Genomic DNA, 56904 nt, shown 5'->3' on the forward strand with positions numbered 1-56904 from the left:
CTCGACATCCCCCTGCCACTGCCGCCCCTGACCATCGGCATGGCCTGGCACCCCCGCCACGCCGCGGACGGAGCACACGGCTGGCTCCGCACCGCCGTCCGCCGCACCCTCCAAGCCCCCGCATAGGCTCCGGTCGGCTCATACCCGGTCGGCCTCGGCCAGCCGGCCGTCGGCCATGGAGTACACGCGGTCGGTGGAGGTGAGCTGGGCGAGGTCGTGGGTGACCATGACCGCGGCGAGCCGCCGCTCCCGGGTCAGCCCCTCCAGCAGCTTCACGATCTGCTCGCCGCGGCGGTGGTCGAGGGCGCTGGTGGGCTCGTCCACCAGCAGCACCTCGGGATCGTTCATCAGGGCGCGGGCGATGTTGACGCGCTGGCGCTCGCCGCCCGAGAGCTGGTGCGGCCGCTTGTGCTCCTGGCCCGCGAGGCCCGTCGCGGCCAGCAGCTCCCGGGCCCGGGCTGCGGCGCCCCGCGCGGAGCGTCCGGCCATGTGCGCCATCACCGTCAGCTGGTCGAGGGCCGTCAGCGAGCCCAGCAGGTTGGGCTGCTGGAAGACGATGCCCACGTGGTCGCGGCGCAGCCGGGTCCGCTCGGCGGGGCGCAGCCCGGCGACCTCGCGGCCCGCGACCGACACCGTCCCCGACGCGGGCCGGATGAGCGTCGCGGCGACGGCCAGCAGGCTCGACTTGCCGGACCCGGACGGGCCGACGACCGCGGTGAACTCGCCGGCACCGACGCTCAGGCCCACCTTGTCGAGCGCGGTCAGCGTCCGGTCCCCGTCGGGGTAGGTCAGGACGACGTCGTCGAGAACGAGGGTCATCGTGCGGCTCCGAGCGCGGTCAGCGGATCGACGGAGGTGATCTTGCGGACGGCGAGCGCGGCGCCCACCGCGCCGAGCGCGATCATCACCGCCATGGGGAGCACGGTGGTGGCGGCCGAGACGACGAACGGGACGCCGTCCCCGATCGCGAGGCCGGCCAGCGCGCCGATGGCGCCGCCGAGCCCGGCCCCGGCCAGCAGCACCAGGACGGCCTGGGCCAGCGCGTCGCGCAGCAGATAGCCGGTGCTCGCGCCGAGCGCCTTCAGCACCGCCACGTCTCCCCGGCGCTGGATCGTCCAGACCGTGAAGAACGCGCCGATGACCAGGGCCGAGATGGCGAACAGGAAGCCGCGCATGAGCTCCAGCGACCCGTTCTCGGCGGAGAACGACGGGATCGCGGACTTCGCGTCCCGCTGCGGGATCGTGGTCGTGCCGAGCCGCTGGTCGGCCGTGTCCAGGCCGGGATGCCCGGTCACGCGCAGCAGCAGGACGGTCGCGACCTGGCCGCCGCCCGATGGTTCGATGGCGCGCCAGTCGTCCAGCCCGATCCAGGCGACCGGCGTATGGCTGTAGGACGACGCGCCGCCCGCGCCCGCCACCGTGAACCGGTGCCCGGCGATCTGCACGCTGTCGCCGGTCTTCAGCCCGGTGCCCTCGGACAGTTCGGCCGACAGCACGATCTGGCCGGACGCCAAGGAGTGGCGGGCGTTCCCGGTCTCCTCCCCGCCGCCAGGGGCCGCCCCGAAGAGCGCGACGGGTGCGCCCTGCTCCCCGGACGCGCCGAAGGCGATCCGGTTCATCGAGATGCCGAACGGCTCGGCCGTCACCCCCGCGACGTCCTGCCAGCCCTTCAGCGTCTCCTGATCGATCCGGCTCTCGGCGAACGAGGTCTCCCCGTCGGCCGTGCCGAAGACGATGCGGTCGGCGGGCAGGTTCTCGATGGCCGAGGCGCTGTCGCGCGCCAGCCCCGCCGTCAGGCCCGACAGCATCGTCACCAGCAGCGTGATGAGCAGCACGACCGAACCCATGAGCGCGAACCGCCCCTTGGCGAACCGCAGGTCTCGTAGTGCCACGAACACCGTGCGCCCCCGTTTCCCGTACGTCTGAGTGGACGTTTCCCAGCGTGCGGGGCGGGCACGTCCCGGCGCATCGTGCGCCGGGACCGGGGAATCGCCTTCTTCCGGACGGCCGGACATCAATCTTTCGATCGATCCGGCCCACCCGGGCAGCGCCTACCGTGAGTGAGACATGCGGACCGATCTGTTCTCTCCAGCGATGCGGCTGCTCGGCTGGGCCGTGCACGGCACCTTCCTGGTGCTGCTCGCGATCGCCCTGGTGCGAACCCTGCACGACGAGCAGGCGTTGATCGCCGCAGGCGGCCTGGCTCTCGGAATCGGCTACGCCGGCGGGGTGGCCTGGGCCGGGCGTCATCGACGTCCCCGCCAGGGCCCCGCCCGGCTTTGGCTCGCGCTGCTCACCGCCGGGTGGGCGGGGCTGGCCCTGTCCTCTCCCGACTTCGTCTGGCTCGCCTTCCCGCTGTTCTTCCTTTACCTGCATCTGCTGCCCCTGCGCGCGGCGCTGCCCGGAGTGGTCCTGCTGACGGCCGCGGCGATCGGGGGCGTGGCCTGGCACGGCGGCGGGCTCACGGTGGCGGAGGTGCTCGGCCCGACCATCGGCGCGTCGGTCGCCACCCTGATGGCCCTCGCCTACCAGGCGCTCTACCGGGAGAGCGAGGAGCGCCGCCTGCTCATCGAGGACCTGGTCCGCACCCGCGAGAAACTGGTCGAGGTCGAATCCGAGGCGGCCCGGCTCACCGAGCGCGAGCGCCTGGCCCGCGAGATCCACGACACCCTCGCCCAGGGCATGTCCAGCATCATCCTGCTGCTGCGGGCCGCGCGCCGCGATCTCGGCGGCGACGCGGAGGCCGCGCTGGCTCGGGTGGCGGAGGCCGAACAGGCCGCCGCGGAGAACCTTGAGGAGGCCCGCAACTTCGTGCGGGCGCTGGCTCCGCCCGCGCTGCAGCAGTTCTCCCTCGCCGACGCGCTGCGCCGGACCACCGAGTCGGCGGCCGCCCGTTCCGCCGCCCGGATACGTTTCGAGATGTCGGGAACTCCCGCTGAGCTCCCGGTCGACTACGAGGTGGCGCTCCTGCGCATCGCCCAGGGGGCGCTCGGAAACGCCGCCGGGCACTCCGAGGCGGAGAACGTCGGAGTGACGCTGACCTATCTCGACGACATGGTGGTGCTGGACGTCTTCGACGACGGACGCGGCTTCGATCCCGCGGCGGCCGACCGTCCACCGGCGGGACCGGGGAACGGCGGCGGCACCGGCTACGGGCTTCGGGCGATGCGTGATCGAGCCCGCGCACTGGGCGGGACGCTGACGGTCGAGTCCGTGCCGCGGGAGGGGACGGCCGTGGTGGCGACCCTGCCGCTGCCCGGCGGCGAGGTGCGGCGATGAGCGAGCCGATCCGGATCCTGCTGGTGGACGACCACCCGGTCGTGCGCTCGGGCATCCGCGCCATGCTGGCCGGCCGGTCCGGCTTCGCGCTGGTGGGCGAGGTCGCGACCGGCGAGGAGGGCGTGGCGGAAGCACGGCGTCTGCAGCCCGACGTGGTGCTGATGGACCTGCGGCTCGGCGCAGGCGTCCACGGGAGCGAAGCGACCCGGCAGATCACCTCGGCGGGTGCCGGCGCGCCCCGGGTCCTGGTGCTCACCACGTTCGACACCGACGCCGACATCCTCGCCGCCATCGAGGCGGGCGCCACCGGCTACCTGCTCAAGGACGCGCCTCCCGAGAAGCTGTTCACCGCGATCCGGTCGGCCGCCGCCGGCGACAGCACGCTCGCGCCCAGCGTCGCGTCGCGGCTCCTCGGCCGGATGCGCTCCCCCGTCGCGACACTGACCGCACGCGAGCTGCAGGTGCTGGAACTGGTCGCCGAGGGGCTGTCGAACCGGCAGATCGGCAAGCGGCTGTTCCTCAGCGAAACCACGATCAAGACGCACCTGGTGCACATCTACGCCAAGCTCGACGTCGACTCCCGGACCGCCGCGGTCGCCGCGGCCACTCGCCGCGGCCTCATCCGCGCGTCCTGATCCGCGCGTCCTGATCCGCGCGGCGCCGGACGTACAGGCGGTCGCCGTCACGGCCTGTCCATTCCAGCCGGACGACTCCGGGCACGGCGGCGTCGGCGATGCGCGCCGGGTCCGCCCAGTAGCCGGCGTTCGGGTTGCGGAAGAACGTGGACCACGGCCGTCCGCTGCCATCGGTGAAGAAGTTGTTGTGGCCGGCGCCGACGCCCGCGGTCCACCGCTCCGAGTACGGGCCCTCGAAGGTGTCCGAGACGGCGGCGATCACGTCGTACTGGTACTGCGTGCGACCGGGACCGGGCGGATCGTAGGCGTGGCGCGTGCTGCCGTCGGAATTGGCCGACGTCCGGTCCCACGCGGCGTGCATGAGGTAGTACTTGCCCCCGAACTTGAAGACGTAGGCGCCCTCGAGGTACGGCTCGGGCGAGTAGGGCGTCTGCCGGAACTTCGGGAGGCCGGTCGTCGGGACGATGTCTTCCATGTCGTCGCGGAACTTCGCGTACAGGTCGTTGTGCAGCACGAGCCACGCGTCGTCGCCCTCCGCGTAGAGGCCGCCGTCGATGTGGTGGTAGGCGCCGGGCTCGACGAAGGCCGGCCCGCCGGTGACCGGGTCGCCGAACGGCTTGTCGCGGTTGCCCTCGGCGAGCCGGTACGGGCCTTCGATCCCGCCCTCGCTCACCAGCATGAACGAGCCGACCTTGCGGGAGTGGTCGCCCATGCACGCGACGATGTACCACGTGCCGCGGACGTAGTGCAGTTCCGGCGCCCAGACCTCGCCGCGCTTGCCGAACTGCTCGTCGTACCAGTACTCCTGCCACGGGGCGACGACCATGCGTCCGGCCCGGTTCTCACCGGCGAACTCGGGAGACCACACCTTCCCCCTCTCGGCGCCGGGCCGGACACCGGTCGTGTCGACCAGCCGCCACGGTCCCCGCAAGGACGGTGACACCCACACGAAGATGCCGTCGTTCCAAGGGGCGGCCCGGTCGAGCCCGGGCACGCGGGAGGTGCCGGTGGCGACGTAGAGCGGACGGCCGTCGACGACGAAGAAGTTGACGTAAGTGTCGCGCATCCAGACCAGGCCCCGCTCACGGTCGCGGGGGCGCAACTCGAGCGGGAGGATGAAGGAGTTGTCCCGACGCGGCCACAGGTCCTGCCGGGTGTCGGCGAGGCCGTAGGGCTCCAGGTCGGGCCAGTTCGGCGGGTACCGCCGCAGCGACGCGGCCTCCGCCGGGGACGCCTGCGCGACGGCGGCGGTGGCGGGCAGTGCCGCCCCCGCCAGGGAGCCGGCGACACCGATCAGCAACGAACGCCGGTCGAGGTGCGGGCCGTAATCGTAGCTGGTCATCACTCACTCCTCCTTCGTGGCGCAGGACGCCGGTGCCCTGCCTGGCACGAGACGCTATAGAGACTCATTCCGCCGGTGAACATGCGACGGAAAGGTCGTTGGACGCGTGGCGGGGCCGGGTACGACACTCGTTCGGAAACCCCCAGGATCTTTCTGTCGGAGTGTTGACGGAAAAATCCCCCACTGCCAGCGTTGCCGCATGGCGACGTCGGCTGGAGTGCACGCGCTGGTAAGGCGCACTCACGAAGAACGCGTCCTGCGCGTCCTGCGCGAGCACGGCGCCCTGAGCCGCGGGCAGATCGCCCTTGCCGTCGGGCTGTCCCGCACCACGCTCTCCGAGATCACCGGCAGCCTGCTGCAGCGCGGCGCCATCGTGGTGGTCGACACCGACGCGGCCAAGCGGGAGGGCAGCGGCCGGCCGGCCGAGCGGCTCGCCCTGGACCCCGCCTCCGGGCAGTTCATGGGTGTCGACTTCGGCCATCGCCGGGTGCGGCTGGCGGTCGCGGACGCCTCACACGAGATCATCGTCTCCGGGTCGGAGCGGTACGACGACGCCCCGTGGCCGGTCCGGCTCGACCTGGCGTTCCGGCTCATCGACCGCCTCGGCGCCGAGTCCGGCGTGCGCTACGGCGCACTGCAGGGCATCGGCATCGGGGTCCCCGGACCCTACAGCGCGACTCCGGGCGTCCTCGTGACGGCACTGGACGAACCGGCGCCGGCCGGCACCCCCGAGGCATCGGCGCAGGCCGCGTTCGCGGCGCGGTTCAGGGCGCCCGTCATCGTGGACAACAACACCCGCCTGGCCGCGCTCGCGGAGGTCGTCTTCGGCCACAGTTCCGTCCAGGACCTTCTCTACCTGCGGATCTCCGACGGCGTCGGCGGGGGGCTGGTCGTCGGCGGGCGCCTGGTCACCGGATCGTCAGGGCTGGCCGGCGAACTGGGGCACGTCACCGCCGACGCGGACGGGCTGGAATGCCGCTGCGGCAAGAAGGGCTGCGTCGAGACGCTGGCGTCGGTTCCCGCCATCCTGGGAGCCTGCCGGGAGCAGGGTCTCGCCATCGAGGACCTCGGCGGCCTGGCCGCCGCGGTCGAGCGTTCCGACCCGATCGCGGACCGGGTGCTGCGAGCGGCCGGGGCCGCCGTCGGCCGGGTCCTGAGCGCGGCGTCCCTGATCCTCGATCCCGCGGACATCGTCATCGGCGGAGAGATCACCCGAGTGGCGCCCGCTCTGCTCCGGCAGGCGGCCGCCACCATCGCGCGCGAGCAGTTTCCCCGCGCGCGGAAACCGGTCGTGCGCCGAGCCGAGCTCTCCGACGACGACGGCGCGCTCGGCGCCCTCGCCGCGCTGTTTCACAGCTCGCCGCTGCTGGCCGCCTATCCGGAGGCGCCCGAGACGACGTCCACCGGTTCCGCGTCGATCGAGCGTGCACGGAAGACAACGAACAGAGGAGTGGCTTATGGCCGTGCTCAGTGACCAGGGCGCCCAGGCGAGTCGCACCGGCCGGGGCGGCACGCGCGCATCGGCCGGCCGAGGTCGCTCGAGTACGGCGGCGGGCCCGCGCCGCCGAGGACTGTCCCTGCTGCTGAACGCCGTATCCGTCGGATTCGGCATCGCCCTGTGGTGGGGGCTGGCCGCGGCGGGCTTCACTCTCCCGACGCCGAGCGAGGTGGTGTCGAAGGCGGGCACGCTCCTTTCGGACGGCACGCTCCAGCAGGACATCGTCGCCAGCCTGGGCCGGGTACTCGCCGGTTTCGCCCTCGGGACCGCCCTCGCGATCCCGGTCGGCTTCCTCATGGGGTGGTACGGCGTCGTCCGCGGCCTCGTCGAACCCTGGATCCAGTTCTTCCGCACGATCCCGCCGCTGGCCATCATCCCGCTGGCCATCGTGCTGATGGGCATCGGCGAGACACCGAAGATCTTCGTCATCTTCCTGGCGGCGTTCCTCGTCTGCGTCATCTCGACGTTCCAGGGCGTGGTGGACGTCGACCGCACCTTGATCAACGCCGCCCGCGTCCTCGGTGCCGGGGACGCCGGGATCTTCCTACGGGTGGTGGTGCCGGCCTCGACCCCGTTCATCCTCGTGGGCATGCGGGTCGGGCTCGGCTCGGCCTGGGCGACGCTGGTCGCCGCCGAGCTCATCGCCGCCCAGAAGGGCCTCGGGTTCCGGATGCAGAACGCGCAGCTCTACTACGACCTGCCCACGATCTTCGTCGGACTCATCGCCATCGGGATCCTCGGCCTGCTCATGGACCGGGTGCTCCTGCTGGCCGAACGCAAGCTCACCGGATGGCAGGAGCGCCGATGACCACCCCGCCAAAGATCTCGGTCAAGGGCATCACCAAGACCTTCACGCTCGGCAAGGACTCCTTCACCGCGCTGGACGACGTCTCACTCGACATCGAGGACAACGAGTTCGTCACCGTCGTGGGCCCGTCCGGATGCGGCAAGAGCACGCTGCTCAACATCCTGGCCGGCCTTGAGGAGCCCACGGACGGGCAGTCGCTCGTGGACGGCTCGGCGGTCTCCGGCCCCGGCCCCGAGCGCGGCGTCATCTTCCAGCAGTACGCGCTCTTCCCCTGGCTGACGGTCCGCAAGAACATCGAGTTCGGGCTGAAGACGGCGCGCGTGTCCAAGGCGGAGCGCCGCGACCGGGCCCAGCACTTCATCGAGATGGTCGGACTGGAGCAGTTCGCCGACGCACTCCCCAAGATGCTGTCCGGCGGGATGCGGCAGCGTTGCGCGATCGCCCGCGCCTATGCCGTGAACCCCTCGATCCTCCTGATGGACGAGCCGTTCGGTGCGCTCGACGCCCTCACCAGGGTGAAGCTCCAGGAGCAGCTGCTCGACACCTGGAGCAAGGAGCAGCGCACCGTCCTGTTCATCACCCATGACGTCGACGAGGCGGTCTTCCTCGCCAATCGCGTCATCGTGATGGCCGCCGACCCCGGCCGCATCTACGACGTGGTCGACGTCGACCTTCCCTACCCGCGATCGGAGGAGTTCCGGCTCAGCACGGAGTTCGCGGCGCTGCGCAACCGCGTCTGGCACTCCGTGTACCACCAGGACGGCCGCACGGCCGCCGATTCGAAGCACCCCACGCCGTCGTCCGCAACGGCCTGACCCGAGGGACGGACATGTCACTGTCACGAACGTTCTCAGCCGCGACCGCCTTCGGCATGACCGCCGTGCTGGCGCTCTCCGCCTGCGGTACCGGCTCCGGCGGCGGAGGGGACGGGCAGGAGGTCGACTTCGGCTACATCGGGGACTACAACGGCACCAGCCTGCTCGCCATCGCCAAGGACCAGAAGATCTGGGAGAAGCACGGCCTCAAGGTCAACGCCAAGGTGTTCACCAACGGCCCGCTGCAGATCCAGGCGCTCGGCACGGGCGACCTCGACGTCGGGTACATCGGCCCCGGCGCGTTCTGGCTGCCGGCCTCGGGCCAGGCGAAGATCATCGCGATGAACACCCTCGGCAACGCCGACCGGGTCATCGCGCAGGGCGGCACCACCTCACTGGCACAGCTCAGAGGCAAGACCGTCGGGGTGCCCGAAGGGACCTCGGGCGACATGATCCTCACTCTCGCCCTGAAGCAGGCGGGCCTCACGAAGAAGGACATCAAGGTCGTCAACATGGACCCCTCGACCATCGTGTCGGCCTTCTCGTCCAAGCGGATCCAGGCCGCGGGGTTCTGGTACCCGGCCATCGCGACGATCAAGAAGCAGGTCCCCGACCTGACCGAGCTGGCCAAGAACTCCGACTTCGAGTCGCAGATGGCCTTCCCGACCGCGTTCGTCGCGGGCAACAAGTTCGTCTCCGGCGACAAGGACAAGGCCGCGAAGACCATCGCGGCGCTGCGCGAGGCGATGCAGTACCGCACCGCCCACATGGACAAGTCGATCGAGCTCACCGCGAAAATGCTCCATGCGCCGGCCGAGACGGTGAAGGCCGACGCCGCCAACGTCAAAGTGCTCTCCGTCGAGGAACTCGACACGATGACGAAGGACGGCACCATCGACAAGTGGCTCACCCGGATGGGCGGCTACTTCGTCGGCGCTGGCAAGCTCAAGTCGTCCCCCGACCCGAAGACCTACTACACGGGTGACCTGTTCACGGCGGGCGCCAAGTGACGAACCCGAGGAACATCCTCTTCTTCATGACCGACCAGCACCGGGCCGACACCCTCGGCGCGTACGGCAACCGGCTGGCGGCGACGCCCGTCCTCGACGAGCTGGCGAGGAGCGGCACCCGCTTCGACCGGTGGTACACGCCGACCGCGATCTGCACACCGGCGCGCGCCAGCCTGCTCACCGGGCAGGCGCCGTTCCGGCACAAGCTGCTCGCCAACCACGAGCGCAACGTCGGCTACATCGAGGACCTCGCCGACGGACAGTTCACGTTCTCGCAGGCGCTGCGGGAGAAGGGCTACAACTGCGGCCTGATCGGAAAGTGGCACGTCGGCACCGAGAAGACCGCCCGCGACTTCGGCTTCGACGGGCCGGACCTGCCAGGCTGGCACAATCCCGTGGACAATCCCGACTACCTGGCCTACCTCGCCGAACACGACCTGCCCCCGTACGAGATCTCCGGCCGGATCCGCGGCACGCTGCCCAACGGCGGCCCCGGCAACCTGCTCGCCGCCCGGCTGCACCAGCCCGTGGAGGCGACGTTCGAGCACTACCTCGCCACCCGGGCGATCGAGACGCTGGAGCGGTACGCCGCCGACGCGCGGAACCGGGACAAGCCGTTCTTCCTGGCCCTGCACTTCTTCGGACCCCACCTGCCGTACATCCTGCCGGACGAGTTCTTCGACCTCTTCGACCCGGCCGACATCGAGCTGCCGCGCTCGGTCGCGGAGACCTTCCAGGGAAAGCCTCCGGTACAGAAGAACTACAGCGCCCACTGGACGTTCGACACCATGCCGATCGAGACCACGCGCAAGCTGATCGCCGTCTACTGGGGATACGTCGCGCTCATCGACCGGCAGATCGGCCGGGTCATGGACGCCATGGAGCGGCTCGGGCTCGTCGACGACACCGCGGTCTTCTTCACCTGCGACCACGGCGAGTTCACCGGTGCGCACCGGCTGCACGACAAGGGGCCGGCGATGTACGAGGACATCTACCGCACGCCGGGACTGCTGCGCGTGCCGGGCCGCCCCGACGGCGTGATCCGCGACGAGTTCGTGAGCCTGCTCGACTGCACCGCGACGATCCTCGAACTCGCGGGCCTCGACCCCAAGACGGCCGTCGACTCGCGCAGTCTGCTGCCCCTGCTCGGCGGCGAGCGGGCCGAATGGGACGACGACATCGTGTGCGAGTTCCACGGCCACCACTTCCCCTATCCCCAGCGGATGCTCCGCACGGACCGGTACAAGCTGGTGGTGAACCCCGACTCGGTCAACGAGCTCTACGACCTGGAGACAGATCCGGACGAGCTCCTGAACCGCTACGAACAGCCTGAGATGCGGGACGTCCGCACGAGCATGATGCGCCGCCTCTACACCGTGCTGCGTGACCGAGGCGACAACTTCTACCACTGGATGACGTCCATGTACGACGTCGGCGAGGTGGCGTACGACCCCACGCTGAGCGGTCTGGACGAGGCCACCTACCAGAAGATCGACCAATGACCGGGGGCACGGCGGCCGCGGCCTCGGGGCCGTCCGGGCCCCGCATCGACGAGATCGGCGCGGTCGGCCGACCGCGCCCAGGGCCGCCGTGCTGCTCACCGGCCCTCCGCCACGACGGCCCGCAGCGGCCCCGGCCGATCGACCCGGGGCAGGCCCCCGCGGCCCCGCCCGCAGAGCAGTGCGCCGTTCCGGGCGGCCGGTTCCTCATGGGCGACCACCTCGGTGACGGCGACCCGGCCGACGGCGAGGGCCCGGTGCACGAGATCCGCGTCGACCCGTTCACCATCGACGCCACCGCGGTGACGAACAGCGCTTTCGCCGCGTTCGCCGATGCCACCGGCTACGTCACGGACGCGGAGGCGCACGGTTTCTCCGCCGTGTTCCACCTGGCCCTCGCGGCGCACCCCTCGGACGTGATGGGGCAGGCCGCCGGCGCGCCCTGGTGGCTCGGCGTGCGCGGCGCGTCCTGGCGCAGCCCGGGCGGACGGCGCAGCGACCTCGACGGCTTGGACGACCACCCTGTGGTGCACGTGAGCTGGGACGACGCGGTCGCCTACTGCACGTGGAGCGGGCGGCGGCTGCCCACCGAGGCCGAGTGGGAGTTCGCCTCCCGAGGCGGCCTCACCGGTGCTCGGTTCCCTTGGGGGGACGTGCTGCGGCCGGACGGCGTGTGGCGCACCAACATCTGGCAGGGCGACTTCCCGGTGCACAACAGCGCCGAGGACGGCTGGGCGACCACCGCGCCGGTGCGGTCCTTCGCACCCAATGGCTACGGGCTCTGGCAGACGGTCGGAAACGTCTGGGAGTGGTGCGCCGACTGGTTCGACCCGTCCTACTACCGAGTCTCGCCGAGCGACAACCCGCGGGGTCCCGGCCGGGGCGCGGCGAGGGTGCTCCGCGGCGGCTCCTATCTCTGCCATGACTCCTACTGCAACCGCTACCGCAATGCCGCCCGCTCCTCGAACACACCGGACTCGTCCATGGGGAACGCCGGATTCCGCACGGTTGCCACGACCCGTCACGAGGAAGCATGACGCCGCACAAGACCGCCACGACGCTCGCCGACGGACGGGAGCTGATCTACTTCGACCTCGGTGCCGGCGCACGGCGGGCGAGCACCGACACGCGGTCGCTGCCGCCGGTGAGCACGGCCGCGCAGATGCGGTGGGATCCGCTGCTCGAAGAGTGGGTCATGATGGCGTCGCACCGGCAGGACCGCACGTTCCTCCCTCCGGCCGGCGAGTGTCCCCTGTGCCCTTCGGCGAACGGGCGCCGGACGGAGATCGCCGCGGACGACTACGACGTCGTGGTCTTCGAGAACCGCTTTCCGAGCCTCTCGACCGGCGCGGTCCTGGACGGCGCCGGCGGCGACCACCCGCTGGTCGAGGTCCGCCCGGCCGCCGGGCGCTGCGAGGTGGTCTGCTTCTCCAGTGACCACTCCCGGAGGTTCGCCGACCTCACGCCGGGCCACGCACGGCTGGTCGTCGACGTGTGGGCGGACCGCACGGCGGCGCTGTCCGGCGTCAAGGGCGTCGAGCAGGTGTTCTGCTTCGAGAGCCGCGGAGAGGAGATCGGGGTGACCCTGTCCCACCCGCACGGCCAGATCTACGCCTACCCGTTCACGACGCCGCGGACGTCACGCATGTTCCAGGCGGCCGCGCAGCATCGGCGGCGTACCGGCGGAGACCTGCACACCGACGTGCTCCGCGCCGAGTGCCGGTCCGGCCTCCGTGTCGTCGCCGACAACGAGCACTGGGTGGCGTTCGTCCCGGCGGCGGCACGCTGGCCGCTGGAGGTCCACCTTTACCCGCGCCGCAGGGTGAAGTCCATCCCCGACCTCGACGACGCGGAGCGCGACGCACTGGTCTCGATCTACCTGGATCTGCTCGCGCGCCTCGACCGGATGTACGACGGGCCGCTGCCCTACATCTCGGCGTGGCACCAGGGGCCGGTCGACGACCCTGACGACCTCGGCTACCTGCACCTGCAGCTCTTCTCGATACGGCGTTCCGCGGACAAGCTGAAATTCCTCGCCGGCTCCGAGTCGGGAATGGGCGCCTTCGTCACCGACACCCTCCCCGAGCAGGTGGCCCGCCGCCTGCGCGAGGTTTGATCACCGTCCCCGAGCTCGACGCGGCGGTCGAGGCCGCGCTCGCCGCCGGTGCACTGGGAGCCAGGATGATCGGCGGCGGCTAGGCGGGTGCGGGGTGGGGGGCCGGGAGCGCGCTTCGGGCGGCGCCGAGCAGGCCGGCGGAGCGGCCGAGCGCGGACGGCACCACGGTCAGCCGCTGGACGTAGTCCAGCGTGAGGAAACCGGCCAGGTGCGTGCGCAGCGGCGCGAACAGCAGCTCGCCGGCCGCGGCCACGCCGCCCCCGATCACGATGCGGTCCAGGTCGCACAGCGCGGTCGCGGCGGCGATGCCGCGGGCCAGCGCCTGGGTGCCCCGGTCGAACGCGGCGAGGGCGACGGCCTCGCCCCGGGCGGCGTCGGCGGAGAGGGCGCGGGCGTCGGCGCCCGTCCAGCCCTGGCCGCGCGCCCACCGGACCATGGACGGGCCGCTGGCGTAGGCCTCGACGCATCCGGTCGCACCGCAGGTGCAGGGCGGGCCCGCGGGGTCGGCGACGACGTGGCCGATGTGGCCGGCGTTGCCGCTGGGGCCCGGGTAGGCCGCACCGCCGAGGACGAGGCCGCCGCCGACGCCCGTGGAGACGACGATCCCGAGCATCGACTCCACGCCGCGGCCCGCGCCGAGCCAGTGCTCGCCCAGCGCCGCCGCGATACCGTCCCCGACCAGGACGGAGGGGACGCCGGGCAGGATGGCGGCGACCAGGTCGAGCAGCCGGAAGTCCCGCCACGCCGGGATGTTCACCGGGCTCACGCGGCCGCGCCGCGGGTCGACCGGACCCGCGGAGGCCAGCCCGGCCGCGCGCGGGGACGCGCCCTCCGACACCGAGGTCAGCAGCCCGCTCATCGCCTCCTCGAGGAGGGCTTCGGTGGCCGGGGTGGCGACTTCGGCCTGCCGGTGCACCCGGCCGTCCGCGCCGACCAGGCCGGCGCTGATCTTGGTGCCGCCGATGTCGACCGCGAGCACGACGTCATGGTCCATGAACATTTCCTTGCTGAGGGCGAGGGGAGCGCGCTCTGATCAGTCCTCGAGGAGCGCCGAGAGTTGGGGCGAGTAGGTGGCGTGCAGGACGAGGGACGCGGCGCCGACCACGGCGGCGTCGGGGCCGAGGGGCGACACCGCGGCGTCGGCGACCCGGACGTGGCGGGAGAGCGGCCTGGTCGCGAGGGCCTCGGTGACGGCGTCGAGGTAGAGCTTCTCGACGCGCCTGATGCCGTGGCCGCCCAGGACGATCAGGTCCACGTCGGCGATGGTGACGACATTGACGGCGACGGAGGCGACGAGTTCGGCGGCGTCGCCGATGACCGCGGTGGCGAGCGGGTCGCCCTGGACGGCGGCGTCGAGGACCGCCTCGTGGTCGACGGTGGCCGGCGCGTGCTGGAACGGCACCGCGAGCGTGCTGCCGGCGGGCTCCGCGGCGAGCCTGCGGTGCGTCTCGGCGACGATGGCGGCGGGGCTGACCAGGCTTTCCAGGCAGCCCCGGTTCCCGCAGTAGCAGCGCGGGCCGTCCGGTCGCACGGTCGTGTGCCCGAACTCCGCGGCGTTGAGCGAGCCGCCCCGGTGGACCTGGTGGCCCAGGATCAGCCCGCCGCCGATGCCGGTGCCGAAGAAGAAGTAGGCGAAGTTGGCGACCCCCCGGCCGGCGCCCGACCAGCGTTCGCCGATCGCGGCGGCGGTGGCGTCGTTGTCCAGCGTGACGGGCAGGCCGGTGGCCTCGCTCAGCAGCTGCTTCACCGGCACCCGCGACCAGTGGGCGAGCTTGGGCGGGGCGACGACCATGCCGCGGTCCTGGTCGATCGGGCCGGGGCTGGCCAGGCCGAGGCCGAGCACCCGCTCGCGCGGCACGTCGGCCGCGGCGAGGACGTCGCCGGCCAGGTCCGCCATGGCGGCGACGACCTCGGCCGGCCGGGCACCGGGCGGCGTCGGGCGGCGCCTCAGCTCCAGGGGGTGCCCGGCCAGGTCGACGACCACGCAGGCGAGCTCGACCGGATCGAAGTGGAGCCCCACGGCGCTGCCGGCGTCGCTGTTGATGCGCAGCCTCGTCCGGGGCTTGCCGAGCCCCTGCACGCGGCGGGATCCGTCCTCGCGCACGATCCCCTCGTCGAGTAGCTTCCGCGTGATCCCGGAGACGGTCTGCGGCGTGAGTCCCGTGCGCTCGGCGATCTCGGCCCGGCTGATGCCGTCGGCGAGCTGGATCTGGTCCAGCACCACCGCCCGGTTGTAGCGGCCCACCTTGGGAAGATTCGTGCCTGCTCGCCGCAACGAAGATCCTCTCTGCCCGGCATCGGCCCCTGACCGGCGCCGACCCCATTCTGGCGGTTGCCTTTGACTTTGTAAAACAATTGGATTTAAGGTGCCATCAACGTAACGCGCGTCACACGCGTGCGCCCCGTCGGGTCACGCCGAACCCTCACGACCCACGGCCGAAGGCAACGCAGAGATCATCGGAGAAGTTGATGTCAGAGGCACGCCGCGTCCCCCCGGGACCGGACACGCGCAGCCGTGGCGGGCCGCGGAGCAGGGGGCATCGGGCATGAATCCCGCCAAGGACACGAGCCCCGGCGAGGACCCCCGTCCCGCCGCTGGAGCCGATCGCGGCACGGGCGCCGGCCCCGCTCCGGTCCTGCTCGAGATGCGGTCGATCACCAAGACGTTCCCGGGCGTGACCGCCCTGGCGGACGTCAACCTGGCGGTCCGCACCGGCGAGATCCACGCCATCTGCGGCGAGAACGGCGCCGGGAAGTCGACCCTTATGAAGGTGCTGAGCGGCGTCCACCCGCACGGCACCTACAGCGGCGAGATCGTCTACCGCGGCGAGGAGGTCGCGTTCGGCGACATCCGCGCGAGCGAGAACGCCGGCATCGTGATCATCCACCAGGAGCTCGCGCTGGTGCCGGGCATGTCGATCACCGAGAACGTCTTCCTGGGCAACGAGCCGCGGCGCGGCGGCGCGATCGACTGGAAGCGCGCCCGCCAGCGCGTTCTCGAACTGATGGAGCAGGTGGGCCTCAAGGAGGACCCCGACGCGTTCGTCAGCGACATCGGCGTCGGCAAGCAGCAGCTGGTCGAGATCGCCAAGGCGTTCGCCAAGGACGTGAAGCTCCTGATCCTGGACGAGCCGACCGCGGCCCTGAACGAGACCGACTCGCGGCACCTGCTCGACCTGCTGCGCGAGTTCAAGCGGCAGGGCATCACCTCGATCATGATCTCGCACAAGCTCAACGAGATCGCGGCCGTCGCCGACTCGATCACGATCCTGCGCGACGGGCGGACCATCGAGACGCTCGACGTCCAGGACGGCGGGGTCGACGAGGACCGCATCGTGCGCGGCATGGTGGGCCGCGAGCTGAGCGGCCGGTTCCCCGACCACGAGTCCGCCATCGGCGAGGTGTTCTTCGAGGTCCGCGACTGGACCGTGCGCCACCCCGTCTCCGCCGAACGGCTGGTGTGCCGCAACTCCGGCTTCACCGTCCGCCGCGGCGAGATCGTCGGCTTCGCCGGCCTCATGGGCGCCGGGCGCACCGAGCTCGCGATGAGCCTGTTCGGCCGGTCCTACGGGGTCTGGGAAGGCGGGCACGTCTTCAAGGACGGCAAGGAGATCCAGGTCAAGACGGTCGCCGACGCCATCAAGCACGGCATGGCCTACGTGAGCGAGGACCGCAAGGCGATCGGGCTCAACCTCCTCGACGACATCAAGTCCTCGGTCGTCGCCGCCAAGCTGTCGAAGATCGTCCGGCGCGGCGTGATCGACAAGGTCCGGGAGCGCAAGGTCGCCGACGAGTACCGCCAGAGCCTGCGGATCAAGACGCCGACGGTCGACGAGGGCGTCACCAAGCTCTCCGGCGGCAACCAGCAGAAGGTCGTGCTGGCGAAGTGGATGTTCACCGACCCGGACCTGCTGATCCTCGACGAGCCGACGCGCGGCATCGACGTGGGCGCCAAGTACGAGATCTACGGGATCATCCAGCGGCTCGCCGACCAGGGGAAGGGGGTCATCGTCATCTCCTCCGAGCTGCCCGAGCTGATCGGCCTGTGCGACCGGATCTACACGGTGTTCGAGGGCACCATCACCGGCGAGGTGCCGCGCGGCGAGGCCGACCCCGAAGTCCTCATGAAGCAGATGACCTCTACCAAGAAGACGGCGACGCCATGAGCCGATACCAAGAGCTGAAGAAGAACCTCTTCGGGGGAACCACCTCCAACGCCCGGCAGTTCGGCATGATCTTCACGCTGGTCGCGATCGTGCTGCTGTTCCAGGTCCTCACCGACGGCCTCACCCTGACGTCGGGGAACCTCATCGCGGTCGTCAGCCAGTACTCCTACATCCTGATCCTCGCCGTCGGGATGCTGATGGTGATCGTCGCCGGGCACATCGACCTGTCGGTCGGCTCGGTCGCCGCGTTCACCGGCATCGTGGTCGCCAAGGCGATGCAGGAGCACGACCTGCCGTGGCCCGCGGCGATCGTGTTCGGCCTGCTCGTCGGCGCCGCCATCGGCGCCTGGCAGGGCTTCTGGGTCGCCTACGCCGGGGTGCCGGCGTTCATCGTCACGCTGGCCGGGATGCTGCTGTTCCGCGGCGCGAACCAGTACGTCGGCAACGCCGACACGGTGCCGGTGCCGGAGGGCTTCCGCAAGATCGGCGCCGGCTTCCTGCCCGAGGTCGGGCCCGACACCGGCTACAACAACCCCACCCTGCTGCTGGGCGTGGCCGCCTGCGTCGCGGTCGTGTGGCGGGAATGGCGCGCCCGGCAGGTGCGGCAGCAGATGGACGCGGACCTCACCCCGCTGTGGGTCTCGGGGATCCGGCTCGCCGTGATGCTCGGCGTCGTCATCTTCGCCACGCTGCGCTTCGCCGGCGGCCGGGTCGGCACCAGCCTCCCGATCTCCGGCATCATCCTGGCCGCCCTGGTGATCGCCTACTCCTTCTACACCCGCAACGCCGCCGGCGGCCGGCACATCTACGCGGTCGGCGGCAACGCCCGCGCCGCCGAGCTGTCGGGCGTGAAGCTCCGCCGGGTCAACTTCCTCGTGATGACCAACATGGGGGTCCTCGCCGCGCTGGCCGGCATGATCTTCGTGGCGCGGTCCGCCGCCTCCGGCCCGCAGGACGGGCTGAGCTGGGAGCTCGACGCGATCGCGGCGGTGTTCATCGGCGGCGCCGCCGTCTCCGGCGGTCTCGGCACCGTCAGCGGCTCGATCGTCGGCGGCCTGGTCATGGCCCTGCTCAACAACGGCCTGCAACTGGAGGGCGTCGGCTCGGACCGGGTGCAGATGATCAAGGGCCTGGTGCTGCTGCTCGCCGCCGCGCTGGACGTCTACAACAACAAGCAGGGCCGCTTCTCGGTCATCGGATCGATCATGCGTCCGTTCAGGCGCGACAACGGGTCGGCGCCGCCGGACGCGGCGTCGTCGCCGTCCAGCGAGGCCGACCCGGCCGACAAGACGGACAAGACGGACAAGGCCACGGCCACCGGCTGACCGTTCCGGCAGGCCCCACCACCGCCGCTGCCGCGGCACCCCGGCAAGACACTGAGAAAGGTCATCCGACAATGCGCTCACTCTTCACCAAGACCCTCGCGGTCGGCGCGGCAGCCGTGCTCGCGCTCAGCGCCGCGTCCTGCGGCAACGACCGGGAGGGCTCGGGCGGCGGCGACGACAAGGGCAAGGGCTTCGCCAAGGACTCCCTCATCGGCGTGGCCCTGCCCGCCAAGACGTCCGAGAACTGGGTCCTGGCCGGCGACCTGTTCACCAGCGGCCTCAAGCAGGCCGGGTTCAAGCCCGACGTCCAGTACGCGGGCGCCTCGACCACGGTCGCCGACCAGCAGGCGCAGATCTCCTCGATGGTCACCAAGGGCGCGAAGGTCATCGTCATCGGCGCGACCGACGCCGCGCAGCTGTCCACCCAGGTGGCGCAGGCCAAGCAGTCCGGCGCGATCGTCATCGCCTACGACCGGCTCATCACCAACACCAAGGACATCGACTACTACATCGCGTTCGACAACTTCAAGGTCGGCCAGCTGCAGGGGCAGGCCCTGCTGGACGGCATGAAGGCCAAGAAGCCGAAGGGCCCGTGGACCATCGAGCTGTTCTCCGGCTCGCCGGACGACAACAACTCCGCGGTCTTCTTCGACGGCGCGATGAGCGTCCTCAAGCCGCAGATCGACAAGGGCGAGGTCAAGGTCGGCTCCGGCCAGACCGACATCAAGCAGACGGCCATCCAGGGCTGGAAGGCCGAGGGCGCGCAGCAGCGCATGGACTCGCTGCTGACCTCCACCTACAGCAAGAAGAGCGTCGACGGCGTGCTGTCGCCGAACGACACCCTGGCGCGCGCGATCCTCACCTCGGTCAAGGGCGCCGGCAAGCCGCTCCCCGTCGTCACCGGGCAGGACTCCGAGGTCGAGTCCGTCAAGTCGATCATGGCTGGTGAGCAGTACTCCACCATCAACAAGGACACCCGCAAGCTCGTCGCGGAGACCGTGAACATGGTCAAGGCCCTGCAGGGCGGCGGCAAGCCCCAGATCAACGACACCAAGTCCTACAACAACGGCGCCAAGGTCGTCCCCTCGTTCCTGCTGCCGCCGGTCATCGTGACCAAGAAGAACGCCGCCGAGGCGTACGCCACCGACCCCAAGCTCTCCCCGCTCACCAAGTAGGCGGCCGGACGGTCCGGCGGGGCATCGGTCCCGCCGGGCCGTTCTGCATCGGCCCGCGGACATTGGCGAGACGCAAGCCCTACCGGCCGCTTCCCGCGGCTTTGGCGAGCACGGCGGGCGCCAGCCAGCGGCGCAGGAACGGACGCGGGTCGTCGCCGGTGGCCTCGGGCACCGAGAGGTAGGAGTAGAGCAGGCGCATGAAGAACTCGGCGAGGCCGGCGAGTTCCTCGTCGTCGTAGCCGAAGGCCGCCCAGTCGATGTCGAGCCGGGACAGGAAGACCTTCATCTCGTCGAGGGCGCCGGCGGAGAGGATGTCGGGGCCGAACCCGACGGCGCGCCCGGTGGCGAAGATCATTCCGACCTGCGGGTCGCGGGGCAGCTGCTCCACCGCGCGGGCGAGGACCTCGACGAGGGTCTCGGCCGGGTCGGCCAGCGGTCCGATGCCGGCGGCGATCCGCGTCCCGAACTCGGTGGCCGCGGCGAACCCCGCCGCCTTCATCAGCTCGTCGATGTTGCGGTAGTAGCGGTAGACCGTCGCGCGGGTGACGCCGAGCTCCTCGGCGACCTGCGTGAATCCGGTCTTGCGCGCGCCGTACCGGTCCACGCACCGGATCAGCGCCTCGATGATCCGGCGCCGGGCCTCGTCGTCGTCGCGGGGAGGGTCGCCCTGCCACCCGTGCGTGCGCATCAGTGCCTTTCACAGCGGAGCCGTAGCGGCCGTCAGCGCGGCGGCCGGGCCGAGGGGACGGTGCCCGGCAATCCGGCGCCGCCCGAGACCGGCTTGCCGTTCTCGTCGGTGGCGGACTCCACACCCTGGCTCAGCAGCGTGATGTTACCAGCCAGCCATTTCCCCGAGACGAGCTTCATGCTGAGGGCGACCGTGGCCCCGTTGTTGGCCTGCACCGTCTTGCCGGACGTCACCTTGGTGTTGATGACCACCATGACGTTGGCGGCCTTGCGCTTGACCGCACCCGGGTAGACGCCGGTGACGGTGGCCCGGGAGCTGACCTTGTTGGTGGTGAAGTAGCTGGTCAGGGTGCCCGCGGTCGGGCGGATGGCGTCGCCGGCGGCCTTGGTGAGCAGCGGGTACTTCGCGGCGAACGACTGGTCCATGTGCTGGTAGTCCCAGTTGAAGAACACGTCGGCGACCTTGCGCGCGCTGGCGGCCAGGTCGCGCTGCCGCCGGGCGTCCGAGGACAGGTCCCCCTTCTGCTGCCAGACGACGCAGAGAAGCACGCTCACCGCGACCAGCGCGAGGGCGGGGACGATCGTCAGGATGCGGATGGCGATCGTCCTGCGGCGGCTTCTCCCGCCGGCCGTTCCGCTCGCGAGAGACGCGGCCCACACCTTTGGCGGCACGTCGGGGATCCGGGGCGCGGGAGGATTCGCGACCTTGGTCTCGGTCTTCATCGGCTTCTCCTTCTCCGGGTCGGACGCCGGGCCAGTCCGAGCATGCTCAGGACGACGCGCAGCAGGACCAGGCCCGCCACCAGGGGCGGCAGATAGATCAGCCACGTCGGCGGCCCGTGGTGCGCCGTGTCGGCGGCGTTGCGGGCGCGCTCCGCCGCCGGTGTCGCCGCGGGCGTCCCGGATCCCTTCTCGGCGGTCGTCTCGGCCTTCTTCAGCGGCGGGCTCTGCTGCTCGGGCAGGTCCACACCGGGGCAGGCCGGGATGCGCGGGATCGACGGCAGCGGCTTCAGGTTGCGGTACTCGACGGCGCCCTGCTCCGGTGTCAGCGTGAGGATGAACTTGATGTTGAGGTTGGGCTCGCCGTTGACGAAGGTGATGACGCCCCGCATCGCGGACGCCAGCTGGGGCGACCACTGCAGCCCCCTGGAGAGGTCGGACACGTTGCCGGGCGACAGCAGCGCCGGCAGGGCACCGCCGAGCGCCTTGAGCAGGCATTGCGCGGCCGGTCTCGACTCGCGCAGCACCTTGGCGGTCCTCGTCGCCAGGCCGGGCATCGTGTCGCGGATCCGGACGAGCGAGTCGTTCACCTCGGCGAGCGAGGACGTGATGTCGGCGGTGGCGGTGATCCCGGTGGCCAGGTCGGCGCGCTTGCCGGCCAGCACACCCGTCAGCAGGCCCAGGTTGGTGATCAGGCTGTCGAGGGTGCCGGTGTTGCTCGCGAAGGTCCGGGCGAGCTGGGAGGCCCCGTCGACGCTGAGCCGGAGCGTGTCCCCGCGACCGTCCAGGCCCCGCGCGAGCTCCCGTGTGACGATCTTGAGGTTCTCCGGGTCGAGCCCGTTGACGGCCTTCGTCACCGACGCGAACAGGTCGCCGTAACTCTCGCTGACGCTGGTCCGCGACAGCGGGATGACGTCGCCGGGGTGCATCGCGGGCGCGTCCACCCGGCCGCGCGCCGGCTGCAGGTCCACGTACGGCTCGCCGATCGCGGACTTGAGCGCGGCCGTGGCGGTGACGCCCTGGGGGACCCGCTCGCCCTTGTCGATGGCGAGCCGGACGACGACCTTCCCGCCGTCCAGCCGCACGGACTGGATCTTGCCGATGGCGACACCGAGGTAGGTCACGTCGAATCCCGGCTGCAGGCCCCGCGAATCGGAGAACTGCGCGCTGATGCGGTACGGCCGGGAGAACGGGTCGACACCGAGGACGTTGCGCACCGCCCACACCGTCAGGACGAGGCCGAGCACGGCGAAGACCGCCAGGTTGACCCTGATCCGGCGGGTCACCGCTGAGGTCCCATCATCGCGACGAGGTCGTCCAGCGACGACGGCGTCTTCCCGCCGCCCCGGGTCGCCGAGCCGTTGAAGTCCAGCACCGGGTAGGTGAGCAGCTGCCCGTTGTAGACCTGCCGGGGCATCCGGGTCACGAACTCCTGGACGCGGTTGATGAGCGTGCCGAGCTTGGTCCTGTCGGAGGCGAGCACCTGCAGCGTGGGGCCCATCTGCTCGATGAGCCGGCGGAGCTGCTCGGTGTGGCCGATGAGGACGGTGTCGTTCACGGTCCGGGCGAGGTCGGACAGCGAGTGCACGGCGGTGAGGATCTTCTGCCGGTCGCCGGCGAGGAGCTCGGTGGCGGCGGCGACCCGTCCGGGCAGCCGCTTAAGCGAGTCCTCGTGGGCCGCGAGCTTCTCGCCCAGGTCCGCGAGGTCGTCGACGGCCCGTCCCAGCTGCTCGCGCCGCGCGCCGAAGGTCTTCAGCAGCGTGTCCGCGTCGGCGATCATCGCGTTCAGCTTCGCGCCGCGTCCGGCGAAGGCGGTGCTCGCGGTGCGCACCAGTCCGGGGGCGTCGCCGTCGGCGAGGGCGCCGACGAGCGGGGCGGCCTTGCCGACGATGTCCTCGAAGCCGGGGCTGGTCGTGGTCCGGGTCAGCCGGGCGTGGTCGGCGAGGAAGGGTCCCTGGTTGAGCGCCCTGCCCTGGGGCGGCTGGAGCTGGACGTAGTTCTCGCCGAGCAGCGAGGTCGTGGTGACCTTGGCCGTCGTCCCGGTGGGGATCCGCACCCCCTTCTTGATCGACAGGGTGACCCGGGAGTGGTAGCCGTTCCCCGCCTCCACCAGCGTGATCTTCGTGACGGAGCCGACGGCGACGTCGGCGACCTTGACGCTGTGCCCGGTGACGAGGTTCTGCACGTCGGTGAAGTCGGCGGTGAGGGAGAGCGGCCCCTTCGGCGCGTGCAGCGTCTGGACCGAGCAGCCGGACAGCGCCGCGCAGCACGCCAGCACCGCGGAGAACACCAGCGTCCCGGCGCGCGGGAGAGATCGTCTCACGGTGGCTCCTACTGGCAGTTGGAGTACGGGGGCGGGAGCGGGCACGGCACGCTCTCGTCGATCGTGGGCTCCCTGAGGATCGCGGCCAGGTAGGAGCGCGCGAAGTTGTCGAGGGTGACCCGCAGGACGATCGCGTGGTTCTCCGGCTGGTAGGCGTTGACGAACTGGAAGGCGATGTTCGGCAGTGCCTGCAGCACGCCGCCGAGCGTCTCCGAGCTCCCCTTGAGCGTGAGGCTGACCTGCGCGACCTTCTTCAGGTCGGCGGGGATGGTGTCCTGGTGCATCTTGATCAGGACGTCGCCGCGCCTGGCGAGGTCGGCGATCGCCTCGACCAGCGTCCGGATGCTCGCCCGCTCGTCCGACAGCATCGAGGACGCCTTGGCGAAGTCGCTGACGAGCCTGCCGAGCGTCTTCTCCCGGCCGCGGACGACACCGGCGAGCCGGTCGAGGTTCTGCGCGACCTTCAGGAGCTGCTGGTCCTGCCCCGCGAGGCTGTTCACCAGCTGCCCGGCCTGCTGGAACGCCTGGTTGAAGGCGGCGCCGTTGCCGTCGAGGCTGCCCGCGGCGTTGCCGAGCGAGGTGTCGGCCTTGGCGGGGTCGACGTTGTCGAGGAGCTTGCCGAACGACTTGAGGGCGTCGTTGACCTCGACCGGGACCTGCGTCCGGTCCGTCTGCAGCACGGCGCCGTCCCGCATCTCGGGCAGGCCGGGGTGCCAGGCCGGGCTGAACGTCAGCGTGCGCTCGCCGATGAGGCTGAGCGGCACGATGGCGGCGGTGGCCGTCGCGGGCAGCGGCACGTCGCCGTTGATCGAGGCGACGACGCGGACCCGCCCGCCCACCGGGGTGACGGAGTCGACCTCCCCCACGTTGACGCCCATGACCTGCACCCGGGAGCCGGGGTAGAAGGAGACGGCCCGGGTGAAGTAGGCGGTGACGCGGTAGGGCGTCCGGGACGACAGCGGGTTCGTGAGCACCGAGCAGGCGCTGAGGGCGGCACCGAGCACGACCGCCATGGCGGCGGCGAGCGGGCGGCGCGGCGGTTCCATCCTCATCCTCCGACCTGTCCCGTCGGGACGAGCGGGTAGTTGGGCGGGTTGAAGTTCGGCTGCGGCCCGACCACGCCGGGCTGGATCGGGCCGAACCCGACGAAGCCGCCCTCCATCCACCGGCCGGCCCGGCTGCCGGCGGTGCCCAGCCCGTAGAACGCCGGCCCGAACCAGGCGAGGGCGACGTTCATGGACGGCAGGTTGTCGCCGGCCATCGTCTGCGCGGCGAGGTGGAAGTCGTTGAGCACCGTGTTCAGCTGCTTCTGGTGCTTGGCGAGGGTGTCGTCGAGGCTCTTCACGACCCGGCTGCCGCTGCCGAGCGCGGCGGCGAGGTCGTCGCGCCGCCGCACCAGTTCCTTGAGGAGGCCGTCGCCGTAGTCGAGCAGCTGCGTGAGCTGCCGGTCCTTGGACGCCAGCGCACCGCTCAGCTTGCCGCTGCTGGCGATGATCGCGGCGACCTGCGGGAAGGAGTCGTTCAGCGCCGCGCTGACCTTCCGCAGGTCCGCGAGCATCCGGGCGGTCTCCCGCTGCGAGGGCAGCTTCACCTTGGCGGCCTCGCTGAGCAGCCGGTCGACCGCCTTGGCGTCCAGCCTGCCGGCGATGTCCGACGCGGAGCCGAGCGTGTTGCTCAGCGTGTACGGGACGCTCGTGCGGTCCAGCGGGATGCGCCGCCGGTCGTCCGGCAGCGTCTTCAGGTAGGGCCGGGCGACCGGTCCCGACAGCCGGACGTACTGGCCGCCCAGCAGGTTCGACAGCCGGATGTCGGCGTGCATCCGCGGTCCCAGCCTGATCCCGGAGTCGACCTTCCAGGTGATCACGACGTGGCCGTTGCGGAAGTCGGGCCGGATCCCGGTGACCTTGCCGACCTTGACGCCGGCGAGCTGCACCTCGGCGCCCTTCTGCAGGCCGCCGGTGCCGGCGAAGACGCCGCGCACGCTGTAGCCGCCCTGGAAGAGGCCGAGGGTTCCATAGGCGTAGGCCGCGATCACGAGTGCGGCCAGCGCCGGGATCGTCACCGCGGCGATCGCCACGGGGCTGCGGTCGCGGAACGACCTCGTGAACGCGTCCTTCGTCCGGCCCATCACTGCCCCCCGCTCCGGCCGCCCAGGAACGCCAGCTTGACCATGGCCTGGAAGACCTGCTGCTGGGCCGGGCTCAGCTTCGCGTCGCCGCCGCTCACCGCCGGCCCGCCGCCGGAGCCGGCGGCGGGCGGCGGCGGCAGGTTCTCGGGGAAGGGGCAGGTGTCGGTGTAGACGACGTTCATGCACAGGGCGTTGCCGCGCAGGAACCTGCCGCCGTCCATGAGGGTCAGCAGCGCCTGCAGCGCCGACGGCAGGCTCTTGATCATTTTGTCGAGGTCGCGCATCCTGCGGTGCGCGATCTCCATCAGGTCGCTGGTGCCCTGCACCAGCCGGCCGAGTTGCGGGGCGGAGCCGCCGAGCACCTTGTCCAGGTTGGTGGCGACGTCGCCGAGCCGGGTGCTCGCGGTGCCGAGTGCGGCCCGGTCCTGCGCGAAGGCCCGGGTGAGGTCGGTCAGGTTGGTGATGGTCGCGGCGATCTGCCGGTCGCGGGCGGCGAGGGCGTCGGTGACCGTCTTGTAGTCGCCGATCATCTGCCGGATCGTGCCGCTGCGCGCTCCCAGCGTGCGCAGGAGCGCCGCGAGGTTCACCGACATCTGGTCGATCTTGTCCTGGTTGCCGTCCAGCGCGGTGGCGAACGACTCCAGGATCTTGTTGATCTCGTTGGGGTCGATCCCGCCGACCAGCGGCCCCAGGTCGTTGATGAGCGCGCCGAGGTCGGCCGCCGACCTGGTCCGGGTGAGCCGCTGGCCGTCCGTCAGCATGACGCCGCTGGAGCCGGTCTCCAGGTAGATCTCGCGCTTGCCGATGAGGTCCTTCCACCGGATGACGGCCGAGGAGTCGGCCGCGATGTGCAGCGACGGGTCGATCTTCATCTCCACCGCGGCGCGGCCGTCCACCACCTCCACCGAGGTCACCCGCCCGACGGGGGTACCGGCCACCTTCACCTCGTCGCCCGGCCGCAGGCCGCTGACGTCGTCGAACGTCGCCCGCAGGTGCAGGCCGGGCCCGAGGTCCGCGCCGACGATCCGGAACGCCATGTAGACGGTCAGCAGGGTCGTGACGACGCCGAACACCACGAACCTGCGCGCCGAGCGCAGGTCCAGGCGCTGCCTGCGCAGCCCGAGGCGGCGTGCGGCGGACATCAGTTCCCCCGTTTCGCGGGCGGGTCCGGCTCGTTCGGGACCGCGGGCTCGATCGGCCCGCAGACGCCCGGCAGCGAGTCGCACAGCGCGGTGCTCGGATTGATGTGGATGGTGACCCGCGAGAGCAGGGTCCCGTGCGGCCCCGGGATGTTGGCGATGCCGGTCAGCTGCGTCAGGATCAGCCCGCTGCTGCTGATGAGGTCGGGGAAGTAGTCGCGGTACCTGTGCAGGACGCCCGCCGCCGGTGTGACCGAGTCGATGACGCGGCCGGCGGCCTCCGGGTCCGACGCGAGGATCCGGTTCAGGGTGCGGGCCGACTCGTGCAGGCCGTCGAGCAGCCTGCCGAACTGGCGGGGGTCCCCGGCGATGGACGGTGCGACCAGGTTCAGGTCGTCGGCGATGCCGCCGATCTCGTCGCCGTGCTCGGCGGCCGTGCCGGCGAGCGCGCCGCCGTCGCCGATGATGGAGCCGAGGTCGCCGCTGCGCCGTGCTCCCAGGCCGAGCAGTCCGGCGGAGTCGTCGACCAGGCGCGCGAGCTCGTCCCCACGGCCGTCCAGGCCGGTCCCGAGCGACCGCATGATGGTGGCGACGTCGTCCGGGCCGAGGGCGTCGAGGAGGTCGACGGTCGGCGCCGCGACGTCGGTGAGGTCCTGGGGGTCGCTGGTCTTGGCGATGCTGTCGCCGTCGGAGAGGTACGGCCCGGAGCCCTCGTCCCGGCCGGGTCTCAGGTCGACGTACTTGGGGCCGAACGCCGACAGCGGCGAGATCGCCGCCTCGGCGGTGGCGGGCGCGCGGACGCCGTGGTCCAGGCGGATCCGGACGAGCGCCCGGCCCTCGGGGGTGAGGCGGATCGAGGCGACCTGCCCGACCCGGACGCCGCGGATCTTGACGTCGGAGCGGTCGTCCAGCCCCTCCCCCGCCCGGCCGAAGGTCGCCCGCAGGTAGGTCGAACCGGGGTGGGTGTCGCGCGCGGCCAGGTAGGACGCCAGCCCGGCGGCGGCGAGGAGGGCCGCGCCGAGGGCGCCGTAGCGGCGGCGGGTGCGGGGCGTGTGGTCGACGGTCCTCATCCGGTCAGGCTCACCGTTCCGCCGTTGCCCCAGAAGATGAAGGACAGCAGCAGGTTGACCATGACGATCGTCACCATGGACTCGCGGATCGCCTGCCCGGTCGCCAGGCCCACCCCGACCGGCCCGCCGCCGGCGTTGTAGCCGCGGTAGCAGTGGATCAGCACGATGATCACCGTGAACACGACGACCTTCACGACGCTGTAGAAGACGTCTATCGGCGGCAGGTACAGGTGGAAGTAGTAGTCGTAGATCCCCGGCGAGATGCCGAAGAAGCCGATGGAGATGAGCCGGGTGGCGAAGAAGCTGGCGAACAGCGCCAGCAGGTACAGCGGGACGAGCGTGATCAGCGCGGCCGCCAGCCGGGTGCACACCAGGTAGGACAGCGAGTTGATGCCCATCACCTCCAGGGCGTCGATCTCCTCGGAGATCCGCATCGCCCCGAGCTCGGCGGTGAACGACCCGCCGAGCTGGAACACCATCGCCACCCCGGCGATGATCGGCGTCACCTCGCGCACGTTGGCGTAGCTGGCGATGATCCCGGCGAGCGACTGCACGCCGACGCGCTGCAGCCCGGGGATGGCCTGCAGGCCGACGGTGGTGCCGGTGAAGAACGACATGAAGAAGATGACGACGACCATGCCGAGGCCGAGCACGACCGCGCCGACGCCGGCGCTGATGTCGCTGACCTGGCGGACGACCGCCTTCAGGTGCCTGCCCCGCGCGATGTCGGTCACCAGGTGGTGCAGGACCATCCCGGAGAAGACCAGGAACTCGGTGAACTCGGGGGCGCGCGGGCGCCATCGGCGGCGGCGCAGCAGCACGGCCGCGCGGTACGGGACGATGCCGTTCATCGGCTCTCCGTCAGATCCGGGGCGGGAAGAGGCTGTAGGCCAGCGTGGACAGCACGTAGTTCGCCGCGAACACCAGCATCGCGGCGACCACCGCCGACTGGTTGACCGCGCGTCCGACGCCGCTGGCGCCGTACCGGCAGGTCATGCCCTTCCAGCAGGCCACCGCGGCGGCGATGAAGCCGAACACCCACGCCTTGAACAGGGTGATCAGCAGGTCCGACAGCTGCAGGAGCGAGGTCGCCCCGTCGAAGTAGGACCCGGGGGTCACCCCTTCCCGGATCACGTTGAAGAAGAAGCCCCCGGCGATGCCCGCCAGGATGATCAGCGAGCAGAGCATGACGCCGACGGTGCTGGCCGCCCACAGCCGGGGCGTGACCAGCCGGTGCACCGGGTTGATGCCCATCACCTCCATGGCGTCCAGCTCGTCGCGGATCCGCCGCGAGCCGATGTCGGAGGTGATCGCCGACCCGCCCGCCCCGGAGATCAGCAGGGCCGCCGCCATCGGCGCGACCTGCGTGACGAGGGCCTGCACGACCGTGGCCCCGGTGCCGGACTCGGCGCCGATCTGCCGGACGATCTGGCCGACCTGGAGGGCGATCGTGCCACCGAGCGGCAGCGCGATCAGCATCACCGGCAGGGTGGTGACCCGGGCGATGAACCAGCACTGCTCGATCCACTCGATCCACCAGCGGCGCACGTCCCAGGTCTTGCGGAAGCCCTCCAGCGTGATCGCGAACAGCAGGCCGGCCTGCTCCAGCCAGCCGGACAGCAGCCGTCGCGGCGTCCCGGCCCAGGACGGGCGCGGTGCGCGCAGGCGGTGTCCCGCGACCGCGCTCATGGAGGTGTCCCCTGCCGTTCGCGCATCCTCTGCTCTCCCTCGCCGGACGGCGATCTGATGTGCAAATTATGAGAATGTGACTCTTGTTTGAAGCGAATGACAGTACACTCCCGGCCGCGCAGTACTGTCAAGGGCCGCCGGGCGTCAGCGCAGGACGAGCGGCAGCGTCTCCCATCCCCGGACGGTCGAGGTCTGCGCGAGCCTGGCGCCGTCCCAGTCCACCTCCCAGCTCGGGAAGCGCCGCAGGAGCTCCTCCAGCGCCACCCGGCCCTCCAGCCGGGCGAGCGCGGCGCCGAGGCAGTAGTGCGCGCCGACGCCGAACGCCAGGTGCTGGCCGACCTTGCGGTGGATGTCGAACCGGTCCGGGTCGGGGTAGCGCCGCTCGTCCCGGTTGGCGGCGGCGAGGACGAGCATCATCGCGCTGCCCTCGGGCACCGTCCGCCCGTGGATCTCCACGTCCCGCGTCACGTACCGCGCCGCGAACGGGCCGGGCGACTGGTGGCGCAGCACCTCCTCCACCGCGTTCTTGATCAGCGACGGGTCGTCGACGAGCTCCCGGCGCTGGTCCGGATGCTCGGCGAGGACCGACGCGATCCACCCGATGAGCCGTCCCGTGGTCTCGTTCCCGGCGCCCGCGACGACCGTGCAGTAGATGAGCACCTCGTCGCGCGTGAGGGTGCGCCACCGGCCGTTCTCGTCCTCGAACTCGGCGGTCATCAGCATCGTCATGAGGTCGTCGGACGGATGCTCGCGCCGCCAGTCGATGTAGTCGCCGAACATCTCGTTGCTGAGCCCGGCGCCGCCGCGCAGGTCCATCTGCCCGCCGGCCTCGGTGCGCAGGCTCTCGTCGGCGGAGTCGCGCAGCGCGGCCAGGTCGGCGTCGGGGATCCCGAACAGCATGCCGATGACCCGCATGGGCATGTCGATCGCGACGGACTCGACGAGGTCGAACCGGTCCCGCCCCACCAGCGGATCGAGGGTGCGCGCGCAGAACTCGCGCACCCGCGGCTCCAGCTCGGCGATGCGGCGCGGCGTGAAGACGCGGGCGAGCAGCCTGCGGTGGATGTCGTGGATCTCCGGGTCCTCGAAGATGAGGGTGCCGGTCGGCATCACGATCCCCGACTTGACGAACTCGAGGATGTTGCCGCGCGCCGAGGAGAACGTCTGCCAGTCCGGCAGGCACCGCTCCACGTCCTCGTACCGGCCGACGGCGTAGAAGTCGTGCTTCTCGTTGTAGTAGAGCGGCGCCTCGTCCCTGAGCCTGCGGTACGCCGGGTAGGGGTCGGGGGTGAACCGCGGGTCGTAGGGGTCCCAGTAGAAGGTCTCTTCGGTGCCCATGTCGCTCCTCCGGGTCACTTGAGCATCGAGCCCGCGTCGATGGGGAGCGGGACGCCGGTGATGTAGCGGCTCTCGTCCGAGACGAGGAAGAGGACGGCGTTCGCGATGTCCTCGGCCTCGACCCAGGGCACCGGAAGCGCGTTCATCATCTGCGAGATCGGCGCCATGTCCTCTTGGGTCGGGTTCTCCAGGTCGGGCCGGAACATCCGGTAGGTGAGGTCGTTCAGCAGCATCGGCGTGCTCACCTGCGTCGGGTGGACGGAGTTGACGCGGATGTTGTGCTCGGCCAGTTCCACGGCCATCGACCGCATGAGCCCGACCACGCCGTGCTTGCCGGCGACGTAGTTGGCGATGTTCGGGTGCGCCTTGAGCCCGCCGACGGAGCTGGTCAGCACGATGGCGCCGCCGCGCTCCCCGTCGATGATGTGCGGGATGGCGGCCTTGCCGGTGTGGAAGACGCCGGTCAGGTTGACGTCGATCGAGTCGCGCCACAGCTTCTCGTCCAGGTTCTGGATGGGGGCGCCGTCGGCGGCGAGCCCGGCGTTGGCCACGACGATGTCGAGCCGGCCGAGCTGGGTGACGCCGTCGTCGACGGCCGCCTTCAGCGCGTCGTAGTCGCGCACGTCGGCCTGGGCGGCGACGATGCGGCGGCCCGTGGCCTTCACCCGCGCCACGGTCTCGTCCAGGTCCTCGGGGGTGGACATGGGGATGGGCACGGTGTCGAGCTGCTTGCAGATGTCGATCGCGATGATGTCCGCGCCTTCCTCCGCGAGGCGCACGGCGTGGGCGCGTCCCTGCCCGCGGGCGGCTCCCGTGATGAACGCGACCTTGCCTTCGACTCGTCCGGGCATCGCTTCCTCTTCTCTTCGGTGGGGGGACTACGGGCGCCCGGCCTGCCGCCGGCGCGCCGCCGCGCGGACGGCCTTGAGGATGCCCTGGTAGCCGGTGCAGCGGCACAGGTTGCCGGACAGGCCGTCGCGGATCTGCTCGTCGGTGGGGTCGGGGTTGTCGCGCAGGAACGCGGTGACGGAGACGACGAACCCGGGCGTGCAGAAGCCGCACTGGAGGCCGTGGTGGTCGCGGAACGCCTCCTGGACCGGGGACAGCTCGCCGGCGGGCGAGGCGATCCCCTCCACGGTGGTGACCTCGGCGCCGTCGGCCTGGACGGCGAAGACGAGGCAGGCGCGGACGGCCTGCCCGTCCAGCAGGACCGTGCAGGCGCCGCACACGCCGTGCTCGCAGCCGAGGTGGGTGCCGGTGAGCCCGCACCGCTCGCGCAGGAAGTCGGCGAGGGTGAGCCGCGGCGGGACGGTCGCGCTCCGGGGCCCGCCGTTGACCCGCATCCGGACGGTGATGTCAGCCATGCGCGGCCTCCTCGGCGGCCCGCCGCCATGCGCGCGCCACGATGGCGGCGCCGACGTGCGCGCGGTGGTCGGCGGACGCGTGCAGGTCGGCGGGGACCGAGTCCAGTTCCGCCAGAGCCGTGCGCCCGAGTTCGCTCGCGTCGATGCCGGTGAGCGCGGAGCCCGTCGCGGCCGCCTCGGCGGCGGGGGCGCGCAGCGGCGTGGAGCCGAGCCCGAACAGCCCGATGCCGCACCGGCGGACGAGGCCGGCGCCGTCCAGCTCGACGGCGACGGCCGCCCCGGCGATGGCGAAGTCGCCCCCGCGCCGGGCGAACTCCTCGATCGCGAAGCCGCTGCGGCCGCGCCGCACCGGGAAGTCGACCGCGGTCAGCAGCTCGTCCTCGGCCAGCGCGGTGCTCCACAGCCCGGTGAAGAACGCGCCGGCCGGGATGGTCCGCGCGCCGCGCGGCGACACCGCCTCCAGCCGCGCGTCGAGTGCGAGCGCGACGGCGGGGTATTCGGCGGCGGCGTCGGCGTGGGCCAGCGATCCGCCGACGGTGCCGCGGTTGCGGATCTGGAAGTGCCCGATCAGCGGGGTGGCGCGGGCCATCAGCGGTACGGACCGCGCGACCTCGGCGGACCGCTGGACGGCCGCCTGCGTGGTGCCCGCGCCGATCCGGACGGTCCCGTCGCGCTCCTCTACACCGCGCAGGCCGTCCAGCCGGCGCAGGTCGACCAGGTGCTCGGGGGCGGCGAGCCGCAGGGCCAGCATCGGCACGAGGCTCTGCCCGCCGGCGATGGGCTTGGCGTCCTCCCCCAGCTCGGCGAGCAGCCCGACGGCCTCCTCGACCCCGCCCGGCAGGTGGTACTCGAACGACGGCGGCTTCATCGCGTCACCGCCCGTCCGCGGCGCGCGCCAGCGCGACGACCGTCTCGGGCGTCAGCGGCAGGCGGGTGATCTCGGCGCCGAACGGCGCCAGCGCGTCGGCGACGGCGTTCGCCACCGCGGGCGGCGCCCCGATCGCGCCGCCCTCGCCGACGCCCTTGTAGCCGCCGGGGCCGGGGGACGGCGTCTCGATGTGGCCGTACTCGATGTCGGGTATCCCGGCGGCGGTGGGCAGGAGGTAGTCCATGAAGGTGGTGGCGACCGGGTTGCCTTCGGCGTCGTAGGCGAGGTGCTCGCAGAGCGCGTTGCCGATGCCCTGCACGACGCCGCCCGCGATCTGCCCCTCCACGACGTTCGGGTTGATCATCGGGCCGCAGTCCTCGCTGACGATGTAGCGCAGCAGGGTCACCGCGCCGGTCACCACGTCCACCTCGCAGGTGCACAGGTGGGTGGCGTTGGCGTAGATGAGCGGGTGCTCCGGCCGGTAGCGGCCGGACGCCTCCAGGCCCGCGGGCACTCCCGGCGGGAGGCTCTCCGGCTGGAAGTAGGCGGCGGAGGCGATCTCGGCCAGCGAGACGCCCGCCTCCGGCACGCCCCGGACGCGGGCGCGCCCGCCGTCCAGCTCGATGTCGCCGGGGGACGCCTCCAGCCGGTGCGCGGCGATCGCGGCGATCCGGTCCCGCAGCACCGTCGCCGTCTCCGCGACGGCGCCCGCGGTCATCGAGCCCGACCGGCTGCCGGCCGCGCCGCCGCCGAACGGGGTGACGGCCGTGTCGCCCTGCACCGTGTTGACGTCGGCGATGTCCACGCCCAGCGCGTCGGCGGTGAGCTGCACGACCGTGGTCTCGATGCTGTTGCCGCTCGACCCGCCGGAGACGTAGACGTTGACCTTGCCGGACGGCTCGATCCGGATCGTCGCGCCCTCGGTGGCGTGCAGCCCGACCGCGGCCGAGGTCGGTTCCACGTAGGTGCAGGTGCCGACGCCGAGGTACCGGCCTTCGGCGCGGGCCCGCTCCTGCTCGCGCCGGAACGCCTCGTAGCCGAGCATTTCGAGGGCCTGCTCGAACGTCTTCAGCGGCGAGATGCCGTCGTAGGGGATGCCGCAGGGATTGGTGTAGGGCAGCTCGTCGCGGCGCAGCAGGTTGCGGCGGCGCAGCTCGGCCGGGTCGAGGCCCATCTCGCGGGCGGCGGCGTCCAGCAGCAGTTCCCGCGCGAGCGACTCGAACTGCCACGGCCCGCGGTAGGCGGTGCGGCCGCAGGTGTTGGAGAACACCGACGTCGTCGCCCACGCGGCCTTCGGGACGCGGTACGGGCCGGGGAAGAACATCCCGACCGCGGCGGACGTCCCGACCGGCCACGGCGCAGGGTAGGCGCCGACGTCCTCGACGTAGTCGAGCGCGGCGGCGAGGATCGCACCGTCGTCGCCGAGGGCGATCCGGACGTCGCCGTGGGCGTGCCGCGACATGCCGGCCGACTGCAGGTTCTCCCGCCGGTCCTCGATCCACTTCAGCGGGCCCGGCACCTTGCGCGCGGCCAGCATGACGCACATGTCCTCACGCTGCGGGATCACCTTCTGCCCGAAGCCGCCGCCGGTGTCGCGCATCACCACCCGCACCCGCTGCTCGGGCAGCCCCAGCAGCCGGGAGCAGAACAGCCGCACCTCGTGCGGGGACTGCGTCGCCGCCCAGATCGTCAGCTCGCCGGTGGGCGCCGACCACTCGGCGATCATGCCGCGCGTCTCGATCGGGACCTGGCCGCAGGCCTGCTGGCGGATCGTGTGCCGCACGACCACGGGCGCTTCGGCGAAGACCGGCTCGACCTCCTCGAACGGCGCGCCGGGGAACTCCCCCGCGACGTTGCCCGGGTAGCCGGCGTGCACCAGCTCGCCGGACTCCCCCGCCGTGGCGTAGTCGACGACCGGGGGCAGCGGCTCGTAGTCGACGGCCACCAGCTCGGCGGCGTCCTCGGCGACGTAGCGGTCGGTGGCGACCACCATCGCCACGGGGTCGCCGGCGAACCGGACCTCGCCCTCGGCGAGCGGTGGCCGCGGGGTGTCCGGCACGTCCTTGCCGATCAGCGTGTACCACTGCTCGCGGACGTCCGGATTGAGGTCCGCGGCGGTGAACACCGCCTGGACCCCGTCGACGGCGAGCGCCTCGGCCGCGTCGACGCCCAGGATCCGGGCGCGGGCCAGGGGGCTGCGGACGAAGCAGGCGTGCAGCATCCCGGGCCGCACCACGTCGTCGACGAACGTGCCGTGGCCGGTCAGCAGCCGCGCGTCCTCGACGCGCGGGACCCGCGTCCCGGCGTAGCGCGCCGCGGCCGTCGTCACGCCGGTCACGGGCGCACCGGCCCGGGTGTCCGGGCGGACGGGGTCGGCTCACTCAACGGAAGTCCTCCCTGTGCGGTTGCCTGTCGTACTGCCGGTCGGTCGGTCGGTCGGTCGATAAATGCTGAGCACTTGCTTAACATTCGCCCGAAAAGGCGGTCAATACCCCTTCCGAACAGGGCATATGCGATGTTTGCGGCATGGCGGAATGGGCTTCTCGCGCGGCCTGCAGCAATGGCCGGACGGGAGCCTCGGACGAATTCCGGATCAGCGGATCCGGGTGCGGTTCACAGGCGGGATTCGACCGGTAAGGAGGTTCCGGCCGAGGCGGCGGCCTCGAATGCGCGGATCATGGCGTCCTGGGCGAACGAAGCGATCAAGCGGCCCTCCTCGGTCAGCACCTGGCCGCGGACGAAGCCCATCCCCGCCCCGGCGTAGGTGCTCTCGTGGTGGTAGCGGATCCAGCCGTCCCACTGGACGGGCTCGTGGAAGTGCACCGCGATGGACAGCGGCGCGGTGGACACGGTGCGGTGCGCCTGGGCGGTGCCGATCCCGGGGTGCGGCCGCATGGCGGTGGAGACGGACAGGTGGCCGGTGAAGTGCGCCAGCAGCGCGCGGCGCAGGTCGTCGCGGTCCGGGACCGGGTCGTAGTGGAGCCAGGCGTCGAGCAGCGGCGGGCCCACTTCGGCAGGACTGTCGGGGTCGGGGACGTCCGCGATGCGCACCCGGCGGCCGGGCAGCGGCAGGTCGGCGGGGTAAGTGTCCTGCGGGCCGGCGACCGGCGGCCCCGTCCAGCGGTCGTGCCTGATGACGTCGGCCGCCGGACGGTCCAGCAGCAGCTGCGCGGTCGTGCGGATCCCGCCGGCCTGCGCGGCCGTGACCGACGTGAACGCGAACGAGCGGCCGGACCGCACCGGCGTGACGGTGAAGTGCAGGGGCTCGTCCGGGCGGATCACCGAGGCGAACAGCACGTGCGCCGAGCGGACGGTGTGCTCGGGCAGGGCCTTGGCGGCGGCGACAATGGACTGGGCGAGGACCTGGGCGCCGTCCATCACCCGCCGGCCTCCGCCGCCTTCGCCGACGCCCACGAAACGGAGCCCGCCGGAGCCGTCCGGTTCGACGTCGAAGAGGCGGATCAGCCGTTCCAGCGTGGGCCCGGTCATGGCCGTACTCCCGTCAAGAAGAGCGCTCTTGATTTCGGATAATCGATTTCTGTCAGACGGTAACGGGATTATCATGAGGTCATGGCCCTTCGCGCCCGCCCGGATGCCCGGGGGGCGGCCACGGGGTCGCTCGCGACCTCGGCTGAACAAAATCGGAGAATGTGTATTGTCTTGCTGCCGAGTTCACCTCACCCGGGCACGAAACGCAAGAGGCGGAGCGGCACGGAGTCACCGGATCGCGGCCGGTTCCGGCCCGCCGTCAGCGCGCGGGCGGCAGTCCGAGGGCCGGGGCGATCACATGGTCGACATAGCCGTGCAGGAAGCCGAGGTCGACGGCCTCGCCCAGGTGGATCTCGCTGCCCAGCGTCCCGATCAGCATGTACTTGACGTAAGGAAGGGCCGGGCAGCCGGCGGCGACCTCGCCGCGGTCGACGGCCCGCGCCAGGATCGCGTCCAGCGCGGCGAGGCCGGGTTCGACGACGGCCTCGCGGACGGCCGCCCGCAGCCGCGGGTCGCGGTGGACGGCCTGGGCCACCGCCCGGTTCATCCCGTGGTCCATCGCCGCCACCAGGTGGTACTGGGCGACGTACGCCTTCAGATCGTCGCGCAGGTCCCCGGTGTCGATGCCGTCGACGTCCAGGGGGCCGAGCGACCGCACCGCCGCGATGACCAGCCCGGGTTTGCCGCCCCACTGCCGGTAGATGGTGGCCTTGCTCATCCGGGCCCGGGCGGCGACCGCCTCGACACTCAGCGCCTCGTAACCGACCTCGCGCAACCGGTCGAGCACGAGCGCGAACAATTCGGCCGCACGATCGGGCGAGATACGGCTCCGCCGCTTCACCGCTCGGTTGGCATCCGGGTTCACATTCTCTCCCGCGGATCACTCAGTTCGGCCAGTAAACACGGCGCGTTCCGCTCTCTACCATCGGCTTACCTTAAGAGAACGGTAGCGTTTCGCTAATGGAGTGATCATGCCAGAGATGAGCCGTCGTGCCCTGCTGGCCGGCGCCGCCGCCACCGTGGGGCTCGCCGCCGCCGGGACGCCCGCGGCCCGGGCCGCCGCACCGCGCCGCGTACCGGTGACGCGCGAGGAGCACCGCACCGTCATCATCGGATCCGGGTTCGGCGGGGGCGTCGCGGCCCTCCGGCTCGCGCAGGCGGGCGTGGAGTGCCTGGTGCTGGAGCGCGGCGTCTGGTGGCCCACGGGGCCGGGCGCCGAGACGTTCCCGCACGCCACGTCCCCGGACAAGCGGATGTTCTGGCTCGGCTCGACCCCGACCGTCTTCGGGATCCCGGCGGACCCGTTCCCGCACTACACCGGGCTGCTGGAGCAGGTGCCCGGCAACGGGATGGACATGATCGTGGCCGCCGGCGTCGGCGGCGGGTCGCTGGTGTACCAGGGCATGACCCTGCAGCCCGCCGAGAACGTGTTCAACGCGAACCTGCCCGAGCAGCTCGACTACGCCCGGATGGACCGGATCCACTACCGCCGCGTCGCGCGGATGCTGCGCATCGAGACCGCGCCGGACGAGCTGATCGCCAGCCGCACCTACAACCCCTCGCGCATCTTCGCCCGCGACGTCGAGCGCGCCGGGTACCCCGTGTCGAAGATCCCGATGCCGATCGACTGGACCTTCGCGCTGCGCGAGCTGAAGGGCGAGATGAAACCGTCCTACACCAACGGCGACTGCGCCCTCGGAGTCAACAACGGCGGCAAGCACTCGGTCGACGTCACCTACATCGCCGCCGCGCGGGCCACCGGCCGCGTGACCGTCGCGACGCAGCACAACGTCACCGACGTCGCGATGGCGAAAAACGGCCGCTGGCAGGTGTCCGTCGACCGGATCGCCACCGACGGGACCGTGCTGGAGAAGAAGATCATCACCACCGCGGCCCTCGTCATGGCGGCGGGGACCGCCGGCACCACCAAGCTGCTGATGCGCGCGTCGGCGAAGGACCAGATCCCGGACATGCCCGACGGCCTCGGCACCGGCTGGGGCTCCAACGGGGACCGCATCTACCTCTGGACCGACTTCGAGGACGACTTCGGCGCGCCGCAGGGCGGGCCCGTCGTCTACGGCACCTTCGACTGGGACGACCCCGGGACGGCCAACACCGTGATCCAGGCGTCCCTGCCGCCGCTGCCCAACATCCGCTCCACCATGATCGTCGGATACGGGGTGAGCAAGGGGCGGGGCCGCTTCGCCTACGACTCCGCCAAGGACGACGCCGTGCTGCAGTGGCCGAAGGGCGCCGACGACACCCTCTACAGGCGGATCAACGAGCGCGTCACCGCGATCGCCGGTCCGCGGTCGGTGCTCACCGACACGACCGGGGCCTACCCCTCCACCTGGCATCCGCTCGGCGGTGCGTCCATGGGCACCGTGTGCGACCTCGCCGGCCGGGTCAAGGGCCACCGCGGCCTCTATGTGCTCGACGGCGCGCTGCTGCCCGGCACCGCCGCCGCCTGCAACCCGTCCATGACGATCGCCGCGGTCGCGGAGCGCGCGACCGACGACCTGATCGCCGAGGACGTGGGCGCGGTGTTCTGACGGGCTCTCGTGATCAGCGGTACCGGCGGGCGATGCGGCGCCGGTGGGCCGCGGGCGAGCCGAACAGGGAGCGGCTGAGCATCGCGCGCTTCAGGTAGGCGTGGACACCGCTCTCCCAGGTGTAGCCCATGCCTCCGTGCAACTGCATCGCCTTGCCCGCGACGTCCACCGCGGCCTCGCAGGCGTACGACTTCGCCATGGACGCCGCCACCCGGCTTTCGGGATCGTCCGCCGACAATGCCCGCGCGGCGGCCTCCACGAGGTGGCGGGACGCGGTGACCTGGACGAACATGTCAGCGCACGCGTGCTTGACCGCCTGGAACGAGCCGATGGGACGGCCGAACTGCTCCCGCACGCCCGCGTAGGCGACGGTCGCGTCCAGCATGGCCTCGCTCAGGCCGAGGCTGTCGCAGGCGACGGCCACGGCGGCGCGATCATGCAAGCGGAGGAAGGCCGCCTCGGGGTGTCCGGCGAACCGCCGCACCGAGTCCCCTTCCACGACCGCACCGTCGGCGGTCACGCGTCCGAAGCGGCGGGTCGCGTCGAGGAGCGGCTGAGCGGTCACACGTATCCCGGCCGCGTCCGGACCGGCGTCGACCAAGACGGGCTCGCCGTCGGATGCGAGCGCAGGCAGCAGGAGCCGATCGACCTCGACCGCGTCGGGCACGAACTCCGCGCCGCCGTGCAGCAGCAGCCCCCGTGGCGAGCGCTCCAGGCGGAACGATGGCTCGGCGGTGCCGGTGTCGCCCGCCAGCGCGACCGCTGGCACGGCGGCCCCCGATGCGATGTCGCGCAGCAGCGCGTCCCTGCCCGGCCCCGGTTCCAGGAGGCGCAGCGCTCCGACTCCGAGGACCGCAGCCCCGAAGTAGGGCGTGCACGCGGCGGCGCGTCCCATCTCCTCAAGGACGACGGCGACCTCGGCGAAGGTGGCGCCGGCGCCGTCCAGCGGTTCCGGCACTTCGAGGCCGGGCCAGCCGGAATCGGTGATCGCCTTCCAGGCTGCGCGGCCCCGCCCGGCCTCGCCGAGCAGGTCGCGCGCCACGGCGCGCAGCTCGTCGTGGGCGTCGGAGAACTCGGAGGTCATCGGCCCGCGCCCGGGTCGCGCGGCAGTCCGAGGCCGCGCTCGCCGATGACGGTGCGCTGGATCTCGCTCGTCCCGCCCGGGATCGTCCACTCCCACGAGCCGATGAAGTCCAGCGCCCACGCCCCCGACTCCCATCCGCTGGACCGGGGCTTGCGCAGCTCGGTGTGGGCGGCGGGCCCGGCGATCCCGGCGCCGAAGCCGGTCAGCCGCTGGAGCAGCTCGCTGTAGAACAGCTTGACGACGGAGGCGTCGGCCGGGCCGGACGTGCCCGCGTCATGGCGTTCCACCAGGTCGCGGCAGAGAGCGCGCAGAGCGGTCAGCTCGGTCTCGAACGCGGCCAGCCGGTCGGCCACGAGCGAGTCGTCGACGGGGCGCACGCCGTCTGGTCCAGGACGGGTGCACGTCTCCACCAGCCAACGGAAGCCGGCGTTGCCGAGCCGCTCGGCCAGCTCCAGCATCGTCATGCCGCGTTCCGCTGCCAGGGTCGCCTGCGCCACCCGCCAGCCGTCGTTCTCCCGTCCGGCGAGGCCGGTGCGGGGAATGACGACGTCGTCCAGGAAGATCTCGCAGAAGTGCGACTCTCCGGTGGCCTGCCGGATGGGGCGGACGTCGATCCCGGGCGTGGTCATGTCCAGCAGGAAGCAGGAGATGCCGCGCCGCTTCGGCGCCTCGGGACCGGTGCGGGCGAGCAGCAGGCACCAGTCGGCGTGCGCGGCGCCGCTCGCCCACACCTTCTGCCCGTTGACGACGTAGCCGTCGCCCTGCCGGCGGGCGGTGGCCGAGAGCGCGGCGAGGTCGGATCCGGCGCCGGGCTCGGAGAAGCCCTGGGCCCAGATCTCGCCGTCCAGGATGGCCGGGAGGTGGCGGCGGCGCTGCTCGTCGGTCCCGGCGGCCAGCAGCGTGGCAGCGGCGTGGTGGATCGCGACGAACGCCAGGACGAGCCTCGGCGCGTCGTGGGCGGCGAGCTCCTGGTGGAGCACGATCTGCTCGGCCACCGGCATCCCGCCGCCCCACTCGCGCGGCCAGTGCGGAACGGCGAACCCGGCACGACGCAGCTCCTGGAACCACGTCTTCTGGAAGCCGGCGAACTCCGCATCCGAGACGCCCGTCTGGGCTCGCCGCCAGTTCGCGGGAATGTGCGCGCGGCACCATCCGCGCACCTCGGCGCGGAACTCATCGAGATCCCCGGTCACCGCGCCGCCCGCTCGGGTGCTCGGTCGACCGGTGCTCGGTCGACCGGTGCTTCGCCGTACGGACCGGTCAGGCCGCGCCGGCCCAGCCGGCGCGTCAGCCGGTCGCGCGTCCCCGACAGGCCCAGCGGCAGGCGCCGCAGCGGCTGGCTGTAGCGGGACAGCCACGACAGGAACGCCTCGTCGCAGAAGCCGATGGCGCCGTGCAGCTGGTGCGCGACGCGGAAGACGACGTCGGCCGCCTCGACGGCCGCCAGCCGGAGCGCGAGCGCGTCGTCCACCGCCTCGTCGCGGCCGTCCTGGACGCTCCAGAGCGCGTACTTCGCGAGCACCTCGACCCCGCTGCGCTCGACCTCCGCCTCGGTGAGCTGGAACCGCACGCCCTGGAACCGCGCGAGCGCCTGCCCGAACTGCTCGCGGACGAGGACGTGCTCGCGGGTCAGGTCGATCGCCCGGTCGAGCATCCCGAGCAGGGTCCAGCACGGCAGGACCAGGCCGAGGGCCAAGTCCGGCGCGCCGTCGCCTCGGACCGGCCGCAGGTCCAGTTCCGTGACGAACGCGGACGTGCGGGGCGGTGCCTCCGGCGACCGCACGACGGCACCGCCGCGCAGGCCGTCCAGCGTCACCGCCGCCCAGCGCAGGTCGAGCCCCGCGACCGCCCCGGCGGGACGGGCGCCGTCGACCACGAGCAGCCCGCCGGCGTCGGGGCCGGCGGGCCGGCACAGCCGCTCGGCCACCGGGAACGGGACCGCGAAGCGGCCGGCGGCGCGGCACACCGCGGCCGCCGCCTCCAGTTCCCGCGCGTCGCCGCGGGGATCGAGGCCAAGCGCGCCCATCTCGTCCAGCACCGGCCCGACGAGGGACGCCCGGCGCCCGGGCTCGGCTTCGGCCTGGCGGACCAGGTCGTCCCCGCCGGCCGCCTGGAACGCACGCAGCGCCTGCCGCCCGTACTCGGCCGCCTCGTCGCTCAGGTCGATGTTCATGAGGCCAGGAGCGAGCGGGACAGCAGGATCTGCTGCATCTCGATGCTCCCAGACGCGACCGTGGAGGCCCGGGAGTAGCGCCAGTGGTCCTCCACCTGGAGGCGGAACCGGCGGGCCCGCGCGCCGTCCGGCGCGGCCGACGCGACGATCTCCGTCAGCACGTCGGCGCTGTCCTGGTCGAGCCGGGTCACCGCGATCCGGTACGCGGCCGCGTCCGCGGGCCGCACCGTGCCCGCGTCCTGCTTCGACACCACCTGGTAGGCCAGCAGCCGGGCGCGCCGGCAGTGCGTCAGCATCCGCGCCCACCGCCCGCGCAGCTCGTCCGGGAGGTCGTCCCAGCGGTCGCCGAGGACCTGCGGCGCCTCCTGGAGCAGGCGCTCGCACCGGGCGTAGCGGGCGATGCCGACGCGTTCGAACGACAGCACCTCCTGCACCACGTCCCAGCCCCCGTCGACGGCGCCGAGGACGTCCGCCTCCGTCACCCGGAGGTCGCTGAAGAACACCTCGTTGAGGTGGTGCGGCCCCATCATGGACGCGATGGGCCTGACCTCGACGCCCGGTGCGTCCATCGGCACGAGGAAGATCGTCAGGCCGTGCTGCCTGCGCTCCCCCGTCGACGTGCGGGCGAGCAGGAAGCACCACTGCGCCATCGTCGCGTAGGACGTCCAGATCTTCTGGCCGGAGACGCGCCAGCCGTCGCCGTCCCGCCGGGCGGCGGTCCGCAGCGCCGCGAGGTCGGAGCCGGCGTCGGGCTCGCTGAACCCCTGGCACCAGATGACCTCGCCGCCCGCGATCGGCGGCAGGTGCCGGCGCCGCTGCTCCGCCGTGCCGTGCCGCATGATCGTCGGCCCCACCCAGTTGACGCCCATGTACTGCGCGCCCCTCGGCTCGTGGTGCGCCCACATCTCCTCGCGGACCACGGTCTGCTCCCACACCGAGGCGCCGGAGCCGCCGTACTCCCCGGGCCAGGCGAGGCACAGCAGCCCGCGCTCGGCGAGCAGGCGGCAGAAGCGCTGCGCCGCCTCCAGGTCGGACGGGTCGTCGGTGAAGGCCCCGAGGAACCCGGGCGGGACGTGCTCGGCCACCAGCCTGCGCAGGTCGCCGCGCAGGGCGGTGGCGGCCTCGCCCATCGTGAAGTCCATGCCGACGACGCTATTTCAATCATTGTAAGGATTGCAATACTGCCTTTGGTTATCCGGTCACGCTAGACTCCCCGGGTGACGACCGCCCGACGCAGCCGAGTCCACCAGCACCGCATCGCCGAGACCGTCGCCGGCGAGCTGCGCGGCCGCATCCTCGCCAGCGGCTACGACTACGCCCTCCCCACCCAGGACCAGCTGGTCAAGGAGTTCGGCGTCAGCTACCCCTCGGTCCGGGAGGCCCTGCGCATCCTGGAGACCGAGGGCCTGGTGACCGTCCGGCGGGGCAACGTCGGCGGCGCCGAGGTGCACCGTCCCGACCAGTCGTCGGCCGCCTACCACCTCGGCCTCGCGCTCCAGGGCGACCGGGTGTCGCTGGGCGACCTGGCCGCCGGGCTGCGGATGCTGGAGCCGCTGTGCGCCGCCGAGTGCGCCCGGCGCGAGGACCGCGCCGAGGCCGTCGTCCCGGTCCTGCGCGCCAACGTCGAGGAGTGCGCCGCGCTGGTGGACGACGGCGTCGCGTTCACCCAGACCGCCAGGGAGTTCCACGACCTCCTCGTCGCCTTCACCCCGAACGCGACGGTCCGCAACGTCGTCGGCAGCCTCGTCGCGCTGTGGTCGGCGCAGGAGGAGACCTGGGCCGAGGCGCTCACCCGGCGCGGCGAGTACCCGACCCGGGACGAGGCGATGACGGCCGTCCGCACGCACCGCCGGATCGTCGACGACATCGCGGCCGGGCGCGCCGGGGAGGCGGAGCGGATCGCCTGCGCCCACCTCACCGCGACCCAGTCCCTGCTCCTGGAGCGTTTTGACGACGGCATCGTCAACGCAGCGTCGCCCGCCGCCCGGCACGCGATCCAGTCCGGTCCGCGCGCGCGGCACTGACGGCCCGCTACCGGGCGGTCCAGCCGCCGTCGACGACGATCGTCTGCCCCGTGACGTAGGCCGCGGCGTCTCCGGCGAGCCAGACAATGGCGCCGACGATGTCGTCCGCGCCGCCCTCCTTCGGCAGCGGCGTGTTGCGGCGCAGGTACTCCGACGGGCGCTCGTTCTCGTAGAGCGGGCCGGTGATCTCGCTGCGGAAGAAGCCCGGCGCCACCGTGTTCACCCGGATCGAGTGCCGCGCCCACTGCACCGCGAGTTCGGCGGTGAGGCCCGACAGGCCCGCCTTGCTCGCCGCGTAGGACGCCTGCGGGATCCCCGGGACGCCGACCCGGCCGCTGATGGACGAGACGTTGACGATCGAGCCCCGGCCTGCCTCGCGCATGTGCGGGAAGACCCCCTGCGCCAGCAGGAAGGGTGCCACCAGGTTGAGATCCAGGGTCGCGCGGACGGCGTCGAGCGGTTCGAATTCGGCGCGCGCCTCGGTGAACATGGCCCCCGCGCAGTTGACGAGGATCTCCGGCGGGCCGAGGCGCCCGGCCACCGCGGGCACGACCGACCCGGCCTGCGCGGGGTCGGACAGGTCGCAGGCGACGGCCACGCCGCCGATCTCCGCGGCGAGCGCGTCCAGCCTGTCCCGGCGGCGGGCCACCGCACCGACCCTGGCGCCGGACGCGGCCAGGGCGCGGGCGGCCGCGGCGCCGAGCCCCGACGAGGCCCCCGTCACGATCGCCACCCGGCCGTCCAGGCCGAACATGTCGCGGCTCATCGGCCACCTGGCGTGTGCTTGTGGACGAGGTCGGCAAGCCCGTCGCGCCGCACCTTCCCCATGGCGTTCACCGGCAGGGCGTCGACCCGGGTCCAGATCTCCGGGATCTTGTAGGGGGCGAGCTCCCGCCGGCACGACTCGGTGAGCGCAGCGACGTCCAGCCGCGCGCCGGCGCTCTGGACAACCGCGGCCACCCGCTGCCCGAGGCGGTCGTCGGGCACTCCGCACACCGCCGCGTTGACGACGCCGGGATGCGTAAGGAGCACCCGTTCCACTTCGAGCGGGTAGACGTTCGCGCCGCCCCTGACGATGACCAGCTTCTTGCGGTCGAGCACGGTCAGCCATCCGTCGCCGTCGACCGTGCCGACGTCGCCGGTGGGCACGGGGCCCGGCTCGGGCGGACGGACGCGGCCGCGCTCCCAGTATCCGAGCAGCGGCGTCCAAGCGCCCGCCCAAGGGCCCGACACCGCGCCGCTCAGCCGCAGCTCGCCCAGCTCACCGGCGGGGAGGCGGCGGCCCTCGTCGTCGTAGGCGGCGACGTCGAGGTGGGGCAGCGCCCGCCCGCTCGCGCGCGGGCGCCACCGCTCCCCCGGCGGGTCGATGGACACGACGGTCGGCGCCTCGGTCAGGCCGTAGGTGGCCCGGGGCGCGAGCCCGTGCGTCGCGGTGAATGCCTCGCGCAGCGCGTCGGAGGTGTCGCCGCCCCCGCTCCACACTTCCTGGAGCGGGCCGAGGCCGAGTTCCGGGCGCCGGGCGAGGTCGTAGAGCTGCGCGGGGGCCCCGTTCCACACCGTGACACCGCGCTCGGAGATCCATCCGGCCAGGCCGGCGGCGTCCCGCCGGTCCGTGATGACCGAGCAGCCGCCGGCCTGCGCGGCGAGCAGGGTCGACAGGACCATGAGGTTGAGGATCGTGAGCGGGAAGCCGTCCCCTTTGCGCAACTCCGGGCCCCAGCCGCGGGCGGCGGCGAGCACGGCGGCCGGCAGGAGCAGGTTGCGCTGGCTGTGCACGACCGCCTTGGGACGTCCCGACGTCCCGCTGGTGAACGCGATCCCGGCGGGGGCGTCGATGTCGGGGGCGACCTCCGGGGCCGCCTCGTCCCCCGCCATGAGCCGCGCCCACCGGTCGGGGTCGACGCGGCCGGGCGCGTCGAGCCGGCAGCGCGGTCCGGCCAGGACGACCGCGGGATCGCAGATGCCGTGCAACTCCTCCTGCTCGGCCGGCGCGAGCGCCTCGCCGATGCCCGTCCACACCGCTCCGATCCGCTGGGCGCCGTGGAAGGCCGCCACGATGTCCAGGTCGTTGGGCAGGCACGCGGCGACGCGGTCCCCGGGCCGGACTCCGAGCGACCACAGCGCGCCGGCAGCCCTGCGCGCCCGGTCGTCGAGTTCGGTGTAGGACCAGGTGCCGGAGGGCGCATCGATCGCGGGGGCGTGGGGCCGCGCGGCGAGCGGGGCGTCCAGCGCCGCGGCGATGGACGGCGGAGGGGCGCTGCCGGCGTCGGGGCTCCTCATGACGCCCTTGATATCATCATCCTTGTAAGGATTGACAGCATCATCGGGATACAGCACGCGAACCCCCTGGGAGCGGCCGATGCCAGCCGAACGCGGACACCGTCCCGGCCCGCTGTCGGGAGTGCGGGTCGTCGATCTGACGGCCATGGTGATGGGCGCGCACTGCACCCAGGTCATGGCCGACATGGGCGCGGACGTGATCAAGGTCGAGCCCCCCGCCGGCGACAACACCCGGTACATCTCGGCCGGGCCCGAACCGGGCATGGCCGGCGTCTTCGCCAACGTCAACCGCGGCAAGCGCAGCGTGGTGCTGGACCTGCGATCGGACGAGGACAGGGACGCCCTCCGCGGGCTCGTCGAAGGCGGCGACGTCTTCATCCATTCGATGCGCGCGCGGGCGATCGCCGGCCTGGGGTTCGGCTACGCCGACGTGGCCGCGATCAACCCGTCGATCGTCTACACCAACTGCTACGGCTACGGCCGCCGCGGACCGGGCGCGGGCCGCACCGCCTACGACGACACGATCCAGGCCGAATGCGGGCTGCCGTCCGTCCAGGAGCGGCTGACCGGGGAGGCCGGCTACGTCGGGACGATCATGGCCGACAAGGTCGCCGGGATAACGGCGCTGTACGCCACCGTGATGGCGCTGTTCCACCGCGAGCGGACCGGCGAGGGGCAGGAGGTCGAGGTCGCGATGTTCGAGACCATGGCCGCGTTCATGCTGGTCGAGCACGCCAACGGCGCCATGTTCACCCCTCCCCTGGGCCCGGCGGTCTATCCGCGCGCGGTGTCCCGGAACCGCAGGCCCTACCGCACCAAGGACGGCCACGTCTCCGCGCTCGTGTACAACGACAAGCAGTGGTCGGCGTTCGTCGGGGCCGTCAAGCCGGAATGGGCGGGCGAGCGTTTCGCCACCCTCGAACAGCGGGCGCGGCAGATCGACACCGTCTACGCGCTGCTGGGCGAGACCTTCGCGCAGCGCACGACGCGGGAATGGCTCGAACTGCTCTCGTCGCTGGACATCCCCGCCGCACCGGTCCGCACGCTGGACGAGCTGTTCGACGACCCGCACCTGAACGCCGTGGGCTTCTTCGAGACCGTCGACGGCCCGAACGGGCCGGTGCGGTTCCCCGGCACGCCGGCCTGGTTCTCGCGGACGCCGGGCCGCGTCGCCGGCCCCGCGCCGCGGCTCGGCGCCCACACGGCGGAGGTGCTGGACGCGCTGGGACGCGGCGGTCAGGAGGCGGCCTGGCCGGGTTCGTAGCCGAGCACGCCCTTGGTCTCCAGGTAGTCGTGGAAGCCCGCCTCGCCCCATTCGCGGCCGTTGCCGCTCTTCTTGTAGCCGCCGAACGGGCAGCCGAAGTCGAAACCGTCGTTGATGGAGACCCAGCCCGCCCGGATGCGGCGGGCCACGGCGCGGGCCGCGTCGAGGTCGGCGCCGGCCACGTTGCCGGCCAGCCCGTACTCGGTGTCGTTGGCGATCTCGACGGCGTGGTCGACGTCGTCGTAGCCGAGGATCGCCAGGACCGGGCCGAAGATCTCGTCGCGGGCGATGGCCATGTCGCTGGTGACATCGGCGAACACGGTCGGCTTGACGTAGTAGCCGGTCTGCAGGCCGTCCGGGCGGCCGGTGCCTCCGGCCACCAGGGTGGCGCCCTCGTCGATGCCCTTCCGGATGAGCGCCTGGACCTTCTCGAACTGGGCCCGCGAGGCCACCGGGCCCATCACGACGTCGTCGCCGGGGTCGCCCACGGTGACGCCGGCGGCGGCCTCGCGGGCGACGGCGGCGGCCTCGTCCATGCGCGACCTCGGGACCAGCATCCGCGAGAGCGCGCTGCAGGTCTGCCCGGAGTTGCCCATCATGACCGTGACACCGCCGGCGACGTTCCCGGCGAAGGCCGCGTCGTCCAGGACGATGTTCGGGCTCTTGCCGCCCAGCTCCTGGGTGACCCGCTTGACCCCGGGCGCGGCGTTCCTCGCGACCTCGACGCCGGCGCGCACGGACCCGGTGAAGGAGACCATGTCGACGCCGGGGTGGGACGAGAGCGCCGCGCCGGCGCCGGGCCCGTCGCCCTGGACGAGGTTGAACACCCCGGCGGGGACGCCCGCGGCGTCCAGGATCTCGGCGAAGATCCGCCCGGCGGACGGGGCGATCTCCGACGGCTTGAGGACCATCGCGCAGCCGGTCGCCAGCGCCGGGAACACCTTCACCGCGATCTGGTTGAGCGGCCAGTTCCAGGGGGTGATCAGCGCGCAGACGCCGATCGGCTCCCGGACGACCAGGGTGGCGCCGCGCCGCTCCTCGAAGGCGAAGTCCTCCAGGATCTCGATCGCCTTGGCCAGATGGCCGGCGCCGAGCCCGACCTGGAATCCGCCGGCGAGCGACGCGGGCGCGCCCATCTCCTCGGTCAGGGCCGCGGCGAGGTCGCCGGACCGCTTCTGGTACGCCTCCTGGATGTTCCGCAGCACCTCCGCCCGGTCGGCGGCGCTCGTCCCGGACCAGGCGCCGAACGCGGCGCGCGCGGCGGCGACCGCCCGGTCCACGTCGGCGGCGGAGCCGGCCGCCACCCTGCCGCAGACCTGCTCGGTCGCGGGGTTCACGACGTCGAGGACCCGCGACGGCTCCGGGCCGGCCGGGTCGGCCGGGTCGGCCGGGTCGGCCGGGTCGGTCCATTGCCCGCCGATGTAGAACTTCAGGCATTCCCGCATGGCCGTCACTGCATCCCTTCCGCGTACCAGGTCCGGAATTCGGCGTAGCTCGGCATCTCCTCCGAGTTCGCCTTGGGGTCGACCGCGACGTGGACGACCGCCGTCTTCCCGCTCGCGTAGGCGCGCTTGATGGCGGGGGCGATGTCCTCGTCGCGGTCGACGTACTCCCCGTGGCAGCCGAAGCCCTCGGCGACCTTGTCGAGCCGCGTTCCCGTGCTCCAGTGCACCCCGGGCATCCGCGCCTCCTGGCCGAAGGTGCGCTTGTAGACGCCCACCTCCAGGCCCCAGGCATGGTCGACGGCGACGACGCAGACCAGTGGCAGGTCGAGCCGCGCCGCCGTCTCCAGCTCCGCGATCTGGAACAGGAACGACGAGTCGCCGGTGATCAGCATCAGCGGCCGCGCTCCCCCGTCGGCCACCCCGGCGCCGACGGCGTAGGGCAGCCCGGTCCCGAGGTGGCCGAAGTTCTGGTTCCACAGCACGTCGTGCGGCTTGGCCTGCGAGTACGTCCAGCCGAAGATCGTGGTGGCGCCGCCGTCCCGCACCATGATCCCCTCCGGCGGGAAGGCCCGGGTCGCCTCGACGACGAGCCGCGCGGGGTGGACGGGCGACCGGCCGGACGGGGCCGACTCCGCCAGTTCCGCGAGCCGGGCCGCGTCCTGCTCGATCCACCCGGCGAGCTGCGGGGACGGCGTGCGCGGCGAGCCGGCGAGGGCCTCCACGAGCTGCGGGACCACCGCGCGCAGGTCGCCGACCAGCGGGACGTCGACGGGGCGGTTGACGCCGATCGCCCCCGGGTCCTGCTCGATGAGGATCCACGTGCGTCCGGCCGCGTTCTCCAGCCAGTGCCGGCCCCGCCCGTAGTGGACGGGCTCGCCCAGCTCGGTGCCGATCGCCAGGCACAGGTCCGACCGCACGACGGCGTCCACGGCCGACGGCGAGAACCCGTAGGACCAGGTGCGGTCCTCCAGGCCCTTGATGTAGGAGGTGCCGCCGGACGTCTGGATGACAGGGCAGGCCATCAAGTCGGCGAGCTCCTTGACCTGCTCCCCCGCGCGGGCGGTGTGGACGCCGTGGCCGACGAGGAGGATCGGCTGCTCCGCCGCGCGGACGGCCGCCGCCGCCTCGGCGATCCTGTCCGGTCCCGCCGTCTGCCCGACCAGCCGGTACGTCTCGGGCGGCGCCGCCGGCGGGACGTCGAGTTCCTCCTGGATCACATGGGACGGGTACTCGATGTAGACGGGTCCGGGCGTGCCCGACAGCGCCTTCCGCAGCCCCTCGCGGATGATCTCGTCGGTCTGGTCGGCGTACTCGATGCTGGCGGCGTACTTGACCGACGGCGCGAAGAGCTCGGACTGCCGGACGAACTGGATGCGGCCGCGCCGCACCCGCTGCTCGGTGATGCGGGCCCGCTGCCCGCCGAGGAAGACGACGGGCGAGTTCTCGACCTTGGCGCACATCATCGCCCCGGCCATGTTCGCCATGCCCGGGCCGAGCGTGCCGACGCAGACGGCCGGCCTGCCCGTCATCCGCGACACCGCCTCCGCCATGAAGCCGGCGGACTCCTCGTGGTGCGGGGCGACGACGTCCCAGCCGCGCTCCTCGGCGAGGTGGAAGAGGTGCACGAAGTTCGGGTCGGGTATCCCGAAGATCGTGCCGATCCCCTCCGCCTCGAAAAGCTGAAGGACGCGTTCGTAGACCTTGACCGCCATCGCGGCTACCTCTCCCTGGCCATGGTGAAGCTTTTGCTGATGTGGTCGACGTGGGCCGAGGGGACGACCGGCAGGATCCAGGGGTCGCGGGTGTCGCGGATCGCCGCGATCCGCTCGCCGACCTCCTCGATCGTCCAGGACGGCCGGTGCACGCCCGGGGTCTCGCCGACGAAGGCCCGCGCCACCCGCCCTGCGATCGACACCAGCATCTCCCCGGTGACCGTGCAGGACTCGTGCGCGAGCCAGCCCACGGCGGGCGCCGCCAGTTCGGGCTCCATCGGCGGGTAGGCCGAGGTGTCGATGCCCGCGGCCATCCGCGTGACGGCGGCGGGGACGATGGCGTTGCACTTCACGCCGTGCTCGGCGCCCTCCAGCGCGACCACGTTGGACAGGCCGATCACGCCCGCCTTGGCCATCGCGTAGTTGGCGACCCGGTGGTTGCCGTACAGGCCGCCGATCGACGAGGTCAGCACGACGCGGCCGTACCGTGCCGCGCACATCGCGGGGAACGCGTGCCGCACGACGTTGAAGGCGCCGCGCAGGTGGACGTCCAGGACGGCGTCGAGGTCGTCGGGCGTCATCTCCGCGAGCGGTGCCGGACGGTGGTTCCCCGCGTTGTGGACCAGCACGTCGATCCGGCCGAAGCGGCCGAGGGCCGCGCCGACGATCGCCTGGCCGCCCCCGAACGTCGCCACGGACGCGTGGCTGGCGACGGCCTCGCCGCCGGCCGCCTCGATCTCCCGGACGACCTCGTCCGCCGGACCGGGGTCGGTGCCTTCGCCGCTCACCGCGCCGCCCGGGTCGTTGACGACGACCTTGGCGCCCTTTGCGGCGAGCAGCCGGGCGTAGGCCCGCCCGAGTCCCCGTCCACCGCCGGTGACGACGGCCACCCGGCCGTCGAACCTGAGGTCAGCCATGGGCCATGCCCTCCATGTCGCCGGCGTCGCGCCATGCCTGAAGCAGGTCCTCCATGGCGTAGAAGCCGGGCCAGTAGGGCTCGCCGAGATGCGATCGGATCTTCTTCTCGCCCTCGCCGTTGTAGTAGCCGGGCGTGCATTCCCGCTCGAACGTGCTGTTGTCGACCGCGGTGTCCTTGACGGTCCTGCACCACCGGGCCTGGGCGTCGGCGGTCGGTTCGAGGGTCGTGGCGCCGCGCGCCAGCGTCTCGCCGATCAGGTGGGCGATGTGCCTGGCCTGCTGCTCGAACATCGCCGTCGTGCTCGCGGTGACGCCGCCTTGCAGGAACCCGGTGAAGAACAGGTTGGGGAAGCCGTGCGTGGTGATGCCGTGCAGCGTGCGGTAGCCGTCGGCCCAGTGGTCGTACAGCGACACGCCGCCCCGGCCGGTGAAGGGCCGGATGCCGAAGCGGCGGTCGAGGTCGGTGGTGATCTCGAAGCCGCTGGCGAAGACGATGCAGTCGACCTCGTGCTCGACGCCGCAGGCCATGACGCCCTTCGCGGTGATGCGCTCGACGCCCTTGGTCTGCGACACGTCGACGAGGGTGACGTTCGGGCGGTTGAAGGTCGGCAGGTACTGGTCGTTGAAGCACGGCCGCTTGCACAGGAAGCGGTAGTAGGGCTTGAGGATCTCGGCCGTCTCCGGGTCGTCGACGAGGGCGTCGATGCGGCCGCGCAGCCGCTCCATCACCCGGTAGTCCACGAGTTCGCGCAGCTCCATGAACGTGGCGGGGTCGGCCATCGCGGCCCAGCCGTCCGTCTCGTCCAGGTGCGCGGCCAGGTTGCGGCTGATCTCCGTCCAGCCGTCGCACACCAGGTCGGGCTGGCCCGGCCCGAACGCCTCGAACGCCGCGGTGTGGAAGCTGCGGCGCCGCTCCTCCTGCCAGCCCGGGCGCAGCTTCTCCGCCCACGCCGGGTCGGTGGGGACGTCGCCGCGCTCGTCGATGGTGGACGCCGTCCGCTGGAAGACGTACAGGTGCTCGGCGGCGCGGGCGATGTGCGGGATCACCTGGATGCCGCTCGCCCCGGTGCCGATGACGGCGACCTTCCTGCCCGCCAGCCCCCGCAGCCCGCCGCTCGTGTCGCCGCCGGTGTACTCGTAGTCCCAGCGCGCGGTGTGGATGGTGTGGCCCTCGAACTCGGTGATGCCGGGGACGCCGGGGAGCTTCGGGCGGTTGAACGGCCCCTGGCACATGACGACGAAGCGGGCCCGGATGCCGTCACCTCGGTTGGTGCCGATGCGCCAGCGCCGGATCGACTCGTCCCATTGGAGGGAGGTGACCAGGGTGTGAAAGAGCGCGTTGTCGTAAAGGCCGAAGTGCTTGGCCATGCGACGGCTGTGCTCGTACGCCTCGTCCCCGAAGGCGTACTTCTGCTTCGGCATGTACCCGACCTCTTCGAGCAGCGGCAGGTAGCAGTAGCTGTCGGTGTCGCACTGGATGCCGGGGTAGCGGTTCCAGTACCAGGCGCCGCCGAAGTCGCCGGCCCATTCGACGACGCGCAGGTCAGTGACGCCGGCCTGCTTGATCCGCGCCGCGGCGACGAGGCCCGCGAAGCCGCCGCCGAGGACGACCGCGTCGACGTCGCCGGCGACCGGTTCGCGGGGCTGGACCGGCAGGTACGGGTCGGACTCGTAGAAGTCCGCGAAGTCGCCCTCGGTCACCAGGTACTGGCCGCGCCCTTCGGGGTGCAGGCGCTTGTCGCGCTCGGACAGGTACTTCTCCCTGAGGGCGTCGCGGTCGACCTCGGGGGTCCGCGTCGGCGCGCATTCGTGCAGCATCCGAAGACTCCTCGGCTCGGGGGCGGTGGCTCTCAGGCGAGGTCGCGCGGCGCGCCGGTGCCCATGTACTCGGCGAGGTTGCGGTGCAGGTTCACCACGCTGCGCTCGCGGTAGGGATTGGGCTTCGGCCCGGAGAAGCCGCGCGACTTCATGCCCTGCTGGACGGCCGCCATGTTGGAGAAGTCCTGCGGCAGGACGGTGCGCCAGCCCGGATCGTCCTCGGGCGTGTGGATCCACTCGGTCTCGGGCTCCTCGCCGGGCGGGAACAACTCGTAGACGGCGGCCTCGAAGACGCACCTGTCCGGGTCGTGCCCGTACGGCCGGAACCGGTAGCAGAGCATGTTGTTGGGCGCGTGCCCGATCTGGAAGTTGGGGAAGATCTGCCAGGCGGTGCCGGCCTTGGCGGTGATCTCCGGCGGGACGGACGGCCAGACCACGCCGCGCTCGGCGTCCTTCGCGCGGGCCGTCGACAGCCAGTGGGCGAGCACCTCGGGCGCCGGGGTGCCCTCGGGCAGGTCCTTGACCAGCTCCTGCGCGACCTCCACCAGCGTCCACGTGGTGTTGGTGTTGGCGTTCTCCCAGGTGAAGCGCTGCAGGTCGGCGGTCGACACGCGCGGGTCGTCGCCGGTGCCGAGCCGGAGCTTGGCCTGGTTCTCGTCCATGCTCTTGGGCGCGTCGTAGCCGATGTTGCTGTGCCTGCCGTGCGACCTCGCCCAGCCGAGGAACCCGCCGAACTTCATGAACTCCGGGTGGGTGTAGGGGACGTGGTAGGTCTCCATGAACGCCTCGAAGGCGACCTTCCAGTTGCAGTCGAAGACGAGCCAGCGCCGCCACCGGTAGCGCATGTTCTCCAGCTGGAAGGGGTCGAGCAGGGAGGCGGCGGGTTCGAGGTAGTCGCGCAGCGGTTCGCAGTCCGGGTCCATGTTGATCCAGATCCAGCCGCCCCAGGTGCCGACCGCGACCTGCTTCAGCGCGATCCGCTCGTCGGTCAGCCCGCACGGCCAGTCCTCGCGTTCGGGGACGTGGGTGCAGTCGCCCTCGATGCCGTACCGCCACCCGTGGAATCCGCAGACGAACTGGCGGCCGTGGCCGCGGGCGTCGTGCGCGCCGGGAGGGGTGTCCACCAGCCGCCGGCCGCGGTGCGAGCAGACGTTGTGGTAGCCGCGGAACCGGTCCTTCGCCGTGCGCACCACGATGATCGAGTCGTCGGCGATGTCGTAGGTGAGCCAGTCGCCGGGCTCGGGCAGCTCCTCGACCCGGGCGGCCTGCTGCCACACCTTGCTCCACAGCCGGTCGCCCTCGGCGCGGGCGTACTCCTCCGAGACGTAGGCCTCCACGCCGATCGTCATCGGCTCCGACAGCGGTTCGGCGAGGGCGGCGTCCGGGACGTTCTCGAGGGTCTCGCTCATGGCTTCTCCGTCAGTGCGTGATGGCGGCACGAAAGCCCTCGTCCTTGAGGAAGAGGGACGTGTTGTCGGAGCCCAGATGGGTCCATTTGAGGTCGAGGCCGCCGTCGACCAGGAGCGTCTGCCCCGTGATGTAGGACGACAGGTCCGACAGCAGGAAGAGGACGGCCCCCGCCTGCTCCTCGGGACGGCCGCGCCGCCCCATCGCGATGGCGCGGCGGTCGCGTTCGGCGTCCTCGTCGACGTAGGTGCCGGACGCCGGGGTCTCGGTCACCCCGGGCGCGACGACGTTCACCCGGATGCCGTCCAGCGCCAGTTCGACGGCCAGGGTGCGGGTCGCCGCCACCAGTGCCGCCTTGGCCGTGCCGTAGGCGATGTGGAACGGCGCGGTGTTCATGCCGCTGATCGACGACAGCGAGACGATCGAGCCCGGACGGCCCCGCGCCTTCAGCTCGGCGGCGACGGCCTGGCTCATGAAGAACATCGTCTCCAGGTTCTGGTGGAGCAGCGCCCGCCAGTCGTCGCGGGTGACGCGCGTGGCCGGCATCCAGGTCGCGGGGGCGGCGCCGCCCGCGACGTTGACCAGGCCGTGCAGGCCGCCGCCGGCCTTGGCGGCGTGCTCCATCACCGCGGCGACGCCGCCGTCGGTGGACACGTCGGCCGCGACCGGGACGACGGGGAGCCCCTCGTCCGCCAGCGGCCCGACGTGCTCGTCGAGGTTCTCCGGCCGCCGGCTCACCGCGATCACGGTCGCCCCGGCGCGGGCGATCAGGGCCGTCGCCGCGGTGCCGATGCCGCCGCCGCCCGCACCGGCCACGATGACGACGCGTCCGTCCAGACCGAGTCCGTCCAGACCGAGCGGATCGTGCTTCATGCGAGACCCGTCCCTTCCGTGCGGGCTCCGCCGGCGCCGGGATCGCGCAGTGCCAGGACGCTGCCCTCGGCGTCGGCGGAGACGTAGACGGTGCCGTCCGGCCCGGCGGCGACGCCCGCGAACAGGCCCTGGGGCCCGCTGAACGGGACCAGGCCCTTCAGCGGTTTCGGATTCACGCCGGGCGGAGGGCCCACCGGCAGGTCGCGGGCGATCGTCGTCCGGGACCTGCCGTCGAGGCCGGCGCCGACCAGCGTCTTCGCCTCCGCGTCGACGACGTAGAGGGTCTCGCCGCGGACCGCGATGCCCTGCGGTGCCGCCAGCCCGTCAACGACGGTTTCGGCGCCGGAGCCGGTGAGGCGGACGACCCGCCCCGCGCCGGACTCGGAGACCAGGCAGGTGCCGTCGGCGGCGAAGGCCACGCCCATCGGCCGGTCCAGCCCCGACGCCAGGGTCGTCACCTCGCCGCCCCGCACCGACACCACCCGTCCGGCGCCCAGCTCGGCGGCCACTGCGTCGCCGCCTGGCCCGGCCGCCACGCCGTAGAGCCGGTCGAACGGCTCGCTTCCGCCGGCCAGCACCTGGTGCTCGCCGCTCGCGGGCGTCCACCGGGCGATCTGGCCGTTGGAGGTGGTGACGGCGAACGCGCCCCGGCCGATGGCGGCGGCCCCGCGGACGTAGCCGGGCCAGCCGGGGCTGAACAGCATGCCCAGCACCTCCAGGCCCGTGCCGGGCGTGAACCGGTGGAAGTAGGTGCCGTCGGCGACGTACAGGACGCCGTCGCCGTCCACGGTGAGGTCCAGTGGCCAGGTCAGCCCCTCCGGCAGGACCGCCCGGGTCCGGCCGCCTGGAAGGATCTCGGTGATCTGCCCGG

The 56904-nt window shown here is 72.1% G+C and carries 51 protein-coding genes (1 of these 51 only partly in view); 16 read left to right on the plus strand and 35 right to left on the minus strand.

From position 1 onward, the window contains the following. Positions 1-138 precede the first annotated feature (138 nt). Both E1293_RS01490 and E1293_RS01495 read right to left on the minus strand, forming a co-directional pair. Complete coding sequence (locus E1293_RS01490) at positions 139-819, minus strand: ABC transporter ATP-binding protein (protein ID WP_132192950.1); 681 nt, start codon at positions 817-819, stop codon at positions 139-141. Beyond that, positions 816-1892 (minus strand): FtsX-like permease family protein, encoded by a 1077-nt coding sequence (locus E1293_RS01495; protein WP_341770167.1) that lies wholly within the window; start codon positions 1890-1892, stop codon positions 816-818. Before E1293_RS01495 ends, E1293_RS01490 begins: the two co-directional genes overlap by 4 nt. Before the next feature lie 175 nt (positions 1893-2067). Here E1293_RS01495 and E1293_RS01500 point away from each other — a divergent pair, with 175 nt between their 5' ends. Both E1293_RS01500 and E1293_RS01505 read left to right on the plus strand, forming a co-directional pair. Further along, on the plus strand, positions 2068-3279 hold the full coding sequence (locus E1293_RS01500; RefSeq protein ID WP_207938612.1) for a sensor histidine kinase: 1212 nt from the start codon (positions 2068-2070) through the stop codon (positions 3277-3279). Next, positions 3276-3914: a response regulator gene (locus E1293_RS01505; RefSeq protein ID WP_132192954.1), complete on the plus strand. Its 639-nt coding sequence runs from the start codon at positions 3276-3278 to the stop codon at positions 3912-3914. Before E1293_RS01500 ends, E1293_RS01505 begins: the two co-directional genes overlap by 4 nt. Here E1293_RS01505 and E1293_RS01510 read toward each other — a convergent pair. After that, the gene (locus tag E1293_RS01510; protein WP_132192956.1) at positions 3898-5256 is read right to left on the minus strand and encodes a family 43 glycosylhydrolase; all 1359 of its coding nucleotides are present in this window, start codon (positions 5254-5256) and stop codon (positions 3898-3900) included. The genes E1293_RS01505 and E1293_RS01510 overlap by 17 nt on opposite strands. Positions 5257-5455: 199 nt before the next feature. Between E1293_RS01510 and E1293_RS01515 the strand changes: the two genes are divergently transcribed. Genes E1293_RS01515 through E1293_RS49195 form a run of 8 tightly spaced genes read left to right on the plus strand, consistent with a single transcriptional unit; the run spans position 5456 to position 13085 of the window. Then, positions 5456-6730 carry an ROK family transcriptional regulator gene (locus E1293_RS01515; RefSeq protein ID WP_132192958.1) on the plus strand — a complete coding sequence of 425 codons (1275 nt, stop codon included), beginning with the start codon at positions 5456-5458 and terminating at the stop codon, positions 6728-6730. Then, a complete protein-coding gene (locus E1293_RS01520; protein WP_132192960.1) occupies positions 6714-7562 on the plus strand; it encodes an ABC transporter permease in 849 nt (282 codons plus the stop codon). Before E1293_RS01515 ends, E1293_RS01520 begins: the two co-directional genes overlap by 17 nt. Then, positions 7559-8377, plus strand: coding sequence for an ABC transporter ATP-binding protein (locus E1293_RS01525; RefSeq protein WP_132192962.1), 819 nt, complete (start codon positions 7559-7561; stop codon positions 8375-8377). Before E1293_RS01520 ends, E1293_RS01525 begins: the two co-directional genes overlap by 4 nt. 14 nt (positions 8378-8391) lie before the next feature. After that, positions 8392-9387, plus strand: coding sequence for an aliphatic sulfonate ABC transporter substrate-binding protein (locus E1293_RS01530; RefSeq protein WP_132192964.1), 996 nt, complete (start codon positions 8392-8394; stop codon positions 9385-9387). Further along, the gene (locus E1293_RS01535; RefSeq protein WP_279472854.1) at positions 9384-10889 is read left to right on the plus strand and encodes a sulfatase family protein; all 1506 of its coding nucleotides are present in this window, start codon (positions 9384-9386) and stop codon (positions 10887-10889) included. Before E1293_RS01530 ends, E1293_RS01535 begins: the two co-directional genes overlap by 4 nt. Beyond that, complete coding sequence (locus E1293_RS01540) at positions 10886-11923, plus strand: formylglycine-generating enzyme family protein (protein ID WP_132192968.1); 1038 nt, start codon at positions 10886-10888, stop codon at positions 11921-11923. Before E1293_RS01535 ends, E1293_RS01540 begins: the two co-directional genes overlap by 4 nt. After that, complete coding sequence (gene galT / locus E1293_RS01545) at positions 11920-13002, plus strand: galactose-1-phosphate uridylyltransferase (RefSeq protein WP_132192970.1); 1083 nt, start codon at positions 11920-11922, stop codon at positions 13000-13002. The genes E1293_RS01540 and galT overlap by 4 nt, the downstream gene beginning before the upstream one ends. Next, positions 12999-13085, plus strand: a complete 87-nt coding sequence (locus tag E1293_RS49195; protein WP_243715957.1) for a hypothetical protein — start codon at positions 12999-13001, stop codon at positions 13083-13085. The genes galT and E1293_RS49195 overlap by 4 nt, the downstream gene beginning before the upstream one ends. Here E1293_RS49195 and E1293_RS01550 read toward each other — a convergent pair. Both E1293_RS01550 and E1293_RS01555 read right to left on the minus strand, forming a co-directional pair. Continuing rightward, entirely contained in the window at positions 13082-13996 is a 915-nt protein-coding gene (locus E1293_RS01550) for an ROK family protein (protein WP_132192972.1), read from the minus strand. The two genes, E1293_RS49195 and E1293_RS01550, sit on opposite strands and share 4 nt — an antisense overlap. A 39-nt stretch (positions 13997-14035) precedes the next feature. Continuing rightward, positions 14036-15247 carry an ROK family transcriptional regulator gene (locus tag E1293_RS01555; RefSeq protein WP_207938613.1) on the minus strand — a complete coding sequence of 404 codons (1212 nt, stop codon included), beginning with the start codon at positions 15245-15247 and terminating at the stop codon, positions 14036-14038. Positions 15248-15647: 400 nt separating this feature from the next. Between E1293_RS01555 and mmsA the strand changes: the two genes are divergently transcribed. The 3 genes from mmsA (at position 15648) to E1293_RS01570 (ending at position 19668) form a co-directional block, all read left to right on the plus strand. After that, a complete protein-coding gene (mmsA, locus tag E1293_RS01560) occupies positions 15648-17168 on the plus strand; it encodes a multiple monosaccharide ABC transporter ATP-binding protein (protein WP_207938621.1) in 1521 nt (506 codons plus the stop codon). Beyond that, on the plus strand, positions 17165-18493 hold the full coding sequence (gene mmsB, locus E1293_RS01565) for a multiple monosaccharide ABC transporter permease (RefSeq protein WP_132192978.1): 1329 nt from the start codon (positions 17165-17167) through the stop codon (positions 18491-18493). The genes mmsA and mmsB overlap by 4 nt, the downstream gene beginning before the upstream one ends. A gap of 71 nt (positions 18494-18564) precedes the next feature. Continuing rightward, entirely contained in the window at positions 18565-19668 is a 1104-nt protein-coding gene (locus E1293_RS01570; RefSeq protein WP_132192980.1) for a substrate-binding domain-containing protein, read from the plus strand. Positions 19669-19747: 79 nt separating this feature from the next. On the opposite strand, the gene E1293_RS01575 is transcribed toward E1293_RS01570, so the two are convergent. The 17 genes from E1293_RS01575 to E1293_RS01655 form a co-directional block, all read right to left on the minus strand. Beyond that, on the minus strand, positions 19748-20356 hold the full coding sequence (locus E1293_RS01575; protein WP_132192982.1) for a TetR/AcrR family transcriptional regulator: 609 nt from the start codon (positions 20354-20356) through the stop codon (positions 19748-19750). A 32-nt stretch (positions 20357-20388) separates the two neighbouring features. Next, on the minus strand, positions 20389-21078 hold the full coding sequence (locus E1293_RS01580) for a hypothetical protein (protein ID WP_132192984.1): 690 nt from the start codon (positions 21076-21078) through the stop codon (positions 20389-20391). Next, a complete protein-coding gene (locus tag E1293_RS01585) occupies positions 21075-22361 on the minus strand; it encodes an MCE family protein (RefSeq protein WP_132192986.1) in 1287 nt (428 codons plus the stop codon). The genes E1293_RS01580 and E1293_RS01585 overlap by 4 nt, the downstream gene beginning before the upstream one ends. After that, positions 22358-23398, minus strand: coding sequence for an MCE family protein (locus tag E1293_RS01590; protein WP_165978041.1), 1041 nt, complete (start codon positions 23396-23398; stop codon positions 22358-22360). The genes E1293_RS01585 and E1293_RS01590 overlap by 4 nt, the downstream gene beginning before the upstream one ends. Before the next feature lie 8 nt (positions 23399-23406). Further along, positions 23407-24450 (minus strand): MCE family protein, encoded by a 1044-nt coding sequence (locus E1293_RS01595; protein WP_132192990.1) that lies wholly within the window; start codon positions 24448-24450, stop codon positions 23407-23409. Further along, a complete protein-coding gene (locus E1293_RS01600) occupies positions 24447-25526 on the minus strand; it encodes an MlaD family protein (protein WP_132192992.1) in 1080 nt (359 codons plus the stop codon). The genes E1293_RS01595 and E1293_RS01600 overlap by 4 nt, the downstream gene beginning before the upstream one ends. Next, positions 25526-26668: an MCE family protein gene (locus E1293_RS01605; RefSeq protein WP_132192994.1), complete on the minus strand. Its 1143-nt coding sequence runs from the start codon at positions 26666-26668 to the stop codon at positions 25526-25528. Before E1293_RS01605 ends, E1293_RS01600 begins: the two co-directional genes overlap by 1 nt. Next, positions 26668-27735, minus strand: coding sequence for an MlaD family protein (locus E1293_RS01610; protein ID WP_132192996.1), 1068 nt, complete (start codon positions 27733-27735; stop codon positions 26668-26670). Before E1293_RS01610 ends, E1293_RS01605 begins: the two co-directional genes overlap by 1 nt. Next, positions 27732-28586 (minus strand): ABC transporter permease, encoded by an 855-nt coding sequence (locus tag E1293_RS01615; protein WP_132192998.1) that lies wholly within the window; start codon positions 28584-28586, stop codon positions 27732-27734. Before E1293_RS01615 ends, E1293_RS01610 begins: the two co-directional genes overlap by 4 nt. Before the next feature lie 10 nt (positions 28587-28596). After that, complete coding sequence (locus E1293_RS01620) at positions 28597-29424, minus strand: MlaE family ABC transporter permease (RefSeq protein ID WP_132193000.1); 828 nt, start codon at positions 29422-29424, stop codon at positions 28597-28599. Positions 29425-29568: 144 nt separating this feature from the next. After that, positions 29569-30762, minus strand: coding sequence for a cytochrome P450 (locus E1293_RS01625; protein WP_132193002.1), 1194 nt, complete (start codon positions 30760-30762; stop codon positions 29569-29571). Between the two features lie 14 nt (positions 30763-30776). Continuing rightward, complete coding sequence (locus tag E1293_RS01630; protein WP_132193004.1) at positions 30777-31613, minus strand: mycofactocin-coupled SDR family oxidoreductase; 837 nt, start codon at positions 31611-31613, stop codon at positions 30777-30779. A 27-nt stretch (positions 31614-31640) separates the two neighbouring features. After that, a complete protein-coding gene (locus E1293_RS01635; protein WP_132193006.1) occupies positions 31641-32126 on the minus strand; it encodes a (2Fe-2S)-binding protein in 486 nt (161 codons plus the stop codon). Beyond that, the gene (locus E1293_RS01640; protein ID WP_132193008.1) at positions 32119-32994 is read right to left on the minus strand and encodes an FAD binding domain-containing protein; all 876 of its coding nucleotides are present in this window, start codon (positions 32992-32994) and stop codon (positions 32119-32121) included. The genes E1293_RS01635 and E1293_RS01640 overlap by 8 nt, the downstream gene beginning before the upstream one ends. Positions 32995-32998: 4 nt before the next feature. Next, a complete protein-coding gene (locus tag E1293_RS01645; RefSeq protein ID WP_207938614.1) occupies positions 32999-35332 on the minus strand; it encodes a xanthine dehydrogenase family protein molybdopterin-binding subunit in 2334 nt (777 codons plus the stop codon). 275 nt (positions 35333-35607) lie between these two features. After that, positions 35608-36483, minus strand: coding sequence for an acyl-CoA thioesterase (locus E1293_RS01650; protein WP_132193010.1), 876 nt, complete (start codon positions 36481-36483; stop codon positions 35608-35610). 259 nt (positions 36484-36742) lie between these two features. Continuing rightward, positions 36743-37348: a TetR/AcrR family transcriptional regulator gene (locus E1293_RS01655; RefSeq protein WP_207938615.1), complete on the minus strand. Its 606-nt coding sequence runs from the start codon at positions 37346-37348 to the stop codon at positions 36743-36745. A 115-nt stretch (positions 37349-37463) separates the two neighbouring features. On the opposite strand from E1293_RS01655, the gene E1293_RS01660 reads away from it, so the two are divergent. Next, a complete protein-coding gene (locus tag E1293_RS01660) occupies positions 37464-39035 on the plus strand; it encodes a GMC oxidoreductase (protein WP_207938616.1) in 1572 nt (523 codons plus the stop codon). A gap of 13 nt (positions 39036-39048) precedes the next feature. On the opposite strand, the gene E1293_RS01665 is transcribed toward E1293_RS01660, so the two are convergent. Genes E1293_RS01665 through E1293_RS01680 form a run of 4 tightly spaced genes read right to left on the minus strand, consistent with a single transcriptional unit; the run spans position 39049 to position 43434 of the window. Then, positions 39049-40119, minus strand: coding sequence for an acyl-CoA dehydrogenase family protein (locus tag E1293_RS01665; protein ID WP_132193014.1), 1071 nt, complete (start codon positions 40117-40119; stop codon positions 39049-39051). Beyond that, complete coding sequence (locus tag E1293_RS01670; RefSeq protein WP_132193016.1) at positions 40116-41312, minus strand: acyl-CoA dehydrogenase family protein; 1197 nt, start codon at positions 41310-41312, stop codon at positions 40116-40118. Before E1293_RS01670 ends, E1293_RS01665 begins: the two co-directional genes overlap by 4 nt. Next, complete coding sequence (locus tag E1293_RS01675; RefSeq protein ID WP_132193018.1) at positions 41309-42292, minus strand: acyl-CoA dehydrogenase family protein; 984 nt, start codon at positions 42290-42292, stop codon at positions 41309-41311. Before E1293_RS01675 ends, E1293_RS01670 begins: the two co-directional genes overlap by 4 nt. Then, complete coding sequence (locus E1293_RS01680; RefSeq protein WP_132193020.1) at positions 42289-43434, minus strand: acyl-CoA dehydrogenase family protein; 1146 nt, start codon at positions 43432-43434, stop codon at positions 42289-42291. The genes E1293_RS01675 and E1293_RS01680 overlap by 4 nt, the downstream gene beginning before the upstream one ends. 75 nt (positions 43435-43509) lie before the next feature. Between E1293_RS01680 and E1293_RS01685 the strand changes: the two genes are divergently transcribed. Further along, positions 43510-44316, plus strand: a complete 807-nt coding sequence (locus E1293_RS01685) for a FadR/GntR family transcriptional regulator (protein WP_132193022.1) — start codon at positions 43510-43512, stop codon at positions 44314-44316. A 7-nt stretch (positions 44317-44323) separates the two neighbouring features. On the opposite strand, the gene E1293_RS01690 is transcribed toward E1293_RS01685, so the two are convergent. Together E1293_RS01690 and E1293_RS01695 are read right to left on the minus strand one after the other, a co-directional pair. Next, complete coding sequence (locus E1293_RS01690; RefSeq protein WP_132193024.1) at positions 44324-45082, minus strand: SDR family NAD(P)-dependent oxidoreductase; 759 nt, start codon at positions 45080-45082, stop codon at positions 44324-44326. After that, positions 45079-46596, minus strand: coding sequence for a class I adenylate-forming enzyme family protein (locus tag E1293_RS01695; protein WP_132193026.1), 1518 nt, complete (start codon positions 46594-46596; stop codon positions 45079-45081). Before E1293_RS01695 ends, E1293_RS01690 begins: the two co-directional genes overlap by 4 nt. A gap of 79 nt (positions 46597-46675) precedes the next feature. On the opposite strand from E1293_RS01695, the gene E1293_RS01700 reads away from it, so the two are divergent. After that, complete coding sequence (locus tag E1293_RS01700; protein WP_132193028.1) at positions 46676-47860, plus strand: CaiB/BaiF CoA transferase family protein; 1185 nt, start codon at positions 46676-46678, stop codon at positions 47858-47860. Here the strand turns inward: E1293_RS01700 and E1293_RS01705 are convergent. The 7 genes in view from E1293_RS01705 to E1293_RS01735 are tightly spaced (at most 32 nt apart) and all read right to left on the minus strand, a layout consistent with a single transcriptional unit that may run on beyond the window. Next, positions 47833-49305, minus strand: coding sequence for an aldehyde dehydrogenase family protein (locus tag E1293_RS01705; RefSeq protein ID WP_132193030.1), 1473 nt, complete (start codon positions 49303-49305; stop codon positions 47833-47835). The genes E1293_RS01700 and E1293_RS01705 overlap by 28 nt on opposite strands. A 5-nt stretch (positions 49306-49310) precedes the next feature. Further along, positions 49311-51017: a thiamine pyrophosphate-binding protein gene (locus E1293_RS01710; protein ID WP_132193032.1), complete on the minus strand. Its 1707-nt coding sequence runs from the start codon at positions 51015-51017 to the stop codon at positions 49311-49313. A gap of 5 nt (positions 51018-51022) precedes the next feature. After that, entirely contained in the window at positions 51023-51934 is a 912-nt protein-coding gene (locus tag E1293_RS01715) for an SDR family NAD(P)-dependent oxidoreductase (protein WP_132193034.1), read from the minus strand. Beyond that, positions 51927-53753: a flavin-containing monooxygenase gene (locus tag E1293_RS01720; protein ID WP_207938617.1), complete on the minus strand. Its 1827-nt coding sequence runs from the start codon at positions 53751-53753 to the stop codon at positions 51927-51929. Before E1293_RS01720 ends, E1293_RS01715 begins: the two co-directional genes overlap by 8 nt. Before the next feature lie 32 nt (positions 53754-53785). Next, on the minus strand, positions 53786-55162 hold the full coding sequence (locus tag E1293_RS01725) for an aromatic ring-hydroxylating oxygenase subunit alpha (RefSeq protein ID WP_132193036.1): 1377 nt from the start codon (positions 55160-55162) through the stop codon (positions 53786-53788). Between the two features lie 10 nt (positions 55163-55172). Beyond that, on the minus strand, positions 55173-56033 hold the full coding sequence (locus E1293_RS01730; RefSeq protein ID WP_132193038.1) for an SDR family NAD(P)-dependent oxidoreductase: 861 nt from the start codon (positions 56031-56033) through the stop codon (positions 55173-55175). Next, a protein-coding gene (locus E1293_RS01735) for an SMP-30/gluconolactonase/LRE family protein (RefSeq protein ID WP_132193040.1) crosses the window boundary here: on the minus strand, positions 56030-56904 show its 3' portion. The gene runs 769 nt beyond the window's last position; the window shows 875 of its 1644 coding nt (coding positions 770-1644); its start codon lies off the right edge, out of view; it ends in the stop codon at positions 56030-56032. The genes E1293_RS01730 and E1293_RS01735 overlap by 4 nt, the downstream gene beginning before the upstream one ends.

The sequence above is a fragment of the Actinomadura darangshiensis genome (genome assembly GCF_004349235.1).
In the GTDB taxonomy this organism is placed as follows: domain Bacteria; phylum Actinomycetota; class Actinomycetes; order Streptosporangiales; family Streptosporangiaceae; genus Spirillospora; species Spirillospora darangshiensis.

Coding starts and splice junctions, on each gene's coding strand:
- E1293_RS01650 (WP_132193010.1), bottom strand. CDS start 36,483: ATGACCGGGCCCACGCTGGAACGGCTGATCCGCCTCTTCGACGTCGAA.
- E1293_RS01580 (WP_132192984.1), bottom strand. CDS start 21,078: ATGAAGACCGAGACCAAGGTCGCGAATCCTCCCGCGCCCCGGATCCCC.
- E1293_RS01715 (WP_132193034.1), bottom strand. CDS start 51,934: ATGGCTGACCTCAGGTTCGACGGCCGGGTGGCCGTCGTCACCGGCGGT.
- E1293_RS01500 (WP_207938612.1), top strand. CDS start 2,068: ATGCGGACCGATCTGTTCTCTCCAGCGATGCGGCTGCTCGGCTGGGCC.
- E1293_RS01505 (WP_132192954.1), top strand. CDS start 3,276: ATGAGCGAGCCGATCCGGATCCTGCTGGTGGACGACCACCCGGTCGTG.
- E1293_RS01675 (WP_132193018.1), bottom strand. CDS start 42,292: ATGAACATCGACCTGAGCGACGAGGCGGCCGAGTACGGGCGGCAGGCG.
- E1293_RS01725 (WP_132193036.1), bottom strand. CDS start 55,162: ATGAGCGAGACCCTCGAGAACGTCCCGGACGCCGCCCTCGCCGAACCG.
- E1293_RS01540 (WP_132192968.1), top strand. CDS start 10,886: ATGACCGGGGGCACGGCGGCCGCGGCCTCGGGGCCGTCCGGGCCCCGC.
- E1293_RS01700 (WP_132193028.1), top strand. CDS start 46,676: ATGCCAGCCGAACGCGGACACCGTCCCGGCCCGCTGTCGGGAGTGCGG.
- E1293_RS01575 (WP_132192982.1), bottom strand. CDS start 20,356: ATGCGCACGCACGGGTGGCAGGGCGACCCTCCCCGCGACGACGACGAG.
- E1293_RS01610 (WP_132192996.1), bottom strand. CDS start 27,735: ATGAGGACCGTCGACCACACGCCCCGCACCCGCCGCCGCTACGGCGCC.
- E1293_RS01490 (WP_132192950.1), bottom strand. CDS start 819: ATGACCCTCGTTCTCGACGACGTCGTCCTGACCTACCCCGACGGGGAC.
- E1293_RS01520 (WP_132192960.1), top strand. CDS start 6,714: ATGGCCGTGCTCAGTGACCAGGGCGCCCAGGCGAGTCGCACCGGCCGG.
- E1293_RS01635 (WP_132193006.1), bottom strand. CDS start 32,126: ATGGCTGACATCACCGTCCGGATGCGGGTCAACGGCGGGCCCCGGAGC.
- E1293_RS01600 (WP_132192992.1), bottom strand. CDS start 25,526: ATGGGCCGGACGAAGGACGCGTTCACGAGGTCGTTCCGCGACCGCAGC.
- E1293_RS01730 (WP_132193038.1), bottom strand. CDS start 56,033: ATGAAGCACGATCCGCTCGGTCTGGACGGACTCGGTCTGGACGGACGC.
- E1293_RS01665 (WP_132193014.1), bottom strand. CDS start 40,119: ATGACCTCCGAGTTCTCCGACGCCCACGACGAGCTGCGCGCCGTGGCG.
- E1293_RS01515 (WP_132192958.1), top strand. CDS start 5,456: ATGGCGACGTCGGCTGGAGTGCACGCGCTGGTAAGGCGCACTCACGAA.
- E1293_RS01720 (WP_207938617.1), bottom strand. CDS start 53,753: ATGCTGCACGAATGCGCGCCGACGCGGACCCCCGAGGTCGACCGCGAC.
- E1293_RS01620 (WP_132193000.1), bottom strand. CDS start 29,424: ATGAGCGCGGTCGCGGGACACCGCCTGCGCGCACCGCGCCCGTCCTGG.
- E1293_RS01630 (WP_132193004.1), bottom strand. CDS start 31,613: ATGCCCGGACGAGTCGAAGGCAAGGTCGCGTTCATCACGGGAGCCGCC.
- E1293_RS01660 (WP_207938616.1), top strand. CDS start 37,464: ATGAGCCGTCGTGCCCTGCTGGCCGGCGCCGCCGCCACCGTGGGGCTC.
- E1293_RS01625 (WP_132193002.1), bottom strand. CDS start 30,762: ATGGGCACCGAAGAGACCTTCTACTGGGACCCCTACGACCCGCGGTTC.
- E1293_RS01550 (WP_132192972.1), bottom strand. CDS start 13,996: ATGGACCATGACGTCGTGCTCGCGGTCGACATCGGCGGCACCAAGATC.
- E1293_RS01525 (WP_132192962.1), top strand. CDS start 7,559: ATGACCACCCCGCCAAAGATCTCGGTCAAGGGCATCACCAAGACCTTC.
- E1293_RS01605 (WP_132192994.1), bottom strand. CDS start 26,668: ATGTCCGCCGCACGCCGCCTCGGGCTGCGCAGGCAGCGCCTGGACCTG.
- E1293_RS01695 (WP_132193026.1), bottom strand. CDS start 46,596: ATGAGGAGCCCCGACGCCGGCAGCGCCCCTCCGCCGTCCATCGCCGCG.
- galT (WP_132192970.1), top strand. CDS start 11,920: ATGACGCCGCACAAGACCGCCACGACGCTCGCCGACGGACGGGAGCTG.
- E1293_RS01640 (WP_132193008.1), bottom strand. CDS start 32,994: ATGAAGCCGCCGTCGTTCGAGTACCACCTGCCGGGCGGGGTCGAGGAG.
- E1293_RS01705 (WP_132193030.1), bottom strand. CDS start 49,305: ATGCGGGAATGCCTGAAGTTCTACATCGGCGGGCAATGGACCGACCCG.
- mmsB (WP_132192978.1), top strand. CDS start 17,165: ATGAGCCGATACCAAGAGCTGAAGAAGAACCTCTTCGGGGGAACCACC.
- E1293_RS01595 (WP_132192990.1), bottom strand. CDS start 24,450: ATGAGGATGGAACCGCCGCGCCGCCCGCTCGCCGCCGCCATGGCGGTC.
- E1293_RS01680 (WP_132193020.1), bottom strand. CDS start 43,434: ATGGACTTCACGATGGGCGAGGCCGCCACCGCCCTGCGCGGCGACCTG.
- E1293_RS01710 (WP_132193032.1), bottom strand. CDS start 51,017: ATGGCGGTCAAGGTCTACGAACGCGTCCTTCAGCTTTTCGAGGCGGAG.
- E1293_RS01690 (WP_132193024.1), bottom strand. CDS start 45,082: ATGAGCCGCGACATGTTCGGCCTGGACGGCCGGGTGGCGATCGTGACG.
- E1293_RS01510 (WP_132192956.1), bottom strand. CDS start 5,256: ATGACCAGCTACGATTACGGCCCGCACCTCGACCGGCGTTCGTTGCTG.
- E1293_RS01570 (WP_132192980.1), top strand. CDS start 18,565: ATGCGCTCACTCTTCACCAAGACCCTCGCGGTCGGCGCGGCAGCCGTG.
- mmsA (WP_207938621.1), top strand. CDS start 15,648: ATGCGGTCGATCACCAAGACGTTCCCGGGCGTGACCGCCCTGGCGGAC.
- E1293_RS01530 (WP_132192964.1), top strand. CDS start 8,392: ATGTCACTGTCACGAACGTTCTCAGCCGCGACCGCCTTCGGCATGACC.
- E1293_RS01615 (WP_132192998.1), bottom strand. CDS start 28,586: ATGAACGGCATCGTCCCGTACCGCGCGGCCGTGCTGCTGCGCCGCCGC.